Below are 50,996 nucleotides of genomic sequence, written 5' to 3' on the forward strand. Positions count from 1 at the left end.
TAAAACAACGCCATACAACATAAAAATAAATAAAATTTGACATAAAAAAGCCCGCATTTCTGCGGTTTGTAGTGTTTTATATTTCTGACAAGTGTCGAAGACCCGTATTTGTCTGTTTTAAAATTATAGAGCAAAAAAGACATTTCAATATGTTTAAAATATATTATACGACATAATGGTAAAAATATCGAATTCTTTTTTTTAAAGTGAACATCAGAAGATATTGACAAGTGCAAATAGAAAAGAATATAATATAGAAAATACCACTGAGAAATATATGGAGCGGAAAAATATATGGAAAAAATGTCAAGAGAGGAAAAGACGGATTTTTTACTTTCAGAGATAAAAAAGAAGATGGATGAAAATGGCGGCATTATTAAAACCAGTCAGATAACGGAGCTGGGCGTGGATTACCGGAGAATTTTATCCTGGGTAAAAGATGGAACATTAGAGCGGGTAAAAAGCGGATATTATTCTTTTGGCTTTAAAGAACGCAGCGAAGAAGATTTAATTCTAGGGCTGTTTCCCGACGGTGTTTTATGTTTGGAAAGTGCGCTTTACTATCATCATTATATTGACAGAAAGCCTTATCAGTGGCACATTGCCATTGATAAGAACACTTCAAAATCCAGGTTTAAAATGGATTATCCTGTCATTTTGCCCTACTATACGGAGCCGGAAGTTTTAAAGCTTGGGGTGGAAGAAATCCCTTTTGCCAGCGGGATGATGAAGATTTATAATAAGCAGCGGATGATATGCGACTGTCTGAAATTTGAGGAGAAATTAGATAGGGATATATTTAAAAGGGCTTTGCTGTCTTATATTGCAGATAATTCTAAAGATATTGCTGAGTTACTCACCATTGCCAGGGAAAGAAAAGTGCTGCAGAAAGTTCAGAGTACGTTAGGAGTGTGGCTGTAATGCAAAAGGAGCAGAAATTGACTGCTGTTTTCTTACAAGATATGGCAACCCAGAAAGGTCTTGCCTTTCCAAAACTTTTAGGAGCTGTGGTTTTAGAGGAAGCGGTAAGGATAATTTGTGAATCTGAATATTCTGGTGAATTTTGGCTGAGAAATGGAAATATACTTACAAAGGAGAACTATGATCGCAATTTAAAACTGAATCTGGAGTTTGACTATGTAATGCAAAAAGCTCCAAAAGACCTGGAGGGAATTACGCCTGGAGAGCTTTTGCGGGACATTACCCAGCATGTAAAAGAGGAAGTTTTTGAAGGGCAGGAAAATCGCCGGGTGGATTTTGAAGTTCAGATGAAAGCTTTTCCTAAATTTGTTAGATTTGATTGTACAGGAAAGATTGAGGGTATGCGTGTTCCTATAAGTATTTTGTTTCACTATTTACAGGATGAAAGGCTGATTCCGAAAAAGGAAACTTTTTCTCTTCTGGTATTCCCAGAGGAAGAGGTATCTTATTATTGTTTTCAGCCGGAAAGTATTCTGGCGGAGAAATATCTGGAAATTGTCACGAAATTGGAACTGATTCAAAATCTGAAAGCCTATTATGACGTTTACTATCTCCTAGACAGGGAGAGCGTGGACGGGAGGAAAGTCCGGGATTATATCAGTGAATATTGTCAGTCTGAGAAGATTCCAAGGGATAACACGAGAATGGATATGGTGAAAAACTATAAGGATTACACTTTTATGAAGAAAAAGTGGAAAGTTTTCCTTCGTTCTATTCACAGTAAAGAGCCGGCATGGGAGCAGGTGATGGAACGTTTTGTAAGTTTCTTTGAGCCAATCTGGAAAGCGGTGGCAGAGGATTTTATCTTTTTTGGAGACTGGATGCCGGAGTTGAACCGGTTTTTGTGAAATAAGGTTTACAGTAAGTATTCTAAAAATACCGGAGAGAACATATGGAAGACATGCTGGATGAAAAACTAAAAAAGTACGGGGAAAGTGATTTTTATCCTTTTCATATGCCTGGGCATAAGAGAGGGGAGATGGATTTTCCAAATCCCTATAAAATAGACATTACAGAGATTGAGGGGTTTGACGACCTCCATCATTCCAGGGGAATTTTACAAAAGGCCCAGATGCGGGCTGCCAGGCTCTACGGTTCAAAAAAAACATACTATCTGGTAAATGGAAGTACCTGTGGTATCCTTGCCTCTGTCTTTGCAGGGACAAAAAGAGGGGACAAGATATTGGCTGCCAGGAATTGCCACAAATCTGTATACCACGCCATTTATTTAAATGGACTTGAGGGGATTTATGTAAATCCTGTGATTACATGCCAGGGAATCCAGGGTGAAATTCACCCGGAGGATATTGAGGAAAAACTAAATGAATTTCCGGATATTAAAGCTGTTGTAATTACAAGCCCCACTTATGAGGGAATTGTCAGCGATATTGCATCTATTGCAGAAATTGTCCACAGACACAGAATTCCTTTGATTGTGGATGAAGCCCATGGGGCCCATTTTGGATTTTCCGAAAAATTTCCCAAAAGCGCAGTGGAATTTGGGGCAGACGGGGTAATCCATAGTCTTCACAAACAGCTGCCAAGTTTTACCCAGACAGCCCTTCTCCATATAAATTCTGATTTTATAGAAGAGAAGAAAATAGAGGAATATCTTGGAATGTTTGAGACAAGTTCCCCCTCCTATATCCTTATGGCAGGGATAGAAAAGTGTATCCGCTATGTAAATGAAGAAAAGGCAAATTTATTCCCTAAGTTTGAAAAAAATTTGGAAGAGTTTTATAGGAGGGCCAGAAAGCTTCATTATATTAAAGTGCTAGAGGAAAAAGATTTTACGGCGGAGGAATGTTTTGCAAAAGACCCATCTAAATTGGTGATTTCCGTCAAAAACGCCAATATGACAGGAAGGGAACTCTGCCGTACTCTTTTGGAAAAATATCATTTGCAAATGGAGATGGAGTCAGGTTTTTATGTCCTTGCCATGACAAGCATTATGGATAGGGAAGAAGGTTTTTTGCGGCTGTCAAAGGCATTGGAAGAAATCGATCTGACTTTGGAAGAAGAAAAAGAAGATAAATCCCAGGTGATTGGGGAAATTTATCAGCCCAAAGATAAGAAAATGGAATTGTGGGAAGCTAAGGAAAAGACAGCAAAAGAGGTTTCATTTTTTGAAGCGGAAGGAAAAATTTCCGGCGCTATGGTTTCCATTTATCCCCCAGGAATCCCCGTGATGCTTCCCGGGGAAATCATTACGAAAGATTTTATAAAAAATCTCAGAGAGTGCAGGAAACTTGGGTTGAATGTGCAGGGAATTGCCGATATATTAAATGAGAGGATAGACGTTATAGCAATTTAGCAGTATAATTAAAGGACAGACAATGGGAAAAATTTTTTGTATTATGGGTAAAAGTTCCTCTGGAAAAGATACACTGTATCAATTATTATTAAATAAGGAAGAATTGCACTTATCCCGGATTATTCCCTACACCACAAGGCCCAGACGCAGGCTGGAGGAAGATGGAAGGGAATATTTCTTTGTAGATGAGAAGCAGCAGCAAAAGATGGAGGAGGAAGGGAAAATTATAGAACTCCGGTCTTATGATACTGTACACGGGATATGGAAATATTTTACCGTAGATGACGGACAGATTTCTTTGGAAAATCATAATTATCTAATGATAGCCACCCTGGAAGCCTATGAAAAAATGCTCTTGTTTTTTGGAAAAGAGGTTATGGTTCCCATTTATGTGGAGGTGGAGGACGGTATACGGCTGCAGCGGGCCCTAGACCGGGAAAAACTACAGGATTATCCCAAATATGCAGAGTTATGCAGGAGATTTTTGGCGGATACGGAGGATTTTTCCCAGGAAAAGCTTTTACATGCCAATATTAACAGGCGTTTTTATAATGAAACTTTGGAGAAAACCTGCCAGGAGATTGGGGCATATATCAAGTGTGAAATATGCACTGCAACGTCTTAAAAGAATCGGAGGTAAGGTTATGGAATTAAAGGTAAATGAAATGACACCGGTTTCCAATGTGGAGCCGGCAGTAAAAACCGATACCAATGACGGGGCCTTTAAATTTACACTCACCAGCGCCATTGGGGAAGCCCAGCTTCAGGAACGGCTAAATACCCTTTTAAATGAGATTACCAATCAGGGAGAGCGCATTGCCCAGCATATGGATATTCGGGATATGAAAAAGTACCGGGGCCTGGTGAAAGAATTTTTAAACGAAGTGGTAAACCGTTCCCACAAGTTTTCCAGGGAAAACTTTTTGGACAGAAAAGGTCGGCACCGTGTGTATGGAATTATCCGTCTGGTGGATGTCACATTGGATGAGCTGGCGGGGGAGCTGGTAAAAGAAGAGAAAGACCATATTTCCATCTTAAGCAAAATAGGGGAGATACAGGGTCTGCTTTTAGATATTTTTACTTAAAAATAATATGACTAAGAATATTATAAGATAAAAAAGCCAGAATGGAGGTATGAGTATGGGAGACTTTTCAAAAATCCTTGGACATGAGAACATAATCGGATACTTTAAAAATGCAATATCTATGGAAAAGGTGACCCATGCCTATATTTTAAATGGCCAGGAAAAATCGGGAAAAATGATGCTGGCGGAGGCTTTTGCCATGGCTCTCCAGTGTGAGCAGGGGGGGAGCAAGCCATGCAATACCTGCCATTCCTGCAAACAGGCATTAAACCACAATCAGCCGGATATTATTTATGTCACCCATGAAAAACCAAATACCATAGGGGTGGAAGATATTCGGAAACAGATTAATGACGATATTGTATTAAAGCCTTACAGCAGTAAATTTAAGATATACATCGTGGATGAAGCGGAAAAAATGAATATTCAGGCACAGAATGCATTATTGAAGACTATGGAGGAGCCGCCAAGTTACGCAGTTTTACTTTTGCTTACCACCAATGCGGACAGCTTTCTTCCCACTATCCTTTCCCGGTGTGTGCGTCTGGATTTAAAGGCAGTTCCCGATTCCATGATTCGGAAATTTCTTATGGAAGAAAAGCAGGTTCCCAGTTATCAGGCGGATATCTGTGTGGCATTTGCCCAGGGAAATGTGGGAAAGGCAATCGCCCTGGCATCCTCCGATAATTTTAATGAGATGAAAAATTCCGCCCTGCAGCTTATTAAGAGGTTAAATGATATTGATCTATATGAGATGATGGAGGCTGTAAAACAGATATCAGAATATAAATTGGAGATTCAGGATTATTTTGACCTGATGATGATTTGGTATCGGGATGTACTTTTGTACAAAGCCACCGCGGATGCAAACCGCCTGATTTTTCAGGAGGAAATTTACAGCATAAAAAAAGAGGCGTCCCACAGTTCCTACGAGGGGATTGAAAATATATTAAAGGCTTTGGAAACGGCAAAGGTGCGCTTAAAGGCCAACGTAAACTTTGAGCTTTTGATAGAATTATTATTATTGACCATAAAGGAGAATTAGAATGACAAAAGTAGTTGGAGTCCGGTTTCGCAGCGCCGGTAAGATTTATTATTTTGACCCGGCAAATTTTGAGATGGAGGCCGGCACCCACGTTATTGTGGAAACTGCCCGGGGCGTGGAGATGGGCACTGTAATTTTTGCGCCGAAAGAGGTGGAGGACGATGCAGTGGTTCAGCCTTTAAAAACCGTAATCCGTGTTGCCACGGAGGCAGATGAGAAGGTGGTAAAACGAAATAAAGAAAAGGAAAAAGAAGCCTTTCAAATATGCCTGGAAAAAATTGCGAAACATCAGTTGGAAATGAAGCTGGTGGATGCGGAGTACACCTTTGATAACAATAAGCTGCTGTTTTACTTTACAGCGGACGGGAGGATTGATTTCAGGGAATTGGTAAAAGATTTGGCTTCCGTATTCCGCACAAGAATTGAGCTTCGCCAGATTGGTGTGAGGGATGAGACAAAAATTTTAGGGGGAGTTGGAATCTGCGGAAGGGCATTGTGCTGCCATACCTATCTTTCAGAATTTGTACCTGTTTCCATTAAAATGGCAAAAGAGCAGAATCTTTCCTTAAATCCCACCAAAATTTCCGGCGTTTGCGGCAGGTTAATGTGCTGTCTGAAAAATGAGCAGGAAACCTATGAGTATTTAAACAGCCGCCTTCCCTTTGTGGGTGATCACGTTACCACCCCGGAAGGGTTAAAGGGAGAGGTGCAGAATGTGAATGTGCTGCGCCAGCTTGTGAAAGTGATTGTGGATGTGGGGGATGAGAAAGAAGCCAGGGAATATCCTGTGGAGGAGTTGAAATTTAAGCCCCGTAAAAAACATGTGAAGTTATCTCCCCAGGAATTGAAGGAGTTGGCCGATTTGGAGGATAAGGGAGGAAAATCAAAAATTGACGATGGAAAGTAATCTGAAACCTATGGAGCGGTTGGATGAATTACATCGAAACGGTTATTATATTATTCAAAATTCGGAAAAATTCTGTTTTGGCATGGACGCAGTACTGTTGTCTGGTTTTGCCGCTGTAAAGTCTGGAGAGCGGGTACTTGATCTTGGCACGGGAACAGGGATTATACCAATTTTACTGGAGGCCAAGACCAAGGGAGAACATTTTACCGGTCTGGAAATCCAGGAGGAGAGCGCAGATATGGCAAGGCGCAGCGTTGCCATAAATAAGCTGGAAGAGAAAATAGATATTGTAACCGGTGATATCAAAGATGCCTGTGAAATTTTCGGGGCATCTTCTTTTCATGTAATTACCACAAATCCTCCCTATATGATAGGAAATCATGGGATTTCCTGTGCCAGTGAGGCAAAGGCCATTGCCAGGCATGAGACACTTTGCACTTTGGATGATATTTTGCGGGAGAGCGCAAAGATGTTGAAACCAAAGGGAAGGTTTTATATGGTTCACAGGCCCTTCCGCTTAGCGGAAATTATGAGCAAAATGGTGTCCTATAAAATTGAGCCAAAGCGCATGAAACTGGTGTACCCCTTTGTGGACAAGGAACCAAATATGGTTTTGATTGAAGGGCTTTTGGAGGGCAATTCCAGAATGAGGGTAGAAAAACCTTTGATTGTATATGAAAAGCCCGGGGTTTACACAGAGGAAATTTACGATATTTATGGGTACTAAAATATTCCGCTTTTTAGCATATGAAAGGGTAAAATATGTCTGGTAAATTATATTTATGTGCAACTCCCATTGGAAATCTGGAGGATATCACCCTGCGGGTACTTCGTACATTAAAGGAAGTGGATTTAATTGCGGCGGAGGATACCAGAAATTCTATCCGCCTGTTAAATCATTTTGAGATTAAGACTCCCATGACCAGTTACCATGAGCACAATAAGATTGAAAAGGCGTATCAGCTTGTGGATTTAATGGGGCAGGGAAAAAATATTGCCCTGATTACAGATGCAGGGACTCCGGGAATTTCTGACCCGGGGGAGGATTTGGTGCGGATTTGTTATGCAAAAGGAATTGAGGTCACTTCCCTTCCTGGTGCAGCGGCCTGCGTCACAGCCCTTACCATGTCGGGGCAAAAAACAAGAAGGTTTTCCTTTGAAGCATTTCTTCCCAGGGATAAAAAACAGCGGGAAGAGGTTTTAGAGGAGATGCGGGAAGATACCCGGACATTAATTGTCTATGAGGCTCCCCATCATTTGAAAAAAACATTAAAGGAACTTTATGATGTTTTGGGAGAAAGAAGTATTACGATTTGCAGGGAGCTGACGAAGAAGTTTGAAGAAAAACTCCCCATGACACTGTTAGAAGCGGTAAATTACTACGAAGAAAAAGAGCCCAGAGGGGAATTTGTTTTGGTAATTGAAGGAAAAAACCGGGAGGAAATGAAAAAGCAGCAGCAGGCCATATGGGAAGATTTGGATTTAGAAGAACATATGGCAATTTATGAAAAAAAGGGCATGGCAAGAAAAGATGCCATGAAAGCAGTGGCAAAGGACAGAGGGATCAGCAAGAGGGAGGTTTATCAGGGACTTTTGTGACGGTATTTTGTGGGGGAGCAGCCTTTTACTTTCCGGAAAACTTTTGCATAGTAGTTGGAGTCGTTAAATCCCACGGACTCTGCAATCTCTGCGATGGAGTCGTTCGTATTGAGAAGGTAATCCGTGCTTTTTTCAATTCTGTATTGTAAGATGAATTCAAAAAGAGAAATGTTCATGTGCTTTTTAAACAGCCTGGAACATTCGCTTTCGCACAGGTGTATCTGTGCGGCGATTTCCCCTAAGGTTAGTTTTTCCGTGTAATTTTTTTCAATATAAGATAAAATTTTTCGGATTCTGTCAAAATTGCATTTATCCTCAGGCATATTTTTTGCATAAGTTTCATGGTACAGATAAATCATAGCCCAAAACTTTTGAAGCTCCGCCACAATGTGAAGTTCATAGGCTGGCTGTGGGCGTGCATTTATTTCTATGATATTTTTTACCGCTTCAAGAGCATTTAAGTGCCATTTTTCTGAACAATCAAAATGAATGGCAGGCATGGCATGATTTTTTAATACTGGTCTTACATATCTGGTATAGATTAGGCTGTTTTCATAACCGTAAATTAGTTTGGGCTCAAAAGTAATGGATGTATAGGCACAGTCTTTTTTGTTTATCATTTCCCCTGCATGGAGGGTGTTGGAATTTCCAAAAAATCCCTGCCCTTCTTTCAGGTGAAAGGTGCAGTCGTTGACTTTGTAAATCATTTCCCCCATGGTAATGAGAGTAACTTCGATTTCCGGATGCCAGTGCCACAGAAAAGAGCCTGCCTCGTATCCGGAAAGTTTTTCATAGCTTACAAGAAAAGGGAAGGAGTAGTCTCCGTGTTTTTTCATTTCTTTTTGGAACCGGTCTGTTACAATCTGCATTATTTTTCCTCCTGTTAAAACAAAAACACAAAATACTACTTATTTTTTATATTATTTTACCTTAATTCAAAAAAAATCTCAATATAATACTAATTCTTCTCAATTTTTTCAAGGCTTCCCGGAATGTAATATGATACATTATAGAAAAGCGGGGAAACAAAAAGGAGGATGGTAAATGTATATTGCACAGGAAACACGATATGATAAGATGCAGTACAGGCATTGCGGCGCCAGCGGGCTTTTGCTTCCGGCGGTATCACTGGGACTTTGGCATAATTTTGGATCTAACGGAAATTTTGATACTATGACGGATATGTGCCGTACTGCTTTTGATTGTGGGATAACCCATTTTGACTTGGCAAATAATTACGGCCCCGTGCCCGGTGCCGCAGAAGAAAATTTTGGCCGTATTTTAAAAAAGACTTTTCAAGGTTACAGAGACGAATTAATTATCTCCACAAAAGCGGGATATGATATGTGGCCGGGGCCTTATGGAAACTGGGGCAGCAAAAAATATCTGGTGGCAAGCCTTGACCAGAGTTTAAAGAGGATGGGACTTGATTATGTGGATATCTTTTACCATCACAGGCCCGACCCGGATACTCCCCTGGAAGAGACAGCCCGGGCTTTAGACGGAATTGTAAAAAGCGGAAAAGCTTTGTATGTGGGAATTTCTAATTATAATAAGGAACAAACCATTGCCATTGCAGAGCTGTTTCAAAAGATGGGAACACCATTTATTATCAACCAGAGAAAATATTCCATGCTTGTAAGGGATATTGAAAAAGACGGTTTAAAGGATTACGCCGGGAAAAACGGAATTGGAATCATTACATTTTGTCCACTGGCCCAGGGGCTTTTGACAGACAGATACCTAAAGGGCATTCCTGCAGACAGCAGGATTCGCACAGACGGAAGGTTTTTAAAGGAAGACGCTGTTCAAAGGGATACACTGGAAAAAATAGAAGCATTAAATGAGATTGCAAAAGAGCGGGGACAGAGCCTGGCGCAAATGGCTTTAGCATGGATTCTCCGGGATGGGGATATTACCAGCGTTCTGATTGGGGCGTCTAAAGCGTCTCAGATTGTGGATAATGTGGGAATGCTTAATAATACATCTTTCAGCAGTGAAGAGCGGAGTAAAATTGACAAAATATTAAATGTATAATAATCAAGTATAAGAAAAGGAGATTGAAAATGAGACTTCCAGATACAGATACATTGCAAAGAGTATACGGCGAAACAGAAAAAAGCGGCAGAAGGTTTGAATCTTTAGGGGAAAATTTTAAGAAGTGTTTTGGAAAAGAGGAAGCGGAATTTTTTTCTTCTCCGGGCAGAACAGAAATTATCGGTAACCATACGGACCACAACGGAGGTAAGATTTTAGCTGCAAGCATTAATATGGATACCATTGGGGCAGCATTGCCAAATGATTCCAATATGATTGAAATTGTAAGTGAAGGCTACCGGGATAAGATTGTGGTGGACATTACAAGGGTTGACCATGTACCGCAAAATCAGGGAACCCTTTCCCTGGTGGCGGGTATGGTAAAAGCCATACAGGAATTTGGCTTTCAGGTTTCCGGGTTTCAGGCATATGTTTCCACAGAGGTAATCAGCTCTGCAGGGGTAAGTTCCTCCGCTTCTTTTGAAATGCTGTTTTGCGCAATAGTGAATCATTTCTTTAACGACAATAAAATGAGCTGCCTGGATTGTGCAAAAATAGGGCAGTATGGGGAAAACCATTATTGGAACAAGGCTTCCGGACTTATGGATCAGCTTGCCTGTGCAGCAGGAGGGGCAATCGCACTGGATTTTTCCACGGAAAAGGTTTACGAAAAAATCGATTTTTCCTTTGAGGATTACGGATATGACATGGTAATTGTGAATACGGGAAAAGGCCACGCAGATTTAAGCGATGAGTACAGCCAGGTTCCCCAGGAAATGAAAGCTGTGGCAAAGTGCCTTGGCCATACCCTTTTGTGTGAGGGAAGTTTGGATGAACTGGTGAAAAATATTCCTGAGATTGAAAAGAAAGTGAATAATGACAGGGCAATCCTTCGGGCAGTTCATTTTTATGAGGAAAACAAAAGAGTTGAGAATATTATTTCCGCTATAAATGAGAAGAAGGGGGATGTTTTATTAAACATTGTGTCTGAGTCGGGAAAATCTTCCTGGGAGCTTTTGCAGAACTGCTATTCCCTGGCAAATTTTAAGGAGCAGAAGGTGACTTTATGTCTTGCCCTTACCCAGCTTTTCTTAAATGAGAAGAAGGATGGATGCTGCAGAGTCCATGGGGGCGGATTTGCAGGAGTGATTTTAGGGGTAATTCCCAAGAAACATACGAAAGAGTATATGGAGTATATGTCCGGGTATGTGGGAGAAGAGAATGTGTATGCTATGAAAATCAGGGATACCGGGGCAGTGCATTTGGGGTAATAAAGTAGATTTTAGATTGTTAAGGGTGCAAAGTGATAAAAAGGGGCTGTCGGGAAATAGATAGCCCCCAAAGCATCCGCTAAAACCCGGGCAAGATAGGTTTTGCAGTCCATATGCTGCGATCAGGCTTTGGGGGAAAAGTTTCTCTTTATCAATTTTCCAACAGATACTCTCTCAAAATATAAAAGGGCATAGGCCCTGCCTCCACAATCTTTTTGTGAAACTTCAGGTCAGTGTACTTACTTCCCCAGGCGTCTTTCATATCTTTTTTTAGCTCCAAAAACTCCAGGTATCCAATATAATACTTCAGGTAATGGGCAGGTTCCTGTACAATCAGGTCATAAATGCTTTGAATCGTCTCCTCATCTTTGATTCCATAATCTTCAAAGAATTTTTTTACATCATCCAAAGACCAGCCGTCGTTATGGATACCCATATCTACAGTGGCGTAAAGGCTTAAAAGTGCAGACTGATTGTACATTAATATGTTAGAAATTTCCGCTTTTAAATCCATATATTTGTAAGAAATCATTTCCACGTAGGTTGCCCATCCTTCCACAAAACCGGGATAATTCAAAAGGGAGCGCACAGGCTCTAACCCGGCGGCCTGGGAACCTGTGGTCTGGTAAAGATGGCCTGGATATCCTTCATGGGCCAAAGTGGTGAAAAGCTGCACGCCCTGGTAATCACTTTTTTTGTTTATATAAATTACATTGTGGTTTAAATCATCTAGGGGTGCGGTGAGGTAAAAAGCAGGGGCAAGGGCATCCTCCAGAGATTCGTGTACATAATTTATTTCAAAAGATGTATTAGTGGCAGCAGGGAAATCCGAAAGCATTTTTTCCTGGAGAAAATTTAATGCGGACTCCGGGCTTTCCACTGTGATATCTGCTCCCTGGGAAGTTAAAATAAGGGAAGGATTTTTTGCCGCAATCTGTTGTACATTTATAATATCAGAATTTCGCTGGGTTTCCGTAAGCTTTTGAAGTTCTTCCACGCTTCTGTCAGAGCCTGTGTAACTTTTCACCAGATAGGCATAGTAGTCTTTCCCCCTGGGCAAATGGCAGAGGCCCTTTTCATTTTTTCCGGTGCCTTTTAATTTGGAAAGTTCGTCAATCATGTTCTGGTAAGCAGGAATTACTTTTTGCAAAACTAAATTGCGGTTCTGGGCTTTGTAGGTTTCTTTTTTCTCTTTCGGCACATCCTGCATTTCATCAATTCTTGCATTAAAAGTGGAAATCAGATAATTATTTTCCGGGTCAATGGTAAAGGAGCGGCAGGATTCTAATATAGTATTTACCGCAGTATCCGACATAAAAAGGCCTTCTTTAGATTTTTGTTTTTCAAAATCTAAGATACTGTTAAAGTAATCCTGGATAAATCCCAGAAGGGTAAGGTAGTCTGTTACATCCTTCTGACTGGAAAAAGAGTATTCCGCTAAAAGCACAGGGAGTTCTGAAGTCACACCTGTAGTGGGGCGGAGGGGTTCACTGTAGTACGTTAAGTCGGAAATACCCAGTTCTCCGTCGCAAAAATCTTTTAATATTGTTAAAGTCAGCCGCTGTCTGTCGTTTAAAGCGTCAAAATCAAAAGAATCTAACACAGATTTCATATTTTCAAGCTGGGAGACACTGTTTTCTATATTTTCATGGGAAAGGTTTCCAAGAGAAATTTCATAGTCCTTTATGCCGTAGGCCTCCGGGTCCTTTAAGGTGTAATGGAGGTTTATGGTGTTGGAGGTGACTTCCTGTATAAAAAGTTCCCTGGTATAATCATCAAACCTACTCCCCTCATTACTCTCCACAGAGGAATAATTTTTTTGTTCTGCAGAGGAAGAAGAGTTATTTATGGGGGCCTGGCATCCGTAAAAATGGGTAAGGGAAAGAGCCAGGCATAGAATACTGATAAGGGTTGATTTAAGTTTTCTTGTTGGTTTCAAGTGATACATCCTTTCTATTAGATAGTAAATAAGATATGATACCTCTATCATAGCATATGAGACAAATATGGGAAATATTATATAGAAAAAGGATAAGGAGAATTGAAATATGAATTACCTTTGGGGGTTTATGATTTTAATCGGGGTGGTATATGCCGCTTTTACAGGAAACCTTCCTGCCGTCACAGAGGCGGCAATTGATTCTGCCAAGGAGGCTGTCACCCTCTGTATTACTATGATGGGAGTCATGTCTTTTTGGGTGGGAATGATGCGCATTGCACAGAGGGCTGGAATTATCCAGAGTGCTACAAAAAAACTGATGCCTCTTTTAAAATTTCTTTTTCCCCGGATTCCGGCGGAACATCCGGCAAACTTATATATTGCCACCAATATGATTGCAAATATTTTTGGCCTGGGCTGGGCGGCAACACCGGCAGGGTTAAAAGCAATGGAATGTCTGGAAGAGCTTAGAAAAAAGCAGGGAGAGATTTTGAGTAAAAATTCCGCTTTAAAGGGCATGGCTAGCAATGAAATGTGCATTTTTTTGATTATAAATATATCTTCCTTACAGTTAATTCCCATGAATGTCATTGCATACAGAAGCCAATATGGAAGCGTAAATCCAACGGCGGTGATTGGGCCGGGGATTTTGGCGACAGTGGTGAGTACGGTGGCAGCGGTGATGTTTTGTAAGGTGATGGACAGAAAGCGGAGAGTGTAAGGCTCTCTGCTTTTATTTAGACAAGTCAGAGAATCAATGTCCGGGTTCAGGGAGCAGGACTGGCTTATAAATTTTCCACTTTACAATATTGGAAATTTGAATCGGTATTTAAATGAGAGAGGTCATTTTTGATCTCGATAAGGCTCTGTCTGCATATTTTTAAAGTCCTTCGGGGAAATTCCGTACTCTTTTTTGAAAGCCCTGTAAAAACTGGAATAGTCCCCAAACCCAAAGGTCTGGTAGGACTCTGTAATCCCCATGCCGGAGATAATTGATTCACGGCAGAGAAGCAGGCGCTTTTTGGTAATATATTGGTGGATGGAGAGCCCCAGATTTTCTTTAAATACATGGGCAATATGATATTTGCTCACAAAAAACTCCAGAGAAAGGCGTTCTAATGACAAATCTTCCTCAATATGTTCTTCAATGAAGCTGCAGAGATTCTGATACAAGGAAAGTTCTTCCCCGGCTTTTTTCGGATGTTTCTGTTCGTAGACCAGCCGGTTTAAATGAAGCACAAGGTCATTGACATATAGGGTTATTTGAGGGGATTTTCCAAAACGTTCCGAATTCATCTCCTCTATCAGCTTAATCAGTTTGGACTGGAGAGAATGAAAAAGGATTTTATCATTGTGATAAACATATTCTTTGTTGTGGATAATATGCTGCATGGCATAGGCATAATCTGTGGAGAGTTCCGTTAAGTAATTACAGTATTCCTGGCTAATCCAAAAGACAAATCTCTGGTAGGGCTTTTGGAAACTGTGAATAATCGGGCGGTGAACCACGTAGGGGGGAATCATCATAATATCTCCGTACCTAAGAGGATAGAGCTGGTCTTCAATTTCAATACTTACATCCCCTTCTAAAAAAAAGTAAAATTCATAATAATCATGGGCATGTTTTGATACCTGGTGCAGGGAAGTGTCACTGTAATAGTAAAGTTCAAAGTCTTTAGAGAGCATATATTGTCTGGTGAGAAAGGGGCTTTGATATTTTTTTTTCATAGGAACCTCCCTGGCATTTTATTGTAACCTATAAAATTGTTTTCATGTAAATTTTTTAGAAAAAGGGTGTCCCTACAGGAACACCCTTTTGTCATCTTTCTTCTTGCCAGATATAAAACTTTAAAAAATTCACTAGAACATGGAATTGTACCAGTCGCCGGAATTGTAATTGTAAGAGTAAGAACCATTGTCATTGTATGTATTGGATTTAGATGCCTCTGACTCTGCGTAGGAAGCAATTTTTGTAATCTGCTGCTGCATCTGCTCTCCAAGGCTGCCTTTTCCCTGGAAAAGAGATTTTACCTTTGACATATCTGCATCTTTAAAGGTGCTTTCGCTGATGGAAAGCTTATTGTCAGAGCCAATGGTAATTCCCAATGCGGAAAGGGCACTCTTGTTTGCCAGTACATAATTGGTCATGGTCTTTCTGGCCTGGGTGATGTTCTTGGTATTGGAATCCTCTGTCTTTTTCAACAGTGTATTGTAATCATTGACAAAATCGCTGACAGCTTTGTAGATGGCGTCTTTGTCATATCCTGTAACTTTGTTGCCATTCTTGTCTGTGGTTGTCACCTGGTTAAAGACAGATTTGTATCCTGTCTCACGCAGTGCGGCAAGAGATTTCTTTGCGCTGTTAGCTGCATCCTCAATGTTTCCTAAAGTCTTTGTGCTGTCCTTTGATGTTGAGATAGACTTTAAGCTGGATTTGTAAGACTGGGTGGAATTGTAATCTGCTTTCTTTGCCAAATCAGTTGCAGTAAATTTAATATTGTCTGCTTTGCCGCTAATCTGATATGCGTAACTTCCCACTCCGTTAAACAGGGACTGAACCCTTGCCTTGCTTGCTGCTTTGAAATCATCTTCATCAACAGTAAGTTTGTTATCGGAGCCTACGGTAATTCCAATTGCCTCAAGGGCTTTCTTGTTTGCGTTGGTAAAGGAAACCATGTTTTTTGCAGACCTTAAAATGTTAGTAGATTCAGAATTTGCCGCTGCATCGATTGTACTGTTGTAATTATCTGCAAACTCTTTAATTGCCTTATACATTTTGTCTGTGTCATAGTCAACATAGGTGTTTCCGTTTGCATCTGTCTTGGTCTGGAAAAGAGAATTTTTCCCTTTTGCCAGCAAAGCGGATGCAGAGTCTTTTAGACTGGAAGCTGCCTCAGAAATAGAATTTAAAGTCTGTTTGCTATCCTTTACACCAGATTTGGAAGAGGATGTTTTACCTTCTTCCTCATCTAAGTTTTTGTAGTGGGCAGTTACTAATTTGCGGTAACTTCCGTTTCTAATACTGGCATAATCCACAAGATTAACGCCAAAGAGCCCGTTTGATGAGGACGATGACTGTGATCCAAATAAATCGTTCCCAAAGATATTAGACATACTATCACTCCTTTGAATTAAATTTTTGGCATCCGTGCCGTGATTTTGATATACTCCTTCTATATCTATATCGTCACTTTTCTTTTCATTATTTAGTGAATATTAACAACTATTTATAGTCTTTTCGTGCTGTTGCAAATTATTTTTATGTGGGATAAACTGTATATAGAATATTTCGCTGTCACTTACTATTTGACTGCTGATTTATTACATAATTATGAGGAGGATTCAGGAATTGAACAATTTATTTGAAATGTCTGCAGCAATTAAGCAGGCAAAGGAGAGCCAGGGGGGGATGTTTTTTCTGTGGGAAATTCTAGTGTTTATAGGAGTATTTTTAGTCTCTATCATTATAGAGAGTATCTTCCTATTTCCCATGGAGTTTTTGATACAGTTAGGACATCCGGAATTAACTGCCGCTGCAGCATCTGGTGATATGAATAAATATACGGCATTGCTAAATGAAATGATGTCCGGTGATTTTTTTACAATTATATCCCTGTTTTCCACAGGGGGGATTATTCTTGTGACACTGCTTTTCTGTAAATTGATTCAGAAACGGCGGATGAACTCCCTGGGATTTGTAAAAAAAGATATGGCAAAAGAATATCTTGTAGGTCTTGGATTTGGGTTTTTATTATTCAGCGGGGCGGTTTTGATCTGCATTCTTACCGGGAGCATGAAATTTAAAGGTTTTTCTCCCACCTTTTCCCTTGGTATGTTTGTATTATTTGTACTTGGCTACATGATTCAGGGAATGTCGGAGGAGGTTCTTTGCAGGGGGTATTTTATGGTATCCGTTTCCAGGCGCTACCCCATTGTAATGGGAATTTTGGCAAATTCTTTGTTGTTTGCAGCACTTCATCTGTTTAACAGCGGAATTTCTATACTTGCATTTGTGAATCTTGTTTTGTTTGGAGTTTTCGCTTCCGTGTATTTCTTAAAAAGAGGAAATATTTGGGGAATAGCCGCATTTCACTCTGTATGGAACCTTGTCCAGGGAAATGTGTATGGAGTTTTGGTCAGCGGCATGGAAACCCAGTGCAGCGTTTTTTCAACTTCCATGGTGGAGGGAAAAGGAATTATAAACGGCGGCACCTTTGGGCTGGAAGGAGGACTTGCGGTAACGTTTGTGTTTATTTTGGGAATATGTTTTCTGTACACCAGGAAAACAGTGGATAAAGGAGAGAGCAATGGAATTGAAGAAAACATATAAAGGTTTAATTTTGGGTCTCATCGGTTTTTGTATCGTTTCAATGGGAGTTACACTTTTACCCTTAAGCAGTCTTGTTCTGGTAAGGATTATAAATAATTTCTGTACTTTTGGGGTTGTACTTTTAGCCTATGTGATTTATAGGACAGAATATGTGTACTGGTATACGGGCACAACTTATGAGGAAGCCTTAAAGGCAGGGAGGGATAGGAGAAAATCATTTGCCTTAAAACATTTTCGTTGTTTCGGATTGTTTGGGGTATTGTTCCTGGTTTTTTCTGTTGTAAGTTATTTTCTCCATATGAGTATCTGGATTGATACAGCCATTCTTTTTTCTGGGATCACAGTTGCTGCTCTGTGGACCATAAGGTTTAAATTATAGAAAAATTCCGCTGTATAATAATTACAGCGGAATTTTTCTATAACCCCATTAACTTTTTTCAGGAAGTTTATTTACAGGGGGAAGGCAGCTATGCTTTGTGCACACATAGTAGGTAGTTTGGTTATTTAAAAGCCGATAAGATTTTGTGGGCTTTGGAAGGATTGTGACAATGGTGTCTAAAGGTATTTTATTTATAATATTGGATTTGTCCGCTCCATTTCCCAATACCACCCGTATATATTCCGGAGAGAGGTAACAGGAGAGGGCCAGCAGGTAAAAACTGTGGGACATGGGCATTTCCTGTGCAAGTTTTCCCATAAATTTCAGTTGTTTTAATGTGATATCCTCCCACTCCATGTTTCCGGTTATCTGTAAAAGACGCACCAGATTGTGGGCCATCACTGCATTTCCGCTGGGAATTGCCCCGTCGTAAGTTTCTTTGGTTTGAAAAATTAAGGTTTCATTTTTTCTGCCTGACAAAAAGAAGCCGCCGTTTTTCTCATCCCAGAAATCAGAAATTGCAGTCCGGCATAAAGTTTCCGCCCATTTTAAATGAAGGGGACTGTTGGTGGCCTGGTAAAGTTCCAGCATTCCAAAGGCGGTAAAAGCGTAATCATCCAGATATCCAGGCAGGCCAAGACGGCCATTGCGATAGCTTACAAAGAGACGGTCTTTGTCCCAGAGATTTTTTAATATAAAGTCACCGCATTTTAGTACAGCAGAAAAATACCGCTCTTCACCGGATACCCTGGCAAGTTGTGTTAAAGCTCCCAGAATAAGGCCGTTCCAGGATGTTAAAATTTTATCATCTAAAGATAAAGAACTTCGGTTTTTCCTGTATTCCCTCAGTTTTGGAAGATGTTCTTCCAGGCATTTTGCCTCTTTTTGGCTTCCGGTGAGATGGGGAATGCTTTTGCCTTCAAAGTTTCCCCTTCTGGTAATGCCATAGCATTGGTTAAAGGCGGTTCCAGTCTCAGTCCCAAGGACAGTTAATATTTCTTCGGGGGTAAATACATAATATTTTCCTTCCACTCCGTCGCTGTCTGCATCCTGGGCTGTGTAAAAACCTCCTTCCGGGCTTTTCATTTCCCTTAAAATATAGTCCCCGGTTTTTTGTGCCACTTCAAGATAAAATGTATTTTTTGTCACATCATAGGCCTTTACATATGCCATAATTAAAAGTGCATTATCGTAAAGCATTTTTTCAAAGTGGGGAATCTGGTAGGACCGGTCTGTGGCGTAGCGGCAGAATCCGTATCCCACATGGTCAAATAGTCCACCTTTGTACATATTTTTTAGGGTTGTCTCCGCCATAAAAAGTGCGTTTTCATTTTTTGTTTTCACATAATTGTCCAAAAGAAATAGAAGATTGTGGGGGGTGGGAAATTTAGGCGCGCTTCCAAAACCGCCGTTTTCCTTGTCATAAGTTTGGGAAAATTCTTGGGCGGCTTTTTTGAGAAGAGTTTCTTCTATATTAAATGTGTCAATATTTTCCACATTGGAATATTTCTGGCGTGAAAGGGAGTCAGTGATTTCCTGGGCTAAGTCCTCAAGGCTTTTTTTATCTTCTTCCCACTTTTCCCAGATAAGAGTCAATAGCTGGGAGAAACCAATCATTCCTCTCTGGGTGGTTTTGGGAAAATAAGTGCCTGCAAAAAAAGGATGTTTTTCCGGTGTTAAGAATATACTCATGGGCCATCCCCCGCTTCCTGTCATTGCCTGGCAGACTTCCATATATATTGTATCCAAATCCGGTCTTTCTTCTCTGTCCACTTTCACAGATACAAAGTGTTCGTTTAGCAGGGTTGCTACTTTTTCATCTTCAAAACTTTCCCGTGCCATAACATGGCACCAGTGGCAGGTGGAATAACCGATACTTAAAAATACAGGTTTGTTTTCCTGGCTGGCTTTTTCAAAAGCCTCTTCACACCATGGAAACCAGTGTATGGCGTGGTCTGCATGGGAGAGAAGGTAGGGGCTGCTTTCATGGATGAGCTGATTGTTCATGGAAATTTCTAACCTCCTGATATTTATAACTTTTACCTTATCTTATCATTTTTTCAGAAATGGCTTTTAAATATACAGGAAGTTTGTGGATTCTAGTACTACGAATACTAAGTTGTTAAAAGACCTGCAATAAAAACGCTGGCGGCGATGCCGCAAATGGTAGAAAATAACGCTCCAAAAAGCGTAAAGCGTGTTTTTTTTATTCCCACATGGAGAAAGTAAATGCTCATGGTGTAAAAGATGGTTTCCGTACAGCTCATCATAATGGAGGCACATAAGCCCAGAAAAGAATCCGGCCCATAGGTTTTGTACAAATCCAGTAAAAGGCCGTTGGCGGCGGAGGAAGAAAACATTTTTACAACGGATATGGGTACTAATTCCGCTGGAAAATGTATAAAAGCGGCAAATTTTCCTAAGAGTTTTGATAGAAAATCTAAAAAACCGGAAGCTCTTAGAATCCCTACCGCCGTCATCAGTCCGATTAAAGTTGGCAGTATGTCTATAACCGTATGAAAGCCGTCCTTTGCCCCCTCTAAAAAGTCCTGGTAAATGTTTTGCCGGTTTAAAAGTCCATAGCAGACAATGAAAAAAACCATAAGGGGGATAATTGACTCTGATAAAAAATAAAAAAAGCCCATAAAAGCTCCGGAGTTTTTTTATAGTATATGACAAAAAAATAGGGCAAATGAAAAAACTTGCAAATCTTTTTGTTTTATTTTATACTTGTACAGCTAATATTTTATCTATAAAAAGTAACAAATGGAGGTTTTTATGGAACAATTACTAGGGTTAGACGGAAATATATTGCTTTTTATCCAGGAACATTTAAGATTTGATTTTTTGACGCCTATTATGATGTTTATCACTAAGCTTGGAAATGCAGGATGGTTTTGGCTTATACTTCTGGCAGTTTTATGCTGCAGTGCAAAGTACCGCAAGGTGGGCATGACTGGTATTACAGCAGTATTGATTGGATTTCTTATTACAAATGTGGTATTAAAAAATGCCGTGGCAAGAATACGTCCCTATGAGGTGGTGGAAGGGCTTATGCTAATTGGAAGAAAAGCCACGGACTGGTCTTTTCCCTCAGGGCATTCCACCTGTTCCATGGCGGCAGGAATTGTACTGTTAAAAAAGATGCCGGAACAAGCCGGCATCCCTCTTTTTGTACTTGCAGTTTTCATTTGCTATTCCCGCCTTTATATTGGAATCCACTACCCAAGTGATGTCTTAGGAGGGATTCTCATTGGAACATTTGCTGCTTTTTCCGCTCTTTATATTATGAAGCGGAAAGATAAACAGGAAATTAGTCAAACTTAAATCCGGCAAGAAGTGAACCTAAGTTGGTGGAAGCCTCTTCGTTGGAGACATATTCCTGTACATTTAAAACTTCATCTGCCTTGGTGTCCACCATTTCATCTTCCAGTGCCCGGATGCTGAGGCTGATTTTATTGTCATTGGTGTTTAAAATCTTTGCCTTCACCTTTTCGCCTATGCTTAACACTTCCCCAGGTTTTTTAATCCGTTTCTGACAAATCTGGGAGATGTGTACCAGGCCGGAAAGCCCGTTTCCAAGATTTACAAATGCCCCGTAAGGCATTAAGCTCTCCACAGTACCCTCTACAATAGAGCCGGGAACCAGCATGGAAATTCTGTGGTTTCTCTCTTCCTCTTCTTTTTCCCGTGCAATTACTTTTGCGGAGAGAACAAGTTTTTTTGCGCTTTCATCTACGGTGATAACCCGGACATCTAAGTCTTTTCCCAGCCAGGGATTGCAGTCCTCCACATAGTTCAGGCTTAAGTGGGAGGCAGGAATAAATCCCCGGATTCCCTCAACGTAAGCGATAACGCCGCTGGGGACAATACCTTTTACCCGCACCCTAAGAGTGGTATTGTCCTCCATATATTGAGTCAATTTTTCCCAGGCAAGAATTTCATTGGCTTCTTTTCTGGAGAGTAAAAGATTTCCCTCCCCGTCATCCATCCGGACAATGGTGGCTTCTAACACATCTCCCATATGAATGGAATCCATAATGCGAAAATCAGGGTCATCGCTGATGTCCTTTGCCTTAATAATCCCGGAGGCAAAATATTTTAAATCCAGGGTTACTTCCTCCTCATTCAGTGCTATGACTGTCCCGGTTACGATATCTCCTTCGGAGAGTTTTCGGAAAGAAGATTCCAACTCTTCCTTAAAATCTTCCATAGATTCTTTCTTTTCTAAAATTTCTTCTGCCATTTTTTATACTCCTTTTCGTTTTCCTAAAGATATCTTATCACAAAACATGGAGGATGCAAGTAAATATGAGCAGATTCCCAAAACTTCCATAATCCTAAGGTTTTAAAGTGGCATACTGGCCGATTTCCTCAAATCCAATTTTGTGGTAAATTCTTCCGGCGTCAGGGTTATGGTAGAAAAGGCATAAAAATTCTTTTCCCTGTGTAAAGGATTCCTGGCAGAGTTTCTGCACAATTGTGCTGGCGTATCCTTTCTTCCTGTAATCCGGGTGAGTGGCAATTCCAATTATCATGGCGCTTTTGGAGTTTGCACCGCTGGTGGAACCCACAGAAATTAATCGGCCATTGTCAAATATACCCCAGGCAATCCCGCCCTCCTGCAGGCTTACTCTGATTTGTTCTGCCATTTTATTCTCTTTACCGCGGTAATTACATGCAAATTCTTCAATATTAAGATAAAGATCCACAATATCCCGGGCATTTTCCGGGGTAAGTTTTTCTATTTTTAAGGTAGATGTATTGACCGGGGAAACAGAACTGCATCGGCACATGTAATCTGCTGTCATTTTAAACTGGGGCAGATGAGGAAGCAGCGGTTTTAGCAGCTCTACTTTCCCGCTGATGGAGTCGATGTTTTTTCTGTTTTGAAAGAAATCTAATACAGGATTCAATGCATAATTTTCGGATTGACTGTATATAATATAGAAGTCAAAGTATCTAAGAATCAGGGAATCGTATGTCCCAGAGCCGCTATCATTTGCATAAACCTCAACCTGGCTGGAAGAGAGACCAAAACTTTCTATGTCTCCATAAAAAAAGAGATTCATTTCCGGTTCTAAAGCGATATAGCGGTAAATATTTTCTTTTTCTGATTCCATACATTTTCTCATATTGCTCCTCCTTGTGTCTGGGTTTCAATAATTTTCAGTACTATAACCTATTTTGATTGAAAAGTCAATTTGACATTTGTAGGAGAAAGGAATATAATAATATTGTTGACGCGGGGTGGAGCAGTCTGGAAGCTCGTCGGGCTCATAACCCGAAGGTCACAGGTTCAAATCCTGTCCCCGCAACTATTGACATTACCTGAAATCAAATGATATAGGGTAATGTTTTTTTCATATTTAAAAAATAGAAAACTACGGAAGGATGATATAAAATGGAACAAAATGCAAAGACGGCGCTTTTTGAAGATTACCCTATTCCAAAAGCTGTGGCAAGCCTTACCATACCCACGATTTTAAGTTCCCTGGTAATGGTAATTTATAATATAGCGGATACTTATTTTGTGGGGCTGTTAAACGACCCCATACAAAATGCAGCGGTGACTTTGGCAGCCCCTGTGCTTCTGGCATTTAATGCGGTGAACAACCTCTTTGGTGTGGGAAGTTCCAGTGTGATGAGCCGGGCATTGGGAAGGAAAGATTATGATACGGTAAAACAGGGTTCTGCCTTTGGGTTTTACTGCGCCCTGTTCAGCGGCATCTTGTTTTCACTGCTGTGTTTTACCTTTGAAATGCCTTTATTAAGGCTTTTGGGAACGGATGGGACCACCCTTTCTGCCACCAGGTCATATATGAGATGGACAGTCCTTTTTGGAGCAGTTCCTTCTATATTAAATGTGGTTTTTGCATATCTGGTGAGAGCTGAGGGGGCGTCCCTCCATGCCAGCGTTGGAACCATGAGCGGATGTCTCTTAAATATTATTTTAGACCCCTTCTTTATTATGCCCTGGGGACTTAATCTGGGGGCAGCAGGGGCGGGACTTGCAACTTTTCTCTCAAACTGTGCGGCATGCCTTTATTTCCTGATTTTGATTTTTTGCAGAAGAAAGTCTACATTCGTGTGCATCCATCCCAAAATGCTGGTGTTTCGCAGAGACCTCGTCCTAGGCGTGTGTTCTGTAGGAATACCTGCATCCATTCAGAATTTATTAAACGTGACAGGAATGACAATTTTAAATAATTTTACTGCGGGCTATGGCTCCGATGCGGTGGCGGCTATGGGAATCGCCCAGAAAATCCAGATGGTGCCTATGCAGATTGCATTGGGGGGCTCCCAGGGAATTATGCCCCTTGTAAGTTACAATTACGCCAGCGGCAACCGGAAAAGGATGAAAGATTCTGTGATGTTTGTTACCAGATTTATGCTTGGGTTTATGGCGGTGGTGGTTTTGACAGGGATTTTTGGGGCAGGTACTTTAATCCACTTGTTTATAGACAATGAAAATGTAATCAGGCATGGAATTATATTTCTCCGCGGACTGATGTTGGCGCTGCCTTTCCTCTGTATGGATTTTATGGCGGTGGGAGTTTTTCAGGCAATCGGTTCCGGGAAGCGGGCATTAATTTTTGCAGTATTGAGAAAAATTGTGCTGGAGATTCCCGCAATTATTCTTTTAAATCTTATTGTGCCTTTGTACGGAATGGCATTTGCTCAGTTTGTAGCGGAATTTGTGCTGGCCATTGCAGCAGTAATCATGCTGAATCAGATTTTTCAGACAAAATCACTTTCATCAAAGAGAGAAAGTAAAAATTGAAGAAATTTACCAAGATAAAAAACCACAGGAGGTAATAATTATGGATAATATGGAACAATTTTTGCAGTGGGTGAAAGAATCTGACAATATTGTATTTTTTGGAGGGGCAGGGGTATCTACAGAAAGCGGCATACCGGACTTTCGCAGTGTGGACGGACTGTATCATCAGAAGTATGATTATCCTCCGGAGACGATTTTAAGCCACAGCTTTTATTTACAAAAAACAAAGGAATTTTACCGTTTTTACAGGGACAAAATGCTTTGCCTTTCCGCAAAGCCAAACAAAGCCCATTTAAAATTGGCGGAACTTGAGGCGGCAGGAAAATTGAAGGCAGTGATTACCCAGAATATTGACGGGCTGCACCAGGCGGCAGGGAGCAAAGAAGTTTTAGAGCTTCACGGCAGCGTACACAGAAACTACTGTCAGCACTGCGGGAAACTTTTTGACGCAGCCTACATACAAAATTCAGAAAATATCCCTCTTTGTGACGCATGTAAAGGGGAAATTAAACCGGATGTAGTGCTTTATGAAGAGGGACTTGACAATGAGATAATGACAAAATCCATTCGATATATTGCAGGTGCAGATATGCTGATTATCGGGGGAACTTCCCTGGCGGTGTATCCGGCAGCAGGGCTTATCGATTACTACAGGGGAAATAAGCTGGTGTTGATTAATAAATCCGTTACTCCAATGGACACCCGTTCCAACCTGAAAATAGAGGGAGGTATCGGAGAAGTATTTTCTCAGATTATATTATAATCATATTTTAAGAAAGGAAACATATGCAGTTTGAATTAGGAGATATTGTAAAATTAAAGAAAAAGCATCCCTGTGGCAGCAGTGAGTGGGAGATTTTACGGGTAGGGGCAGATTTTCGGCTAAAATGCCTTGGCTGCGGGCATCAAATTATGGTATCCAGGAAGCTTGTGGAAAAAAACACAAAGGAAATACGAAAAAAGGCTTGATTTGGCAAGGAATTTGTGGTAAAGTAACTACTTGTGAAAAACTACAAATTCCTTGCTCTTTCTATTTGACGGCAGTGTAGATATGCCGGGGGAGAGGGCCAGAGACCAAAAGGAGGTACAACAGCATGAACAAATATGAATTAGCACTTGTTGTTAATGCAAAAATCGAAGATGATGCCAGAACTGCTACAGTGGAAAAAGCAAAAGAGTATATCACCCGCTTCGGGGGAACTGTAACAGAAGTTGAGGACTGGGGCAAAAAGAGATTAGCCTATGAAGTTCAGAAGATGAGAGAAGGCTTCTACTATTTCATCCAGTTTGAGGCAGAACCATCTGTTCCGGCACAGATTGAACAGAATGTTCGTATTATGGATAATGTTCTTCGTTTCTTATGCGTTAAAAAAGACGAGGCGTAAATAGAAAAGAGGAAGATATATGAATAAGGTAATTCTGATAGGACGTCTGACAAGAGACCCGGAAATCCGTTACTCCCAGGGGGAGCAGGCCACGGCAATCGCAAGGTACACTTTAGCAGTGGACAGGAGATTTCGCCGGGACGGCGACACAAACACGGCGGATTTTATTGGATGCGTTGCTTTTGGACGTCAGGGCGAGTTTGCAGAAAAATATCTGCGCAAAGGAATAAAAATAGCAATCACCGGCAGAATCCAGACAGGAAGCTATACCAATAAGGATGGACAGAAAGTTTATACTACAGATGTTGTAGTGGAGGAGCAGGAATTTGCGGAGAGCAAAGCAGCCAGTGAGCAAAACGGCGGAGGTTTTATTCCCGCTGACAGACCGTCACCCACAGCGGCAGCAGGAGACGGCTTCATGAACATTCCCGATGGAATTGATGAAGAGTTACCATTCAACTAAATGGAAACTGTATATTTTGTACAGGCATATATTTGACAGGAGGTAAAATCAATGGCTTTTAATAAAGAAGGTAAAGACAGCGGTTCTTTTAAGAGAAGACCTATGCACAGAAGAAAAAAAGTATGTGTATTTTGCGGAAAAGATAATGTAATCGACTACAAAGATACCAATAAATTAAAGAGATATGTATCTGAGAGAGGTAAAATCCTTCCCAGGAGAATCACAGGAAACTGTGCAAAACATCAGAGAGCTCTCACAGTTGCAATTAAGAGAGCGCGCCACGTTGCATTGATGCCATACGTGACAGATTAATACAAAAACAGAGAATCGGCCATCGAACAAATGGTCGATTCTTTTTTTTATTTATATTGCTATTTTCATAGTGTACGTGGTACAATAGACGTAAACGTATTTTATGTATCGGGCTTATTTTGCCCGCAGCATTATTATGGGAGGCAGTAAAATTGAAAATCATAAAGAGAAGCGGAGAGGAAGTTATTTTCGATATTACCAAAATTATAGCGGCTGTCCACAAGGCCAACAAGGAAGTGGAAACCACCCACCGACTGACTACGGAACAGATTCAGCAGATTGCTGACAAGGTGGAAAAGGTATGTCAGGACTCCATCCGTGCCATGGGGGTAGAAGAAATCCAGGATGCGGTGGAAGAGAGAATCATGGAAGTGGGGGCTTTCCATGTGGCAAGAGCTTACATCACATACCGGTACAGGCGTCAGCTTGTGCGTCAGTCGAATACAACAGACAGGCAGATTATGACTATTATTGAGAGTCAGAATGAAGATATTAAACAGGAAAATTCCAATAAAAATCCTTTATTGGCCTCTACTCAGCGTGATTATATGGCAGGAGAAGTCAGCAAAGATATTACAAAGCGTTTTCTTCTTCCCCCGGAAGTATGGGAAGCCCATGAAAAAGGTTTGATCCATTTTCATGACGCAGATTATTTTGCCCAGCATATCCACAACTGCTGTCTGGTGAATTTAGACGATATGCTCCAAAATGGTACAGTTATCAGCGAGACCAAAATAGACAGGCCGAATTCTTTTTCTGTGGCATGTATTGTGGCATCCCAGATTATCGCTCAGGTGGCTTCCAGCCAGTATGGGGGACAGTCCATCAGCGCCTATCACTTGTCTAAATTTGTGGCTTCTTCCAGGGCAAAATTCCGCAGGGAAGTGAGACTGGACTTTGAGAAAGCAGGGATTCAGGCAGATGAAGAACAGATTTACCGCGTTGCAGAGGAAAGAGTGGAAAAAGATATAGAAAAGGGAGTGCAGACCATTCAGTATCAGGTGGTTACTCTTATGACTACAAACGGACAGGCTCCTTTTATCACGGTGTTTATGTATTTGGATGAGGCGCCGGAAGGACAGGACAGGGAAGATTTAGCTATGGTGATAAGGGCTCTTTTAAACCAGAGAATTTTAGGGGTGAAAAATGAGCAGGGTATTTACATTACACCGGCATTTCCAAAGCTTATCTATGTGCTGGATGAAGACAATATCACAAAGGAAAGTCCCTACTGGGATGTGACAGAGTTGGCTGCAAAATGTACCGCTTTACGGATGGTGCCGGACTATATCTCTGCAAAAGTTATGAGAGAGTTAAAGGACGGCAATGTATATACCTGTATGGGCTGCCGATCTTTTCTAACAGTGTATCACGATGAAGAGGGAAAACCAAAATTTTATGGAAGATTTAATCAGGGTGTCTGCACCATTAACTTGGTGGATGTTGCCTGTTCTTCCCAGGGTGATTTTGATGAATTCTGGAAAATTTTTGACGAGCGGTTAAATTTGTGCTATAAGGCACTGATGGCAAGAAATTTAAGACTGAAAGGAACAAAGTCAGATATTGCACCGATTCTCTGGCAAAATGGTGCCCTTGGCCGGCTAAAGAAAGGGGAAACTATCGATAAGCTTTTATATAATGGATATTCCACTATTTCCCTGGGATATGCAGGTCTGTGTGAATGTGTCCGTTATATGACAGGAAAGAGCCATACGGACCCGGCGGCGACCCCTTTTGCCCTGGAAGTCATGCAGCATTTAAATGAAGCATGTGCCAGGTGGAAAGCGAAAGAACATATTGATTTTTCCGTGTATGGCACTCCTTTGGAGTCTACTACTTACAAATTTGCCAAGAATCTCCAGATGCGTTTTGGCATTATTGAGGGTGTAACAGATAAAAATTATATTACAAACTCCTATCATGTCCATGTGACGGAGGAGATAGATGCATTCCATAAGTTAAATTTTGAGAGCCAGTTTCAACCCCTTTCTCCCGGCGGGGCTATCAGCTATGTGGAAGTTCCGGATATGAAAAATAACATTCCGGCGGTACTTACGGTAATGCAGCATATTTATCAGAATATTATGTATGCGGAGCTGAATACGAAAAGCGATTACTGCAGCTTATGCGGTTATGATGGGGAAATGCAAATCGTGGCAGATGAGAGCGGCAAATTGATTTGGGAATGCCCAAATTGCAAAAATCATGACCAGAATACCATGAGTGTGGCCCGGCGGACCTGCGGTTACATCGGGACCCAGTTCTGGAACCAGGGAAGAACTCAGGAGATTAAGGAACGTGTGCTGCATCTATAATATAAGGGAGAAATTATGAAACACAATTTGAAATTAACGGGCAGACTGAGGAATTATTTGATTTTGCCTATATTTTTAACAATTTTGCTTGTCATCTTAAATATACCTATTTACTTTGTAAACCAGGAGGCTGGCGTAATGGTTTCCGGTTTCCTGGTGGTATATGTGGTTTGTATGTTTGCTTCTTTTTTAAGGAATCAGCCGGTGCTGGTGAAAGAAGTGATAAATTTTGCCACGCAATATTCTACAGTGCAGAAAAAATTGTTAAATGAATTTGAAATCCCCTATGCACTTTTAGATATTAACGGGAAAATCTTATGGATGAACAATAAATTCGGGGAAGTCACCGGGAAAGATAAGGGATATCACAAAACCATATTCAGCATTTTTCACAGTATTTCCAAGGAAGAGCTGCAAAAGGGAGAAGGGGAATCTAATTTTTATATCCATTGGGAAGATAAGGTGTTTCGTGCAGAGACTACCAGACTTTATTTTGAGAGTATGGTGGAACAGAGCAGCATTATAGAAGTGACAGAAAAAAAGGAGGACAGCGCCTATCTCATTGCTTTTTATCTTTTTGATGAGACGGAACTCAGCCAGTACATTCAGGAGAACAGGGAACAAAAACTGGTGTCGGCACTGCTCTACATTGATAATTATGACGAGGCTTTAGACAGCATTGAGGATGTAAAGCGCTCACTGTTAATTGCATTGATTGACAGAAAAATAAACAAATATTTTAACGAGATGGACGCATTGGTCCGCAAAATTGAAAAAGACAAATATTTTATTGTATTTAAATATAAATTTATGGAATTTCTGGAAGAGGATAAGTTTAGCATTCTTGAGGATGTAAAAACCGTAAAGGTGGGCAACGAAATGTCCGTAACCTTAAGTATCGGCGTGGGAATGAACGGGGACAGCTATAAGAATAATTATGAATTTTCCCGTATGGCCATTGATTTGGCCTTGGGCCGGGGCGGGGACCAGGCGGTGGTAAAAGAGTATGACAGAATTTCTTATTACGGAGGAAAATCCCAGACAGTGGAAAAGAGCACCAGGGTAAAGGCCAGGGTAAAGGCTCACGCATTAAGGGAAACCTTGGAGAGCCGGGAAAATGTAATTATTATGGGACACAGTATCAGCGATGCAGATGCATTCGGGGCGGCAGTGGGGATTTACTGTGCAGCCAGGGTGCTGGGAAAGAAAGCACAGATAGTTTTAAATACCGTGACCTCTTCCCTCCGTCCCATAAAAGAGTGTTTTACCCCGGACAAGGGTTATCCGGAGGATATGTTTATCAATAGTGAGCGGGCACTTGAAATTGTAAATAAAAATACTTTAGTAATGGTGGTGGATACCAACCGGCCAAATTATACGGAATGTCCCCAGTTGTTAAATAAAGGGCTGGCAGTAGTGGTATTTGACCATCACAGACAGAGCAGCGAAGTCATACAAAATCCGGTGTTGTCTTATATTGAGCCTTATGCTTCCTCTGCCTGTGAGATGATTGCAGAGGTATTGCAGTACTTTACGGAAAATATAAAATTGGAGCCCAGTGAAGCGGATTGTATTTATGCAGGAATTTTAATTGACACAAACAATTTTATGACAAAAACGGGGGTCAGGACTTTTGAGGCTGCAGCGTATTTGAGGAGATGCGGTGCAGAGGTGACAAGGGTTCGGAAAATGCTTCGGAATGATATGGATGCCTACAAGGCAAGGGCGGAGATTGTCCGTCATGCAGAAGTTTACAGAGGTTCCTTTGCCATTTCCGTATGCCCTGGAAAAATGGAGAGCCCTACTATTGTAGGGGCCCAGGCTGCAGACGAACTGCTAAATATTGTAGGAATTAAAGCATCATTTGTATTGACAGAATATCAGGAAAAAATTTATATCAGCTCCCGGTCCATTGACGAGGTAAACGTGCAGCTTATTATGGAACGCTTAGGAGGCGGAGGCCATTTGAACGTGGCGGGGGCACAGTTGTCAGGATATACTTTAAACGAGGCAAAACGGGCAGTCTGTGACGTTTTGGACAAAATGTTAGAAGAAGGAGATATAGAAGGATGAAAGTAATTTTATTGCAGGATGTAAAGTCCCTTGGAAAAAAGGGAGAAATCGTAAACGCCAGTGACGCATATGCCAGAAATGTCCTGTTTCCCAAAAAGCAGGCGGTTGAGGCAAATAATAAGAATCTCAATGATTTAAAACTTCAGAATAAACATGCCCAGAAAGTGGAGGAAGAGAATTTTGAGGCCGCTACAGCCCTGGCAAAAAAACTGGAAGATTTAAAAGTGGAAGTAAAAATAAAGACGGGGGAGGGGGATAAAACCTTTGGATCCGTTTCCACAAAAGAAATTGCTGCAGCGGCAAAAAAACAGTTGGATCTTGATGTGGACAAGAAAAAAATGCAGTTGGAAGAGCCCATCCGCTCCCTGGGGATGCACGAGGTGCCTATTCGTCTTCATTCTAAGGTAACTGGTATTCTGCGGGTGCATGTAAGCGCAGAATAGGGAGGTACTTTTCATGGAAGAAGCACTGATAAAACGAATTATGCCAAACAGCCTGGAAGCAGAACAGTCGGTGATTGGTTCCATGATTATGGATAAAGATGCCATTGTCACAGTAATGGAAATGCTGTCCCAGGAGGATTTTTACCATCAGCAGTACGGGCTGTTATTTCAGGCAATGGTGGAATTGTACAATGCAGGCCAGCCGGTGGATTTGGTTACTCTGCAGAACAAGCTGCGCTCTATGAATGTGCCCTCAGAGGTGAGCAGCCTAGAATTTATCCGGGATTTATTGACAGCCATCCCCACATCCGCCAATGTGAAGTATTATGCCCAGATTGTAAAGGATAAGGCAGTATTGAGAAGGCTTATTAAAATAACGGAGGAAATTGAAAATCAGTGTTATGCGGATACGGGAGAGCTTGAGGATATTTTGGCGGACACAGAGAGAAACGTGTTTGGTCTTTTGCAGAACCGCAGCGGAGGGGATTATGTTCCCATAAAAGAGATTGTTTTAAATGCTTTGGAAAAGATTGAGCTTGCCTCTAAGACCCAGGGGAATGTAACAGGCATCCCCACGGGGTTTGTGGACTTGGATTATAAAATGTCCGGTCTCCAGCCCTCGGATTTTATTCTGGTGGCGGCCCGTCCTTCCATGGGTAAGACGGCTTTTGTGTTAAACATAGCCCAGTATGTGGCATTCCATGAGGATATGGCCACAGCCGTATTTAGTCTGGAGATGTCCAAAGAGCAGCTTGTCAATCGTCTCTTTTCCCTGGAATCCAGGGTGGATGCCCAGGTATTGCGATCCGGAAACCTGGCGGATACGGACTGGGAAAAATTAATTGAAGGGGCGGGAGTCATTGGAAATTCCCATCTGATTATAGATGATACCCCGGGGATTTCCATATCGGAACTTCGGAGCAAATGCAGGAAATTTAAGCTGGAACATGATTTAAAGCTGATAATCATTGACTATCTGCAGTTAATGAGCGGAAACGGCAGGTCAGAATCCAGGCAGCAGGAGATTTCCGAGATATCCCGTTCTCTAAAAGGACTGGCAAGGGAGCTGAATGTTCCGGTAATTGCCTTGTCACAGCTCAGCCGCGCCGTGGAACAGCGTCCTGACCACCGTCCTATGCTCTCCGACCTCCGTGAGTCCGGAGCTATCGAGCAGGATGCGGATGTGGTAATGTTTATTTATCGGGATGACTATTATAATAAAGATACGGATTTAAAGAATATAGCGGAAATTATTATTGCAAAACAGAGAAACGGCCCTATTGGAACTATAAATCTAGTATGGCTGCCTCAGTATACAAAGTTTGCCAACATGGAAAAGTAAAGATAAAAACATTTCGGGGATTTTCGATAAAGATTCCATAAAAGCTGCCTTTGGCAGCTTTTTTCGCATAAGAAACATGGAATTGCTGCGGGGAATCGGAGGTTCCCTGTCGAAAGCACCCGATGGGAAAACATTGCACAGCGCTTCATATTCCACTATAATAAAGCATATAATAAAGATTAAACAAAAAAAGGAGGAAGACTTATTGGACAAGGTACGCTATATGATTTCAGATGCCGCAAGCCTGGTAAATGTGGAAGCACATGTCTTACGTTACTGGGAAGAGGAGTTAGAATTAAATATTCCCAGAAATGAGATGGGGCATCGTTATTATACAAAAGAAAACATACAGCAGTTCCTAAAGATTAAAGAGTTAAAAGAACAGGGGTATCAGTTAAAAGCAATTAAAATGGTGATACAAAATGCCGGCATGAAGCCGGAGGAGGCAGCAAGGCTAACTTCCGGAGAGCTGGCAGAGACAGTGAATGTGAGAAAACCGGTGGAAAAAACATTTTCCCCAGAAGATAAAATGGCCCAGTTTCGGATTCTTATGACAGGAATCGTAAAAGATGCCCTTGCGGAAAACAACCAGGCATTGGGAAGAGAAGTGGGAGAAAATGTCGGTGACCGCGTATTAAAAGAAATGAATTACCTCATGCGGGAGCAGGATGAGCAGGAGGAGGAGCGTTATCGCAAACTGGATGCAGCCATCCGTGAATTACATAGCAAAAAAGTGAAGGTGGGAAAGAAAAAGGAATCCCACAAAATCTTTGCGAAAAAGGAGGCAACCACGTAGCAGAACAGAAAACAATACAAAAAAGAAGTCATTTTACAAGTTGATTTTGTAAAATGACTTCTTTTTCATGGTCATCTCTCGATGAAGGCTGTGGATAACACCTTAAAAAGTGTTATAAGAATTAGCCCTGTTCGATTGCTCCTGTAGGACATGCACCAGCACAGGTTCCGCAATCTACACATGCGCCAGCGTCAATCTGAAATTTGCCGTCTCCTGCAGAGATAGCGCCTACTGGGCATTCTCCTTCACAAGTTCCACAGTTTACGCAAGAATCAGTAATCACGTATGCCATTGGTCAATTCCTCCTTATGTAGTTCAAGATTTAAGCCACTTTGACTTAAAAGTATTCTAATACAAAAAGTGGGTAAATACAAGTACCTGGGAGGTATTTTTCCAAAAACATTGAAAGGAAAAGATTGCATAATGAAAACAGTCATATTATAATATTTGCGGAGGCAAACCTGAAAGTCTTTGGTATAGATCAGATGGTTTGCGGAAAAAGTAAACATAGGTAACCGTTTGGTTTCCCTGAACAGTTACAATTTAAAGAAAAAGGAGGAATACACGATGACACAGGTAACGAAATCCACCATGATCGGAGAATTACTTCAGATTGATGAGAACATTGCACCCATTCTTTTAAATATAGGTATGCATTGCCTTGGATGCCCTTCATCTCAGATGGAAACCATTGAGGAAGCTGCAATGGTTCACGGAATTGAAGCTGATGCGCTGGTAAAAGAAATCAATGATTTTCTTGCAAAAGATTTAGCTGCAAATTAATCCGGTTATCAACATTAAAAGCGGTAAAAAGATACCTTATAGTTTCATTTTGAAACATAAGGTATCTTTTTTATGTGAGAAAAATGCTTTTTTGGCAAATTAGAGCTGTGCAAAAGTCTGGAGAGCCCGAACCTTGCAGATAACCGGATGATGCTCGTACATATACGCCTCCGTGGCGGCAGTGACAGTTTTCTGGCGGGCATATTCTGAGAGAATATTACAAAGTTTATTAAATGTCTCCGGTGTGGCGTTGCTCTTATGAATCACGAGATAATAGCAATGCTTTTTATCATCTTTAAACAGTGTATTCTCCCCGCTGTAGAAACCGTCTAAGACACGGGCCAGTCTGGTAATATCCTCCAGTTTGTAGAATACAAAAAGTTTTGTCAAATCGGCGGGCACACTTAAGTCTTTTGTAACGTCCTTTGAGTCATCCTTTTTTTCAACGGTAAGGGTGTCTTTTAAGGGGACAAAATCCTTAGATTCTTCTTTTTTGTCGGACTCCTGCTCCTGATGCTGTTTAGCCATTTCACGGAACAGACCTAATATATCGTCTGCGCTCTCTCCTGAAACTTCGTCTTCCTCCTCAGATAAACTGTCATATTCTTCTGATGAATCGGAAAATTTAGAAAAACGGGTGTCCAGTTCGTCAGGATATTCCACCTTAGTGACCAGTAGAATAATAGATTCCGGTGACACAGGGATAGCTTCAATCATCAATGGAATATCATCCGCTTCAAAACCAAATTCATAGTTTGCCTGCTGCATCATATCATGAAACAGCATTTTAGCTTTTTCGGAACCATAGGCAAGTTCACTTAATTTTAAATGGCGGTCCGCCAAATCTTCCGGTGTCAAGGTGCAGCGAATTTGATTATCGCTAATCTTTTCAATTTTCATTTTTTCACTTCCTGTCTATTTTACATTCAAAGTTTTCAAGGAATAATTGCTTTTTATGTATCTTTGCTCAATATAAGATATGCAGCAATCATATGCTTATTATAAACAAATGCGTATCTGATGTAAAGTGCAGATGTCAATTAAAAATATATAAATTTTATAAAAAATAGAAAAAAATGGTTGTCAATAAGTAATAATTATGCTATAAAAAGAATAAGAGATGCTTTTTCCGAGAAATTATGGAAGGAGCGACAAAAAATTCAAACATTTATCTGGTCTGACCGTTATCAGTTTCTCTCGGAAATTGGGAGAGGAAGTCAAAGTAAAATTTTTTTGGTCAGGCATCGACAGTTAGGAGAGTACCGTGCAGTAAAGTGTATTTCAAAAAATACGGACACCTCCTGGCAGATTCGGGAGGCAAAACTTCTGAATCATCTGAAACATCCACGGATTCCCATTGTTTATGATGTAGAGGAAGATGAAAATTTTTACTATATCATAGAGGAGTATGTGGAGGGTGAATCTTTAGAAGCGCTTATGCTTCAATCATCGTTTCTTACCCAAAGTTTTATTTATGAGACAATATGGGAGATATCTGAGGTCTTAAGCTATCTTCACCATATAGCCCCGGTTCCGGTAATTTATCAGGATTTAAAGGCGGAACATGTAATTCTGGGGAAAAAAGGTGTAAAGCTAATTGACTTTGGCATTGCTACCTATCTAAATGAGACAGGGTGCAGATTTCAAAATTACGGGACGCCGGAGTATACAGCTCCGGAAAAAAGAGAGCTTGCCAAAATTAATGTGGGCACAGACATTTACAGTCTGGGCAAGCTGTTAGGCCAGTTGGTTTTGGCGGGGAATGAAAAGTCCCTAAGTCTTTTGTGTATTTCTCAAAAAGCCACGCATCCCATGGAGAGCCAGCGCTATCATTCGATAGAGGAATTTCAGAAAGCTCTTAGGAGGGCAAAAGAAAATATGCAATCAGAAAAAAATCCGGTGAATCAAAAGCATCTCTTAAAAACAATTATAGTTGCAGGCAGCAGACCAGGAACAGGCGTCACTCATATTGCTGTCTCTCTCACACAATATCTCAATTCCCATCACGTTCCGGCGGTTTATGAGGAAAAGAATCCCAGCAATGATATGCGTAAAACTGTAAAATCAGGAAAACATTTCGCAGAGTGTAACGGGCTTTACCGAAGGGGAGATTTTTTGGGACTGCCATTGTATGGGGAGGGGGTAGAGATTTCCGTGAAAGAGGAGAGCGTTTCGGTGAAGGATTGGGGAAATAACCTTGAGAGAGCCAGGGAGGAGAAAGGGGATTTGTTTTTGCTGGTAGCAGGAAGCAGAGAATGGGAAAGAGATTCTGCAAAAACCAGCGTAAATTCCCTTTCTGAAGAAATCGACCTGATTCTTATTTCCAATTACGGGGACAAGAGACAGGCCAGGCAGTATGCAAAGGAATTTTGTAAACCGGTGTACTGTTTTCCCTTGGACAAGGACCCTTTTAAGGCCGGAAAAGAAAAAGACAGGTTTTTTGGGATGCTTCTGCAGAGAGAAGGTGGTGATGATTACAAAAGAAACACATATAAGAACCGTTGGCATTGCAGGGAGCACAAGGGGGAGCGGCACAACCCATTTGGCCGTATCTTTGGCAAACTACGCATCATCTGGACTTTTGGAAAAAAGCGCATATATTGAAGCCGGAGGCCAGGGAGAGCTGACCCGCTGGAAAACGCCGGGGAAATCAGGATATTTCACAGAAAAAGGGGTACATTTTTACCCTAATGTAAAGAGAGAAGATATTCCAATTTTGTTAAACAGGGATTACAAGAGACTGATATTTGATTTTGGAGAAAAGTATCTTTTTTTCCGGGAAGAGATTTTAAGATGCGACCGGAAAATATTCCTGTTAAATATTAGCCCCTGGCAAAAATTTACTGCGGAAAAGCTGGTGCGGGAGTTAGCGGAGGAAGAGTGGGGGAAAGTTATGCCCCTGTTTGCCAGTGCCTTTGCTTCCCCAAAGGAAAAAAGCCAAATAGAAGAAGCATTCCATATCCACATTATGGAGATTACCGGTATTTGCAATGCATTTGCGATATCCGGAAAATCCTTTTCCATGATGAATCAGCTCCTGGGGGAAAATGCCCCGGTGAAGAAGAAATTTAGTCTGAATTTAACCAAAAGAAAAAGGTAGTTTTTCACAAAAAAGGGTTGCCTTCTTTTGGAAAATAGGAGCAAGCAATGGAGAATGAAAGAAAAATGCAGCTATTTGTAGAACTTCAGGAAATTGAAAAGAGAGGGATTACATTGTGGATGGAAGGAAACCTCAGTAATTCCGGCCGCATTGCCGATGCCATTTTTGTCAATGAAAGCGAGGCCTATATGCGGGATTATATTTATGAACAGGGGGTGTTAAAGGAACTTCATTTTGATAAAGTAAAAAATAACTGATTCCCACAGGGAATTTAATTTGTAACTATTAACAGGATTATGTCATACACAATAGAATCGAATCGGGGTTCCTCGATGCCGTTTCGAGTCATACATAAAAAGAAAAAAGATGAAGGAACCGGGAATGGAGCGAAGCTATTTCCGGTTTTTTTCTTTTTTTGTAGCGGGAAAAATTTAGTTATGATATACTGATACTGCATATGTGGAATGGTGTGTAACAGCTCATTCAATTCTGTGCAGTTACGGAATTACAGAGGAGGATACAGTCTAAATGGATGCAAAAAGAGTAAAGCAGTCAATTATTTTGGCAGTGTCAGTAATACTTGTCATTATACTTGTGCTGGTAATTGGGAAGTTAATTGATAAATATACCCCGTCTAAGGAACAGCAGGATTTGTGGGAATATTACGGGCTTACGGAGGAGTCCCAGGCAGCCATTGTGTTAAATCATGAGGTCATTTCTCAAAAAGCGGTTATCAGGGAAGGCATAGTTTACTTAAGTTATGAAACAGTTCGGGATGTATTTAACAGCCGTTTTTACTGGGATTACAATGAAAATCTTCTTCTCTATACCACTCCTGAGGATGTGGTATCTGCGGCGGCGGACAGCAAGGAGTATTTTGTTACAAAGGACAAGAAATCAGAAAATTATACCATTGTTTATGCAGATGCCAATACAGCTTACATCGCCATGGATTACGTAAAAAAATACACGGATTTGGATTATGAGTTCTTTGAAGAGCCAAACCGGGTGGTGGTAAGGACAAAATGGGAGGATGAACCAGGGGTTTTCGTGAAAAAGGATACCCAGATACGCTACCGTGGAGGAATTAAAAGTCCGATTTTAACAGAAGTTTTCAAGGAGACGGAGCTTACTGTTTTAGAGAAGGGTGAGGACTGGGATAAGGTAGCGACAAATGAAGGCGTGATTGGCTATATTAGAAAGAAACGTCTTGGAAAAGAAGAGGTAAAGACTTTTGAACATACCCCGATGACAGAAACTTTTTCCCATATCTTAAAGGATAAAAAGATAAATATGGCATGGCATCAGGTTACTACAGAAGATGCAAACAGCACTGTGGCGGATGTTCTTTCCAATACCAAAGGCCTAAACGTAATTTGCCCCACCTGGTTTTATTTAAATGACAATGAGGGAAATCTTGTGAATATCGCAAGTTCAGAGTATGTGCAGTACTGTCACAATCAGGGAGTGGAAGTTTGGGCATTGGTGAGCAACCTGGAAAATGATGAGGTGGATTCCGCTGAGGTTTTAAATTATACCTCTAAGCGTACACATTTGGTGAATCAGTTGATAGCGGCGGCGATTCAGTTTGATTTCGACGGGATTAATGTAGATTTTGAGGCCCTAAGCCAAGAGGCAGGGGATGGATATGTCCAGTTTATCCGGGAGCTTTCCTTAAAATGTGAGAACAATGGAATTGTCCTGTCAGTGGACAATTATGTGCCCACGGAATACAGCATGTTTTATAACAGGAAAGAGCAGGGGAATTTTGCAGATTACGTGATTATTATGGGGTATGATGAGCATTACGCCGGAGGAGATGAGGGTTCCGTGGCTTCCATAGGATTTGTAACCCAGGGAATTGCAGATACCTTAAAGGAGGTTCCGGCGGAGCAGATTATCCTGGCTGCGCCCCTTTACACTAGAGTCTGGATTGAAACCCCAAAAGCGGCCTCAGATGACGTGGAGGCGGCCTCGGAAGATTATGTTCCCTATGATTTAAGCTCTAAGGCAGTGGGGATGCAGGAGGCGTGGCGCATGGTGGAGGCCAACGGTGTGGAGCCTGTGTGGCTGGAGGACTGCGGACAGTACTATGCAGAATACTTAAATGAAAATGATACTTATAAAATATGGCTGGAAGATTTGGCATCAATGGAGTTAAGACTTCAGGCAGCTTCGGAAAACGGGCTGGCAGGAATGGCGTTCTGGAAACTTGGATTTGAACACAGCAGCTTCTGGGATACGGTGATAAAGTATATGAATTAAGTCAGAAAAAAGGCAGTGGGAAAAGCTTTACGCTTTTCTCACTGCTTTTATGATGGCACGGAATTTCGGTGTTGTTCCGTAGAGCAAAACCCCTACCCGGTAAATTTTAGCAGAAATGATTCCAATGCCAAAGACAGATAAAATCAGGATGACAATAGAAATTGCCACTTCATAAAAGGGAACCGTGCTCATGGCAATTCTGGTAAACATTGCCATAGGGGAAGTAAAGGGTATATAAGAACATACCTTCATCACCATATTATCCACATTTCCTGAGGACATGGAGAATATCACTGCAAAAAACGCTGCAATAAATAAGAAAGTTAAAGGCATTACCGAAGTGTTGATATCTTCCACTTTGGAGGCTGTGGAGCCTATGGCACCGTAGAGGAATGCATATACAAAAAATCCCAGCACAAAGAATATGAGCATATATACCAAAAGGTAAAGGGGCATATCAAAGAGGGAAGTGATAATAGGATTATTTCCCCACGTGGATTTATTTATATTGTAAAACAAGTATGCAGAGCCAAAAACAGCTACAAGCTGGATAATTCCTGCCAGGCAGGAAGCAATTACTTTGCCAAACATCATGCTGGCCGGCTTTGCGCTGGTAATCAAAAGTTCCATAGCACGGGAACTTTTTTCTGTTGCAACATTTGTGGCAACCATCTGTCCATAGAGAAGAATTGCCATATATAAAACCATAATCATGATATAAGTGTAAAAATAATTCTGTGCCTGGTCAACTCCAAGGTTCTCTGTTTCATGGTTGATCTGAAGGGAGAGAATCTCTGCTGCTGTTTCTTGGGAAATTCCTGCCTGTGACAGGGCATCTATGCGGCAGAGGTTTTGAAGGGTTTCATCTGCAATGGCTGTGTTTCCGTCATACATGTTGAGATTATTTACATAATAGGTATAGGAGGTAAGATTTTCCATTACAAAAGCACATTCTATTTCTCCTGAAATAATCTGCTCCTTTACATCAGAAAGCCCGTCTGTTGGGAGAAGGATTCTGTAGTCAGGAAAAGAAGCGGAAAAGGCATCATATACCAGTTTTGTCTGTACTGGGTCTTTGGCAAGAATTGCCATAACAGGAGATTCCTCGTCCTGCACCACAATTTCCTGTCCGGAGGAATCTTTATCCTTACCGCCTATAATAATTCCTGAAACCCGCGGGAAAAACATTACAGCGGCAATAACTACAACCAGAAAAATGGTTATTCCAAGAAAAGTCTTATTTTTTAAATAGCTTAATAGTTCAAATTTCAATATGGTTCCAAATTGATTCATTCTTTTTCCCCTCCTTTTTCTTCGCCCCCGGTGTATTCCACAAATATGTCATTTAAAGAAGGCTCAAAAACTTTTAGTTCGTCTATGTCATATTTTTCCGTTAGGTACTGCATCATTTCCCTTTTTCTGTCAGGGGAATCCAGTTGAATCAGCACTTCCCCTGTCTCGGTTCTGCTGCTTATGTCTTTTAAGTCAGATAAAATCTCGTATTCCCGGTCAGAGCGAAGAATGAGTTTATCTCTGGTATAATTGTGTTTAATATCGTGGAGGTTGCCTTTTAAAACAATTTCCCCCTGGTTGATAATAGCGATATTACTGCAGAATTCTTCAATATAGCTCATTTGATGGCTGGAAAAGAGCACAATTTTTCCCTTTGCAATCTCTTCTTTTACCACATCTTTTAAAAGCATGGCATTTACAGGATCCAGGCCGGAAAAAGGCTCGTCTAAAATTACGATTTCCGGGTTGTGGGCAAGGGCGGTAATCAGCTGTATTTTCTGCTGGTTTCCTTTGGAAAGGGTGTCCAGCCGCTTATTGCGGTACTGCGTCATGTCCAGCCTCTCAAGCCAGTAATCTGCCGCTTTTACCGCTTCTTTGGATTTCATTCCGTGAAGTGCTGCAAAATATACCAACTGGTCAATAATTTTCTTTTTGGGATAAAGCCCCCGTTCTTCCGGGAGATAGCCGATTTTAATTTCATTGTAGTTAATCGGGGCGCCGTCTATTAAAACATTTCCCTTTTCTGCGGGAAAGACATCCATTAAAATACGGATTGTGGTAGTCTTTCCGGCGCCGTTGCGCCCCAAAAGGCCAAAAGCCTCCCCGCTGACGGCGAAAAAAGAGATGCCTTTTAAGACTTCTTTTTCACCGAAGCTTTTTTCAATATTTGTTAGTTCCAGTTTCATAGTTTCCTCCATCCTCTTATTTGTACGACTGTAATAATACAACAGTTATATATTTTTGTCAAGAAACCACAGCTAAAAGAAACACCCTGCCAAGAGGCAGGGCTTAGATATTCTATGTTTCAAATTCATATTCCGCATAGCGTCCTTTTGTATTCTTTTTTACTGTATAGAGGGCTTCATCCGCATGGCTCAGCAGTTGGGAGATACTGCTTTTTGCATCACTGGTCCAGGCGAATCCGCTGGAAGCGCTTATTACTTTGGATTCTGTCTCGGAAAGTTTTATGCTATGCTCCTTTAACGTGGAATAAAAGGAATTTAAATAGGTAAGAATCTGGTTTTTCTGGTCACAGTAGTAAATCATCATACAAAATTCATCACCGGAACGCCTGGCTGAGAGAATATGTTCCTGGGGCATAGATTTTAAAACTTGGGCAAATCCCTGGAGATAAGCGTCTCCCATGTCATGGCCGTATGTGTCGTTTATGGATTTAAAATGGTCTAAATCCATCATAACAAAGGCGCAGAGTTTTTCATCAGGCATTTGATGTAAAATTTTTTCAGATAATTCTTTAAAATGTCCGAATTTGTATAATCCGGTAAGGGGGTCATGGGTATTCTCGTACTGCATCTGCTGCTTTTCCGTTACATCTTTTGTCACATCAGCTATAATGCCAAGATATCCCTCCTGTGACTGTGACATATGGATATGAATATATCTGGAATCACCTATTTTAAATATTTCCTTTTCCCCATCGATGGGATTTTTCATGATATCTTTTATATACTGGTCAAAAAGGGAGGCATTTTGGTAAAGTCGGTAAGCCTCTTTCTCCGGCAATTCCAAAAGACCGGAAAGGCCAGATGTCACAAAAACATGCTGAACTCCCTTTTCATATTCAAATGCCGCCAGGGGAATACCGCTGATTTCAATTATGGCAGAGATGCGGTCAGAAAGACTGACAATGCTTTTTACCATTGTGTTAATTCCCTTGCTGAGTTCTTCAAATTCCCGGTTTCCCCCTACAGTTACAGTAGTATCTAAATTTCCCTTTGTAATGGCGTAAAGATTTTTTATTATATTATGTATTCCCTGGATGACTTTTTGCTTCACCAGATAATTTAAAAGAAGGATAACCGCAGCTTCTATAAAAATGAGATAGAAAAAGGTGGCAAGAATATTTCCCCACAATTTCTGGTAAAGGGTATGCTTGGGGAGGGCAGCACACAGGAGTACTCCTTCATAGAGCCTGCTCAATACATACATAGATGTGCCGTTTCCTGTTTTATATGCCCCTTTTGTGCAGTCTAAAAGTTCATGAAGCTCATAACATTCCCCGTCAAACTCTTTAGAAAGGCCGTCTGAGTGGCCTAACATTTCTCCGGTAGTGGCATCCACCACAAAAAGTTCTTCTCCAATGTCTGTAGGAAATTTAGAAAATATATACTCATAAGTATTTCGCGACTGTGCGCTTAACTGTCTGGTAGGGGTAAAGCCTACCTGGACAATTCCCTTTACGGCTTTTCTGGAAACACCCACGTATTGCCGAATTTTCCCTTCCGCTGCATTGGGCTGGGCATCCTGAATTAAATAGGCATCTTTGTCATCGGTGTCTAAAAGGGCAAGAAAGGCTTTTGTCTGTTTATGGTCCGCCATATCAATGCCCACATATTTGGAAACGGAGGCAGCCACAATAATGCCATTTTCATCAATGACATGTAATTCATCTACGTTGAGTAAATTCGCAAGATACTGCATTTCCGATACGTCCAGGGAGACTTCCGGCTGTCTGTCCAGCACATATGCGGCGGCCCTTGCCCTTGTAAGGTAATCTTCATCCAGGCTGTCCTTTAAGAGAGAAAGTTCTTCCTGGTTGTTTTCCAGGGTATGTATCATCTGTTCTATCTTGGCGTGGAAGGAGCCAAACTGCTGGGTTTCCAGCATGTGCATGCTGAATAAGAAATTGATGGAAAGTATGAGAAATATAGCTGCTGTCATAATCATAAAAGTATATTTAATAAAGACTTTTTGCATGGCTTCCCTTTCTTCTTATAATATATGACAATTATAATAGGTTTTAAGATTTCCGAAGTCCTAATATTTCGCATATGATACTAAAATTTCGCAAAGAGAAGAATTTTAAAAATTCCCCCTTCACAAAAGCAGCCGATATTTCCTCCTATTTTGTGGGAGAAGGACGAAACGCTCTGCATACCCAGGCCATGGTATCCCCCTTTTTTGCTCCTGGGCAGTCCGGTAACAGGGTCAAAAATGATTTCTTTTTCACAGGGATTTTTTATTTCAACCAATAAATGGTCTTTTTCACAGTGGATTTTTACATCTACATATCTTTTATCTTCTTTCAGGTCCTTTACATGGATAATAGCATTTTCCAGGAGATTGGCAATAACGGAGGCAAATTCATAGTCCTTTACAGGAAGTTTTTTAGGCAGTATGATATCGCAGCGCATTTCAACACCAAAAGACCGGGCCCTTCCAGACATTTCTGACATAATGGAATTTAATATAATATTGCTGCAGTATCTGATTACTTTGTTATCGTCAGCCACTTCATGAATATGCTCTGTAATTTTTTTTATTTGGCCGTATTCCCCCTGGGCCAGCAGAGAGTCAATCATGCTGGAATAATGCCTCATATCGTGCCGGAGTATTTTTAAGTTCAATTCAGACTGCTCTACCAGATGGTACTGTTTTTCCAATCCTTTAATATGGGACTCAAATATTAAATTTTTCCAGTATATACCGGCACTGTTTGATTCACTTTCCAGATACCGAAGTACCACTACATAGGAGACAAACATGGTAATAATAAATATTATGGTGCCGGGAATATTTTGGGGCTGTTCATACAGTGTATGGGGAAAGAAAGACAGAAAGGAAAATCCGCAGTAAAAGAAAACCGGAATGAGACAAAGTTCCCACCAGCTCTTCATTAATTTCCTCTCGTATCCTTTCAGGCAGATTTCACGGATTCTGAAGTACAGGAAAACTAAAATACCTGCATGGATAAAAAAGCCTCCTATCAAAGACAAGGGAGCATTGTTTGTATATATATGAAAAATAGATGTTGCAATACTTCCGGCAATCACATAGTTGGAGGCGCTTAATGTCATAAAAAGGGCTCTTGTATCTCTTGTCCGGGATATGATAATGCCTGTAAACTGCGTGACAAATATCTGGAAAAGAGTTACAAGCACATAACATAAGCCGCTGTCCGGAAAAAAGTTCAATTTTATAATATCTGTAATTGTCAGCAAGAAAAAAGAAGTAAAACAAATTGCCTTTGTTTTTCCTTTGGAAAAACGGTGAATGACAAAAAAATAGATAAATAGCATTAAAAAAATATGGCTTAACATATATGAAATATTTTTAAAATAGTCCATGTCTCTCCTACCTGTACTGTTCGGAATAGAATAAAAGATATTCTTTTTTTACTTCTGCGGTTCTCTTTTTGCTCACAGGAATCGTAATGCCGCTTTCCATAACTACAGAATTAGGCAGCAGTTTTTTTACATACTTTAGGTTAATCACAAAGGATTTGTGAACCTGAAGGAAGTTTTTGTCCCACAGAAGTTCCTCTATCTCTTCATCAAAAGACTTTCGGATAAAAATACTTTTAATAATTTCTTTATCTGTGAGATGTATCTCCAAAGTGCGGGACACATTTTCCACGTACTCTATTTTGGAATGGGGGGCTGATACCAACCCTTCTCTGGTTTTGATCAGAAAAACCGGCCCCTTTTTTATTTCTCTGGAGGAGAGTGCATAGTCTAAAGCTTCAAACAAATCTGTTTCACGAAGGGGCTTTAAGAGATATCTCACTGCGTGGAGGGAATAGGCATCCAGCGCAAAATCAGTAGAGGAGGTAATATAGATAATTATACTATCTGAGCTGGATTTTAAAAGCTGTCTGCCAAGGTCGATTCCAGTCTTTTCTGACATAATCATATCTAAGAGGTAGATATCTGCCAGGTCTTTTTCACATATCCGGTTGTAAAGCTTTCGTGGGTCTGAATACTTTTCTGTTAGGATTTCAAGGTTTGGATAGAGCTTTATATACTGATTTATCAGTTTTTCTATTTTAATCAGGTCTTCAATGTTGTCATCACAAATTACAATTTTCATAGGTCTGTTTGTCCTGCCTGCTTATTTGTCTCACAATTTTAGAAATTGTCATAGGATTGTGTGTCTGATACATTGTAGCACATCTGGTAAGATTCAGCGAGAAATATTTTATCTATTGTGAAACTTTTTTATGTCATAATTCGTATTATTTATATAAGGAACATTAATTTTCAGACAGGAGGATACAAAAAATGAGTGTTTTGGGAATCGGGAATTATAGATTTGAGAATTATGGATTTTCAGGTGTACCTAGAAAAGGGCAAAAGCCAGAGGGACAGGGGGATTTTCCAGGTTTTCAGGCAAAAATACCGGAAGAGAATGAGGAAAAAAGATTGGAGGTTTCGCCGGAGGAGGCACAGAAGAAAGGGGAAGAGGAAGACCAGGAGAAGACTGAAACAAAGGAAGATATTATCGTAAAACCGGATGGTTCCAGGGTGCTTGTGATAACTTCTAAAATGGGTGACAGGGAAATTACCAAAAGCGTAAAGCTGCCGGACCGTTCTATGGGGCTGCCGGAGAAATCATCCGAAAAATCTAAGATTAGCAACGGCCCAAATGTGTATACAGTGTATATGGAGGATGAGGATATGCTGTATTCCGGGGGAAATGGTACGGGGCTTTCTTTTTATATTAAGTGGGCCGAGGATTCCACGGAGGAAAATCCTGTGATGGTTGCCAAAGGGGTGGATGAGAATGGAGAAGAATTTGAGCAGAGGATTCATATAAAAGATATCAATCCAAATAATGCTACTTTGGTGGAAATGCGGGCATTGGAAGCTTATACTGGGGTGGAGAAAAACGGGGGATTGTCTTCTCTTCCCATGGAAACAGGAGATATGGGGTTAAATGACAGAAGGAATTTTATGCAGATGTTTAAAAAGCAGATTTCGGACATGGCCCTTTTAAAGCAGAGAGAGGCTGTGGCTTATTATGAGTATAGCATGAGGAATTACTGGGATTTTCTGGAGGATAGGGGGAATCATTACCGACACTGAGATGTTCCTTTCCGGCCGCCTGTCTTTTGGGCCGGAAAGGGGTTTTATACAGGTTTTTGTCAAGAATCGTTTTCGCCGATTAAGCGATAGGTTTCAGGGCTTGCAATAATAAGTGGAAAACTGTCGGAATCTATATCCACGTAGCAGATATAGGCATTTCCTCCCAGGGCATCGTTTATTGTTTCAATCCACATATCCACATTAAAGTTTTTATCCAAGTCTAAATCAGGTAAGATATGGGAAATCATGGCGTAGTTTTTAAGCTGCTCCAGTGACCAGAGGAAATCCTCTAAACTGCATTTCCAGTCTACTTCATAGAGATAGCCGTAGTCATGAAGCTCATCCACCATTGCAAGGAAAAAAAGGTCATCCAAATCAATCTCATCTTCTAATTCCCCATTTTCCAAATCAATGTTCCGTTCATGGAAACGGTGTGCATTTTTCTGAAAGTATTCTTTTGGATTATCCAGGGCGGATTGTAAGTGTGTTATCACATCTTCATGATTAGCGGAGATTGCTTCCGCTATTTCAAGAATGTCTTCGTAGTCTTCTCTTTCATAATCTTTCAGGAATGTATCTAAAAAATTCATGGTTTTTATATTCTCCCTTTATGTTCGCAATTTCTTTTGAGACCGACATCCGTAAAAATTCCTGTCAGGACTTCTATTTGACATTTTAGCATAAATCAGCGGCAGAATCTATAAAAATTTCAGGTATGAGAACATGCCAACACCTCATATGGTAGAGTAAAGAATCTGTGGAGCAGGGATTTGAAGAAAAAAATAGAATTAGTTATGGCTATTATCATACTGCTATCTGTTGCACTTCTTACCAGAAGGGAAGCTGTGGTCTTTACTGGGGCGGATGCAAAGGCTATAAATCAAAACTGTATTGTGATAGACGCCGGACACGGAGGGGATGACCCTGGGAAAATCGGCATTAATAAAGCCCTGGAAAAAGATATTAACCTTTCCATTGCACAAAAGCTGAAAGTGCTCCTTGAAAGCCAGGGGTATGAGGTGGTTATGACCAGAACCACTTCGGAGGGTTTATATCAGCCTGGTTCCAGAAATATGAAAGTGGAAGATATGCATAAACGGTGCAATATTATTACAGAGGCAATGCCTGTGTTTACTGTGAGCATCCACCAGAACAGCTATCCGGAGGAGTATGTAAACGGCGCCCAGGTGTTTTATTATAAGCAGTCACCAGAGGGAGAAGCTCTGGCCAAAAAAATACAGAGCAGTATGACAGCCCGTCTTGACCCGGGGAAACAGAGGGTGGAAAAGGCCAATGACAGCTATTATATGCTGAAAAAAACTCCTACTCCAACGGTAATTGTGGAATGCGGATTCCTCTCTAATTGGGAAGAAGCGGAAAAGTTATGCACAGAGGAATACCAGAATAAGGTGGCGTGGGCGATACATATGGGGATAATGCAGTATTTGAGTGAGAGGTAAGGGGACACTGCACATAAGCATATGGATTTATGCCGCTTTTTTATGCTGCAGCCCTTTAGCAGAAGTTCCAATTCATTTCTCGCAGCGGATGTTGCCCTGCCCGCAAATTGCTTGATGATGTTGTTACTGCTGGTGTTTACCCAGTAATTCTGCGGTTTTACGGAGGGCGTCATTCTAAGTGCATGGCAGTAGCTTATCACGTCCCAGGGACAATAGATGTCCAGATTACTGAAACGGTAACCGTCACACCATTCTTTTATGGCATCATATCTGTCCATAATGCTCATGTGCCATAAAGTAACACAGATAAAAAATAGACGGCAGCCTAACTATTCCGAATATATGTGTGCCAACAAATATTTACACTTATGTTTTGACCAGTTTACATATACTTGCAAAAAACTTAAATTTTGAGATGTTACAGCAAATTGACAAATTGCCAACACTTCTTGCTTGCCAGTAAAATACGAAAACTATATACTTGATACAAGAAACGCAAGGAGGATTTTATAAGTGAAATTTAATGAAAAACTTATGTCTATTAGAAAAATGAAAGGTTTATCGCAAGAGGAATTAGGAATGGAACTTCAGGTTTCAAGACAAACTATCTCTAAGTGGGAATCTGGGCAATCTTACCCGGATTTTCAAAGATTAGTTATGTTAAGTGACTACTTTGATATGACTTTAGATGAGTTGGTAAAAGATATTGATGTTCAAGATGTACGCAATAAAAATTTAACTGATGAGAAAGTGGCGTCAATTTATTTAGACGTTGAAAATGTAAAAAACAAGTCCAGAAAATTAATAAAAATCTTTTGTTATGCTGGTGTCATTTTGTTGGGAATAGTTATTTTAGGCTTTATTCTGCATTTGTTCTTTCCCGATATAGAATGGCTTTGGGGAAGCACTCAATAACTAATCATTTAGCAAATCCAGCCGAGCCAGTCAACGGCAACTAAATGGGCTGCGCCCACCGTTGACAGCTCATCTGCCCTTGCTGGTTGGTAATCAAGGGGCGACAGCAAAAAGTGCTGCCGCCCCTCTGAACAATAAAACTAAAACTGTAAACCAGATATAGATATCACCCTATGTGGGAGAAAGGGGAAAGGTATTCCATAACCGGCTCCAGGTCCAATATAGAAAATATGTTAAAAATCCACTGAAAAGTGGAGGTGAAGAAACAATGGAGTGTATTGGAAACCCGGTGTTTTCAAAGGTTGCGAGTTTCCGAGAGTACTCGCAAAGGAAAACGGAGGTGCTTTTGCGTGGGGAATCCTAAACTCATTCCGTATGAAACCATTGTCCGGGCGACCAGCGGAGAGCCGGAAGCCGTAGACGAGGTTTTACGGCATTACATCAAGCGTATCCGAATCGCTGCCATTGAAAACGGGCATATCGACAGGGATACCGAGGACAGCATAAAAAAGCGGCTTGTCGCTGCCCTGTTCAAGTTCCGTTTTGATGAACAGCCATACTCCAAAACGAATAACCGCCGCTACATAGGACAGCACACTAAGACAGGAAATCAACAAAAGGTTTCCTTTTTTTGCGCCCATTTTTGGCATTTTTCAAGCCGCCCGCCGTATTCATCATCTGCCTTGTCGCATAAAAGGTTGAATAATTGTGTGTAGAGAATACTCGCAACAAAGTTAAAGGTGTCATCGGTGTCGCTGATAATGACGAAAAGGGCGGTCTTGCTGTCTTGCCTGTTGCTGCTTTCAAGGATGTATTCATCATTTTCATCACTTTTTCTCGGTCTACCCTGTTTCCCATGCTCTAAGTCGTGGAGAATGACACGCTTTAGCTTGTCCTCTGCGCATTGGGTACTTGTATCAGAGAAGTGTACCTCGACTAAATACCTTGTCTTGTCGATTTTCTGTTGCAGACAGAGCGTTAATCGCCCTGTGGTGTTGGTCTGAATGTTGTCGCTCATGTTCCTCCTTTTGGGCGCAAAAAAAACGCATGGTTTACAATTTACTGTTCCATGCGCCTTTACACTGTTATTTTGATATTAAGTTGTTGATTATGCCAGTTGCATAACCGCTCTTTCGATTTCTTCTACATCATCTGATGTCAATTCGGGGAAAAAGGCAGAAACTTCTTCCACTTTAATACGTCCTCTTTCTATCATTGTTATCACGTTTCTTTTTGTTGTTTCTCTTTCCATATCTTTTGCATATGTTCTCATAATCTGCTCGTCATCAAATAAACTCATCATAATCGTTACTACCTCCACTTCCTTGCTGCTTAG

Annotated in this window: 50 protein-coding genes, 1 tRNA gene and 4 pseudogenes; 36 read left to right on the forward strand and 19 right to left on the reverse strand. The window is 40.9% G+C overall.

What is annotated here, in order from left to right; genetic code table 11:
• The first annotated feature begins 294 nt into the window (after positions 1–294).
• Genes D7Y06_RS13450 through rsmI form a run of 9 tightly spaced genes read left to right on the forward strand, consistent with a single transcriptional unit; the run spans position 295 to position 7,931 of the window.
• Entirely contained in the window at positions 295–921 is a 627-nt protein-coding gene (locus tag D7Y06_RS13450; protein ID WP_120408304.1) for a type IV toxin-antitoxin system AbiEi family antitoxin domain-containing protein, read from the forward strand.
• On the forward strand, positions 921–1,829 hold the full coding sequence (locus D7Y06_RS13455; protein WP_120408305.1) for a nucleotidyl transferase AbiEii/AbiGii toxin family protein: 909 nt from the start codon (positions 921–923) through the stop codon (positions 1,827–1,829). Before D7Y06_RS13450 ends, D7Y06_RS13455 begins: the two co-directional genes overlap by 1 nt.
• 44 nt (positions 1,830–1,873) lie before the next feature.
• Positions 1,874–3,295 (forward strand): aminotransferase class I/II-fold pyridoxal phosphate-dependent enzyme, encoded by a 1,422-nt coding sequence (locus tag D7Y06_RS13460; protein WP_243119321.1) that lies wholly within the window; start codon positions 1,874–1,876, stop codon positions 3,293–3,295.
• A 22-nt stretch (positions 3,296–3,317) separates the two neighbouring features.
• Positions 3,318–3,920 carry a guanylate kinase gene (locus D7Y06_RS13465; RefSeq protein ID WP_120408306.1) on the forward strand — a complete coding sequence of 201 codons (603 nt, stop codon included), beginning with the start codon at positions 3,318–3,320 and terminating at the stop codon, positions 3,918–3,920.
• Positions 3,921–3,939: 19 nt separating this feature from the next.
• Positions 3,940–4,380: a YaaR family protein gene (locus tag D7Y06_RS13470; RefSeq protein ID WP_120408307.1), complete on the forward strand. Its 441-nt coding sequence runs from the start codon at positions 3,940–3,942 to the stop codon at positions 4,378–4,380.
• Between the two features lie 55 nt (positions 4,381–4,435).
• Positions 4,436–5,425 (forward strand): DNA polymerase III subunit, encoded by a 990-nt coding sequence (locus D7Y06_RS13475; RefSeq protein WP_120408308.1) that lies wholly within the window; start codon positions 4,436–4,438, stop codon positions 5,423–5,425.
• 1 nt (position 5,426) lies between these two features.
• Positions 5,427–6,332: a PSP1 domain-containing protein gene (locus D7Y06_RS13480; protein ID WP_120408309.1), complete on the forward strand. Its 906-nt coding sequence runs from the start codon at positions 5,427–5,429 to the stop codon at positions 6,330–6,332.
• Positions 6,322–7,059, forward strand: a complete 738-nt coding sequence (locus D7Y06_RS13485; RefSeq protein WP_120408310.1) for a tRNA1(Val) (adenine(37)-N6)-methyltransferase — start codon at positions 6,322–6,324, stop codon at positions 7,057–7,059. The genes D7Y06_RS13480 and D7Y06_RS13485 overlap by 11 nt, the downstream gene beginning before the upstream one ends.
• A 35-nt stretch (positions 7,060–7,094) precedes the next feature.
• Positions 7,095–7,931, forward strand: coding sequence for a 16S rRNA (cytidine(1402)-2'-O)-methyltransferase (gene rsmI, locus D7Y06_RS13490; protein WP_120408311.1), 837 nt, complete (start codon positions 7,095–7,097; stop codon positions 7,929–7,931).
• Here rsmI and D7Y06_RS13495 read toward each other — a convergent pair.
• Positions 7,916–8,800, reverse strand: a complete 885-nt coding sequence (locus tag D7Y06_RS13495; protein WP_120408312.1) for an AraC family transcriptional regulator — start codon at positions 8,798–8,800, stop codon at positions 7,916–7,918. The genes rsmI and D7Y06_RS13495 overlap by 16 nt on opposite strands.
• A 175-nt stretch (positions 8,801–8,975) precedes the next feature.
• Between D7Y06_RS13495 and mgrA the strand changes: the two genes are divergently transcribed.
• Entirely contained in the window at positions 8,976–9,968 is a 993-nt protein-coding gene (mgrA, locus tag D7Y06_RS13500; protein ID WP_120408313.1) for an L-glyceraldehyde 3-phosphate reductase, read from the forward strand.
• Between the two features lie 29 nt (positions 9,969–9,997).
• Positions 9,998–11,239 (forward strand): galactokinase, encoded by a 1,242-nt coding sequence (locus D7Y06_RS13505; RefSeq protein WP_120408314.1) that lies wholly within the window; start codon positions 9,998–10,000, stop codon positions 11,237–11,239.
• A 151-nt stretch (positions 11,240–11,390) separates the two neighbouring features.
• Here the strand turns inward: D7Y06_RS13505 and D7Y06_RS13510 are convergent, their stop codons facing one another.
• On the reverse strand, positions 11,391–13,178 hold the full coding sequence (locus tag D7Y06_RS13510; RefSeq protein ID WP_158591368.1) for a DUF885 domain-containing protein: 1,788 nt from the start codon (positions 13,176–13,178) through the stop codon (positions 11,391–11,393).
• Between the two features lie 109 nt (positions 13,179–13,287).
• Here D7Y06_RS13510 and D7Y06_RS13515 point away from each other — a divergent pair, with 109 nt between their 5' ends.
• Entirely contained in the window at positions 13,288–13,899 is a 612-nt protein-coding gene (locus D7Y06_RS13515) for a nucleoside recognition protein (RefSeq protein WP_120408316.1), read from the forward strand.
• A 122-nt stretch (positions 13,900–14,021) separates the two neighbouring features.
• Here the strand turns inward: D7Y06_RS13515 and D7Y06_RS13525 are convergent, their stop codons facing one another.
• Positions 14,022–14,906 (reverse strand): AraC family transcriptional regulator, encoded by an 885-nt coding sequence (locus D7Y06_RS13525; RefSeq protein WP_120408317.1) that lies wholly within the window; start codon positions 14,904–14,906, stop codon positions 14,022–14,024.
• A gap of 132 nt (positions 14,907–15,038) precedes the next feature.
• A complete protein-coding gene (locus D7Y06_RS13530) occupies positions 15,039–16,292 on the reverse strand; it encodes a hypothetical protein (RefSeq protein WP_120408318.1) in 1,254 nt (417 codons plus the stop codon).
• Positions 16,293–16,527: 235 nt separating this feature from the next.
• Here D7Y06_RS13530 and D7Y06_RS13535 point away from each other — a divergent pair, with 235 nt between their 5' ends.
• Both D7Y06_RS13535 and D7Y06_RS13540 read left to right on the forward strand, forming a co-directional pair.
• Complete coding sequence (locus tag D7Y06_RS13535) at positions 16,528–17,508, forward strand: CPBP family intramembrane glutamic endopeptidase (RefSeq protein ID WP_158591369.1); 981 nt, start codon at positions 16,528–16,530, stop codon at positions 17,506–17,508.
• Complete coding sequence (locus D7Y06_RS13540) at positions 17,486–17,887, forward strand: hypothetical protein (RefSeq protein WP_120408320.1); 402 nt, start codon at positions 17,486–17,488, stop codon at positions 17,885–17,887. The genes D7Y06_RS13535 and D7Y06_RS13540 overlap by 23 nt, the downstream gene beginning before the upstream one ends.
• Before the next feature lie 48 nt (positions 17,888–17,935).
• Here D7Y06_RS13540 and D7Y06_RS13545 read toward each other — a convergent pair whose 3' ends face one another.
• Together D7Y06_RS13545 and D7Y06_RS13550 are read right to left on the reverse strand one after the other, a co-directional pair.
• Positions 17,936–19,894: a thioredoxin domain-containing protein gene (locus D7Y06_RS13545; RefSeq protein ID WP_120408321.1), complete on the reverse strand. Its 1,959-nt coding sequence runs from the start codon at positions 19,892–19,894 to the stop codon at positions 17,936–17,938.
• A gap of 107 nt (positions 19,895–20,001) precedes the next feature.
• The gene (locus D7Y06_RS13550) at positions 20,002–20,532 is read right to left on the reverse strand and encodes a spore maturation protein (RefSeq protein ID WP_120408322.1); all 531 of its coding nucleotides are present in this window, start codon (positions 20,530–20,532) and stop codon (positions 20,002–20,004) included.
• 133 nt (positions 20,533–20,665) lie between these two features.
• Between D7Y06_RS13550 and D7Y06_RS13555 the strand changes: the two genes are divergently transcribed.
• Positions 20,666–21,214, forward strand: coding sequence for a phosphatase PAP2 family protein (locus tag D7Y06_RS13555; protein ID WP_120408323.1), 549 nt, complete (start codon positions 20,666–20,668; stop codon positions 21,212–21,214).
• Here D7Y06_RS13555 and D7Y06_RS13560 read toward each other — a convergent pair.
• Complete coding sequence (locus tag D7Y06_RS13560) at positions 21,201–22,133, reverse strand: S1 RNA-binding domain-containing protein (RefSeq protein ID WP_120408324.1); 933 nt, start codon at positions 22,131–22,133, stop codon at positions 21,201–21,203. The genes D7Y06_RS13555 and D7Y06_RS13560 overlap by 14 nt on opposite strands.
• 94 nt (positions 22,134–22,227) lie before the next feature.
• Entirely contained in the window at positions 22,228–23,022 is a 795-nt protein-coding gene (locus D7Y06_RS13565) for a GNAT family N-acetyltransferase (protein ID WP_120408325.1), read from the reverse strand.
• Positions 23,023–23,131: 109 nt separating this feature from the next.
• Here D7Y06_RS13565 and D7Y06_RS13570 point away from each other — a divergent pair.
• The 12 genes from D7Y06_RS13570 (at position 23,132) to D7Y06_RS13625 (ending at position 33,800) form a co-directional block, all read left to right on the forward strand.
• Positions 23,132–23,205, forward strand: a tRNA-Met gene (locus D7Y06_RS13570).
• A gap of 86 nt (positions 23,206–23,291) precedes the next feature.
• The gene (locus D7Y06_RS13575; RefSeq protein WP_120408326.1) at positions 23,292–24,671 is read left to right on the forward strand and encodes an MATE family efflux transporter; all 1,380 of its coding nucleotides are present in this window, start codon (positions 23,292–23,294) and stop codon (positions 24,669–24,671) included.
• 40 nt (positions 24,672–24,711) lie between these two features.
• A complete protein-coding gene (locus tag D7Y06_RS13580; protein ID WP_120408327.1) occupies positions 24,712–25,434 on the forward strand; it encodes an NAD-dependent protein deacylase in 723 nt (240 codons plus the stop codon).
• Between the two features lie 23 nt (positions 25,435–25,457).
• The gene (locus tag D7Y06_RS13585; protein WP_120408328.1) at positions 25,458–25,640 is read left to right on the forward strand and encodes a DUF951 domain-containing protein; all 183 of its coding nucleotides are present in this window, start codon (positions 25,458–25,460) and stop codon (positions 25,638–25,640) included.
• Positions 25,641–25,765: 125 nt separating this feature from the next.
• Positions 25,766–26,056, forward strand: coding sequence for a 30S ribosomal protein S6 (gene rpsF, locus D7Y06_RS13590; protein WP_120408329.1), 291 nt, complete (start codon positions 25,766–25,768; stop codon positions 26,054–26,056).
• 19 nt (positions 26,057–26,075) lie between these two features.
• Positions 26,076–26,519 carry a single-stranded DNA-binding protein gene (locus D7Y06_RS13595; protein WP_120408330.1) on the forward strand — a complete coding sequence of 148 codons (444 nt, stop codon included), beginning with the start codon at positions 26,076–26,078 and terminating at the stop codon, positions 26,517–26,519.
• Between the two features lie 51 nt (positions 26,520–26,570).
• A complete protein-coding gene (gene rpsR / locus D7Y06_RS13600; protein WP_120408331.1) occupies positions 26,571–26,831 on the forward strand; it encodes a 30S ribosomal protein S18 in 261 nt (86 codons plus the stop codon).
• A gap of 152 nt (positions 26,832–26,983) precedes the next feature.
• Positions 26,984–29,146, forward strand: a complete 2,163-nt coding sequence (gene nrdD, locus D7Y06_RS13605) for an anaerobic ribonucleoside-triphosphate reductase (RefSeq protein WP_120408332.1) — start codon at positions 26,984–26,986, stop codon at positions 29,144–29,146.
• Between the two features lie 15 nt (positions 29,147–29,161).
• The gene (locus tag D7Y06_RS13610; RefSeq protein ID WP_120408333.1) at positions 29,162–31,219 is read left to right on the forward strand and encodes a DHH family phosphoesterase; all 2,058 of its coding nucleotides are present in this window, start codon (positions 29,162–29,164) and stop codon (positions 31,217–31,219) included.
• Complete coding sequence (gene rplI / locus D7Y06_RS13615; protein WP_120408334.1) at positions 31,216–31,662, forward strand: 50S ribosomal protein L9; 447 nt, start codon at positions 31,216–31,218, stop codon at positions 31,660–31,662. The genes D7Y06_RS13610 and rplI overlap by 4 nt, the downstream gene beginning before the upstream one ends.
• Positions 31,663–31,675: 13 nt before the next feature.
• On the forward strand, positions 31,676–33,004 hold the full coding sequence (gene dnaB, locus D7Y06_RS13620; RefSeq protein ID WP_120408335.1) for a replicative DNA helicase: 1,329 nt from the start codon (positions 31,676–31,678) through the stop codon (positions 33,002–33,004).
• Positions 33,005–33,209: 205 nt separating this feature from the next.
• Positions 33,210–33,800 (forward strand): MerR family transcriptional regulator, encoded by a 591-nt coding sequence (locus D7Y06_RS13625; protein WP_120408351.1) that lies wholly within the window; start codon positions 33,210–33,212, stop codon positions 33,798–33,800.
• Positions 33,801–33,921: 121 nt separating this feature from the next.
• Here the strand turns inward: D7Y06_RS13625 and D7Y06_RS13630 are convergent, their stop codons facing one another.
• Positions 33,922–34,092: a DUF362 domain-containing protein gene (locus D7Y06_RS13630; RefSeq protein WP_120408336.1), complete on the reverse strand. Its 171-nt coding sequence runs from the start codon at positions 34,090–34,092 to the stop codon at positions 33,922–33,924.
• Between the two features lie 275 nt (positions 34,093–34,367).
• On the opposite strand from D7Y06_RS13630, the gene D7Y06_RS13635 reads away from it, so the two are divergent.
• On the forward strand, positions 34,368–34,583 hold the full coding sequence (locus D7Y06_RS13635; RefSeq protein ID WP_120408337.1) for a DUF1858 domain-containing protein: 216 nt from the start codon (positions 34,368–34,370) through the stop codon (positions 34,581–34,583).
• A 99-nt stretch (positions 34,584–34,682) separates the two neighbouring features.
• Here D7Y06_RS13635 and D7Y06_RS13640 read toward each other — a convergent pair whose 3' ends face one another.
• A complete protein-coding gene (locus D7Y06_RS13640) occupies positions 34,683–35,483 on the reverse strand; it encodes an adaptor protein MecA (RefSeq protein WP_120408338.1) in 801 nt (266 codons plus the stop codon).
• A gap of 180 nt (positions 35,484–35,663) precedes the next feature.
• Between D7Y06_RS13640 and D7Y06_RS13645 the strand changes: the two genes are divergently transcribed.
• From D7Y06_RS13645 to D7Y06_RS13660, 4 genes are all read left to right on the forward strand, one after another.
• The gene (locus D7Y06_RS13645; protein ID WP_158591370.1) at positions 35,664–37,187 is read left to right on the forward strand and encodes a serine/threonine protein kinase; all 1,524 of its coding nucleotides are present in this window, start codon (positions 35,664–35,666) and stop codon (positions 37,185–37,187) included.
• Entirely contained in the window at positions 37,138–37,683 is a 546-nt protein-coding gene (locus D7Y06_RS13650; protein ID WP_120408340.1) for a hypothetical protein, read from the forward strand. Before D7Y06_RS13645 ends, D7Y06_RS13650 begins: the two co-directional genes overlap by 50 nt.
• Before the next feature lie 47 nt (positions 37,684–37,730).
• Positions 37,731–37,940: a hypothetical protein gene (locus D7Y06_RS13655; RefSeq protein WP_199714713.1), complete on the forward strand. Its 210-nt coding sequence runs from the start codon at positions 37,731–37,733 to the stop codon at positions 37,938–37,940.
• 271 nt (positions 37,941–38,211) lie between these two features.
• Positions 38,212–39,948, forward strand: a complete 1,737-nt coding sequence (locus tag D7Y06_RS13660) for a glycosyl hydrolase family 18 protein (protein ID WP_120408341.1) — start codon at positions 38,212–38,214, stop codon at positions 39,946–39,948.
• Between the two features lie 27 nt (positions 39,949–39,975).
• Here D7Y06_RS13660 and D7Y06_RS13665 read toward each other — a convergent pair whose 3' ends face one another.
• From D7Y06_RS13665 to D7Y06_RS13685, 5 genes are all read right to left on the reverse strand, one after another.
• A complete protein-coding gene (locus D7Y06_RS13665; protein WP_120408342.1) occupies positions 39,976–41,241 on the reverse strand; it encodes an ABC transporter permease in 1,266 nt (421 codons plus the stop codon).
• Positions 41,238–42,146 (reverse strand): ABC transporter ATP-binding protein, encoded by a 909-nt coding sequence (locus tag D7Y06_RS13670; protein ID WP_120408343.1) that lies wholly within the window; start codon positions 42,144–42,146, stop codon positions 41,238–41,240. Before D7Y06_RS13670 ends, D7Y06_RS13665 begins: the two co-directional genes overlap by 4 nt.
• Positions 42,147–42,258: 112 nt before the next feature.
• Positions 42,259–44,178 (reverse strand): sensor domain-containing diguanylate cyclase, encoded by a 1,920-nt coding sequence (locus tag D7Y06_RS13675; RefSeq protein ID WP_120408344.1) that lies wholly within the window; start codon positions 44,176–44,178, stop codon positions 42,259–42,261.
• Positions 44,179–44,258: 80 nt separating this feature from the next.
• Positions 44,259–45,278 (reverse strand): sensor histidine kinase, encoded by a 1,020-nt coding sequence (locus D7Y06_RS13680; protein WP_243119323.1) that lies wholly within the window; start codon positions 45,276–45,278, stop codon positions 44,259–44,261.
• 277 nt (positions 45,279–45,555) lie between these two features.
• Positions 45,556–46,290 (reverse strand): LytR/AlgR family response regulator transcription factor, encoded by a 735-nt coding sequence (locus D7Y06_RS13685; RefSeq protein WP_120408346.1) that lies wholly within the window; start codon positions 46,288–46,290, stop codon positions 45,556–45,558.
• Between the two features lie 191 nt (positions 46,291–46,481).
• Between D7Y06_RS13685 and D7Y06_RS28590 the strand changes: the two genes are divergently transcribed.
• Positions 46,482–47,285, forward strand: coding sequence for a hypothetical protein (locus D7Y06_RS28590; RefSeq protein ID WP_330566464.1), 804 nt, complete (start codon positions 46,482–46,484; stop codon positions 47,283–47,285).
• A 59-nt stretch (positions 47,286–47,344) separates the two neighbouring features.
• On the opposite strand, the gene D7Y06_RS13695 is transcribed toward D7Y06_RS28590, so the two are convergent.
• Positions 47,345–47,875: a DUF6630 family protein gene (locus tag D7Y06_RS13695; protein WP_120408347.1), complete on the reverse strand. Its 531-nt coding sequence runs from the start codon at positions 47,873–47,875 to the stop codon at positions 47,345–47,347.
• A gap of 180 nt (positions 47,876–48,055) precedes the next feature.
• Here D7Y06_RS13695 and D7Y06_RS13700 point away from each other — a divergent pair, with 180 nt between their 5' ends.
• The 3 genes and pseudogenes from D7Y06_RS13700 to D7Y06_RS13710 form a co-directional block, all read left to right on the forward strand.
• Positions 48,056–48,745, forward strand: a complete 690-nt coding sequence (locus D7Y06_RS13700) for an N-acetylmuramoyl-L-alanine amidase (protein ID WP_120408348.1) — start codon at positions 48,056–48,058, stop codon at positions 48,743–48,745.
• 513 nt (positions 48,746–49,258) lie between these two features.
• A complete protein-coding gene (locus tag D7Y06_RS13705; protein ID WP_016228387.1) occupies positions 49,259–49,660 on the forward strand; it encodes a helix-turn-helix domain-containing protein in 402 nt (133 codons plus the stop codon).
• A gap of 350 nt (positions 49,661–50,010) precedes the next feature.
• Positions 50,011–50,214, forward strand: a pseudogene (locus D7Y06_RS13710) (helix-turn-helix domain-containing protein); the annotation flags it as partial.
• Positions 50,215–50,315: 101 nt separating this feature from the next.
• Here the strand turns inward: D7Y06_RS13710 and D7Y06_RS28595 are convergent.
• From D7Y06_RS28595 to D7Y06_RS13725, 3 pseudogenes are all read right to left on the reverse strand, one after another.
• Positions 50,316–50,498 (reverse strand): annotated as a pseudogene (locus D7Y06_RS28595) (type IV secretory system conjugative DNA transfer family protein); the annotation flags it as partial.
• A 39-nt stretch (positions 50,499–50,537) separates the two neighbouring features.
• A pseudogene (locus D7Y06_RS27660) lies at positions 50,538–50,678 on the reverse strand (transposon-encoded TnpW family protein); the annotation flags it as partial.
• A 90-nt stretch (positions 50,679–50,768) separates the two neighbouring features.
• Positions 50,769–50,996, reverse strand: a pseudogene (locus D7Y06_RS13725) (hypothetical protein); the annotation flags it as partial.

The organism is Roseburia sp. 1XD42-69 (genome assembly GCF_003612565.1).
Lineage (GTDB): Bacteria > Bacillota > Clostridia > Lachnospirales > Lachnospiraceae > Roseburia_B.

Coding starts and splice junctions, on each gene's coding strand:
- D7Y06_RS13565 (WP_120408325.1), bottom strand. CDS start 23,022: ATGAGAAAATGTATGGAATCAGAAAAAGAAAATATTTACCGCTATATC.
- D7Y06_RS13530 (WP_120408318.1), bottom strand. CDS start 16,292: ATGTCTAATATCTTTGGGAACGATTTATTTGGATCACAGTCATCGTCC.
- D7Y06_RS13685 (WP_120408346.1), bottom strand. CDS start 46,290: ATGAAAATTGTAATTTGTGATGACAACATTGAAGACCTGATTAAAATA.
- D7Y06_RS13695 (WP_120408347.1), bottom strand. CDS start 47,875: ATGAATTTTTTAGATACATTCCTGAAAGATTATGAAAGAGAAGACTAC.
- D7Y06_RS13455 (WP_120408305.1), top strand. CDS start 921: ATGCAAAAGGAGCAGAAATTGACTGCTGTTTTCTTACAAGATATGGCA.
- D7Y06_RS13480 (WP_120408309.1), top strand. CDS start 5,427: ATGACAAAAGTAGTTGGAGTCCGGTTTCGCAGCGCCGGTAAGATTTAT.
- D7Y06_RS13585 (WP_120408328.1), top strand. CDS start 25,458: ATGCAGTTTGAATTAGGAGATATTGTAAAATTAAAGAAAAAGCATCCC.
- D7Y06_RS13460 (WP_243119321.1), top strand. CDS start 1,874: ATGGAAGACATGCTGGATGAAAAACTAAAAAAGTACGGGGAAAGTGAT.
- mgrA (WP_120408313.1), top strand. CDS start 8,976: ATGTATATTGCACAGGAAACACGATATGATAAGATGCAGTACAGGCAT.
- D7Y06_RS13525 (WP_120408317.1), bottom strand. CDS start 14,906: ATGAAAAAAAAATATCAAAGCCCCTTTCTCACCAGACAATATATGCTC.
- D7Y06_RS13485 (WP_120408310.1), top strand. CDS start 6,322: ATGGAAAGTAATCTGAAACCTATGGAGCGGTTGGATGAATTACATCGA.
- D7Y06_RS13475 (WP_120408308.1), top strand. CDS start 4,436: ATGGGAGACTTTTCAAAAATCCTTGGACATGAGAACATAATCGGATAC.
- D7Y06_RS13595 (WP_120408330.1), top strand. CDS start 26,076: ATGAATAAGGTAATTCTGATAGGACGTCTGACAAGAGACCCGGAAATC.
- D7Y06_RS13550 (WP_120408322.1), bottom strand. CDS start 20,532: ATGGGCTTTTTTTATTTTTTATCAGAGTCAATTATCCCCCTTATGGTT.
- D7Y06_RS28590 (WP_330566464.1), top strand. CDS start 46,482: ATGAGTGTTTTGGGAATCGGGAATTATAGATTTGAGAATTATGGATTT.
- D7Y06_RS13580 (WP_120408327.1), top strand. CDS start 24,712: ATGGATAATATGGAACAATTTTTGCAGTGGGTGAAAGAATCTGACAAT.
- D7Y06_RS13640 (WP_120408338.1), bottom strand. CDS start 35,483: ATGAAAATTGAAAAGATTAGCGATAATCAAATTCGCTGCACCTTGACA.
- D7Y06_RS13670 (WP_120408343.1), bottom strand. CDS start 42,146: ATGAAACTGGAACTAACAAATATTGAAAAAAGCTTCGGTGAAAAAGAA.
- rpsR (WP_120408331.1), top strand. CDS start 26,571: ATGGCTTTTAATAAAGAAGGTAAAGACAGCGGTTCTTTTAAGAGAAGA.
- rplI (WP_120408334.1), top strand. CDS start 31,216: ATGAAAGTAATTTTATTGCAGGATGTAAAGTCCCTTGGAAAAAAGGGA.
- D7Y06_RS13635 (WP_120408337.1), top strand. CDS start 34,368: ATGACACAGGTAACGAAATCCACCATGATCGGAGAATTACTTCAGATT.
- D7Y06_RS13575 (WP_120408326.1), top strand. CDS start 23,292: ATGGAACAAAATGCAAAGACGGCGCTTTTTGAAGATTACCCTATTCCA.
- D7Y06_RS13545 (WP_120408321.1), bottom strand. CDS start 19,894: ATGAACAATCAGCTCATCCATGAAAGCAGCCCCTACCTTCTCTCCCAT.
- D7Y06_RS13680 (WP_243119323.1), bottom strand. CDS start 45,278: ATGACATTAAGCGCCTCCAACTATGTGATTGCCGGAAGTATTGCAACA.
- D7Y06_RS13505 (WP_120408314.1), top strand. CDS start 9,998: ATGAGACTTCCAGATACAGATACATTGCAAAGAGTATACGGCGAAACA.
- D7Y06_RS13560 (WP_120408324.1), bottom strand. CDS start 22,133: ATGGCAGAAGAAATTTTAGAAAAGAAAGAATCTATGGAAGATTTTAAG.
- D7Y06_RS13540 (WP_120408320.1), top strand. CDS start 17,486: ATGGAATTGAAGAAAACATATAAAGGTTTAATTTTGGGTCTCATCGGT.
- D7Y06_RS13665 (WP_120408342.1), bottom strand. CDS start 41,241: ATGAATCAATTTGGAACCATATTGAAATTTGAACTATTAAGCTATTTA.
- D7Y06_RS13555 (WP_120408323.1), top strand. CDS start 20,666: ATGGAACAATTACTAGGGTTAGACGGAAATATATTGCTTTTTATCCAG.
- dnaB (WP_120408335.1), top strand. CDS start 31,676: ATGGAAGAAGCACTGATAAAACGAATTATGCCAAACAGCCTGGAAGCA.
- D7Y06_RS13515 (WP_120408316.1), top strand. CDS start 13,288: ATGAATTACCTTTGGGGGTTTATGATTTTAATCGGGGTGGTATATGCC.
- D7Y06_RS13450 (WP_120408304.1), top strand. CDS start 295: ATGGAAAAAATGTCAAGAGAGGAAAAGACGGATTTTTTACTTTCAGAG.
- rpsF (WP_120408329.1), top strand. CDS start 25,766: ATGAACAAATATGAATTAGCACTTGTTGTTAATGCAAAAATCGAAGAT.
- D7Y06_RS13470 (WP_120408307.1), top strand. CDS start 3,940: ATGGAATTAAAGGTAAATGAAATGACACCGGTTTCCAATGTGGAGCCG.
- D7Y06_RS13630 (WP_120408336.1), bottom strand. CDS start 34,092: ATGGCATACGTGATTACTGATTCTTGCGTAAACTGTGGAACTTGTGAA.
- D7Y06_RS13660 (WP_120408341.1), top strand. CDS start 38,212: ATGGATGCAAAAAGAGTAAAGCAGTCAATTATTTTGGCAGTGTCAGTA.
- D7Y06_RS13610 (WP_120408333.1), top strand. CDS start 29,162: ATGAAACACAATTTGAAATTAACGGGCAGACTGAGGAATTATTTGATT.
- D7Y06_RS13675 (WP_120408344.1), bottom strand. CDS start 44,178: ATGCAAAAAGTCTTTATTAAATATACTTTTATGATTATGACAGCAGCT.
- D7Y06_RS13465 (WP_120408306.1), top strand. CDS start 3,318: ATGGGAAAAATTTTTTGTATTATGGGTAAAAGTTCCTCTGGAAAAGAT.
- D7Y06_RS13495 (WP_120408312.1), bottom strand. CDS start 8,800: ATGCAGATTGTAACAGACCGGTTCCAAAAAGAAATGAAAAAACACGGA.
- D7Y06_RS13655 (WP_199714713.1), top strand. CDS start 37,731: ATGGAGAATGAAAGAAAAATGCAGCTATTTGTAGAACTTCAGGAAATT.
- rsmI (WP_120408311.1), top strand. CDS start 7,095: ATGTCTGGTAAATTATATTTATGTGCAACTCCCATTGGAAATCTGGAG.